The organism is Pedococcus sp. P5_B7 (assembly GCF_054049895.1).
On the sequence record NZ_JBFULM010000009.1, the window covers coordinates 57,672 to 110,795 of the forward strand.

The 53,124-nt window shown below is 69.1% G+C and carries 52 protein-coding genes, 3 tRNA genes and 1 riboswitch; of the genes, 34 read left to right on the forward strand and 21 right to left on the reverse strand.

The window, feature by feature from the left end; translation table 11 throughout:
• The first annotated feature begins 583 nt into the window (after positions 1 to 583).
• Both ACXJKD_RS19120 and ACXJKD_RS19125 read left to right on the forward strand, forming a co-directional pair.
• The gene (locus tag ACXJKD_RS19120; RefSeq protein WP_457256494.1) at positions 584 to 886 is read left to right on the forward strand and encodes a hypothetical protein; all 303 of its coding nucleotides are present in this window, start codon (positions 584 to 586) and stop codon (positions 884 to 886) included.
• Positions 887 to 933: 47 nt separating this feature from the next.
• Complete coding sequence (locus ACXJKD_RS19125) at positions 934 to 1,482, forward strand: HDIG domain-containing metalloprotein (protein ID WP_457256495.1); 549 nt, start codon at positions 934 to 936, stop codon at positions 1,480 to 1,482.
• On the opposite strand, the gene ACXJKD_RS19130 is transcribed toward ACXJKD_RS19125, so the two are convergent.
• On the reverse strand, positions 1,483 to 1,953 hold the full coding sequence (locus ACXJKD_RS19130; protein ID WP_457256497.1) for an NUDIX hydrolase: 471 nt from the start codon (positions 1,951 to 1,953) through the stop codon (positions 1,483 to 1,485). It abuts the gene before it with no gap.
• Positions 1,954 to 1,963: 10 nt separating this feature from the next.
• Positions 1,964 to 2,719 carry an XRE family transcriptional regulator gene (locus ACXJKD_RS19135; protein WP_457256499.1) on the reverse strand — a complete coding sequence of 252 codons (756 nt, stop codon included), beginning with the start codon at positions 2,717 to 2,719 and terminating at the stop codon, positions 1,964 to 1,966.
• Positions 2,720 to 3,049: 330 nt separating this feature from the next.
• Here ACXJKD_RS19135 and ACXJKD_RS19140 point away from each other — a divergent pair, with 330 nt between their 5' ends.
• Positions 3,050 to 3,463: a hypothetical protein gene (locus ACXJKD_RS19140; RefSeq protein WP_457256500.1), complete on the forward strand. Its 414-nt coding sequence runs from the start codon at positions 3,050 to 3,052 to the stop codon at positions 3,461 to 3,463.
• Complete coding sequence (locus ACXJKD_RS19145) at positions 3,463 to 3,831, forward strand: hypothetical protein (RefSeq protein ID WP_457256502.1); 369 nt, start codon at positions 3,463 to 3,465, stop codon at positions 3,829 to 3,831. Before ACXJKD_RS19140 ends, ACXJKD_RS19145 begins: the two co-directional genes overlap by 1 nt.
• Before the next feature lie 45 nt (positions 3,832 to 3,876).
• Here the strand turns inward: ACXJKD_RS19145 and ACXJKD_RS19150 are convergent, their stop codons facing one another.
• Positions 3,877 to 4,374, reverse strand: a complete 498-nt coding sequence (locus ACXJKD_RS19150; protein WP_457256504.1) for a hypothetical protein — start codon at positions 4,372 to 4,374, stop codon at positions 3,877 to 3,879.
• 102 nt (positions 4,375 to 4,476) lie between these two features.
• On the opposite strand from ACXJKD_RS19150, the gene ACXJKD_RS19155 reads away from it, so the two are divergent.
• The 8 genes from ACXJKD_RS19155 to ACXJKD_RS19190 all read left to right on the forward strand — a co-directional run bounded on the left by ACXJKD_RS19155 (position 4,477) and on the right by ACXJKD_RS19190 (position 13,966).
• Positions 4,477 to 5,523 carry a C40 family peptidase gene (locus tag ACXJKD_RS19155; protein ID WP_457256505.1) on the forward strand — a complete coding sequence of 349 codons (1,047 nt, stop codon included), beginning with the start codon at positions 4,477 to 4,479 and terminating at the stop codon, positions 5,521 to 5,523.
• Between the two features lie 87 nt (positions 5,524 to 5,610).
• Entirely contained in the window at positions 5,611 to 5,895 is a 285-nt protein-coding gene (locus ACXJKD_RS19160; RefSeq protein WP_457256506.1) for a DUF6112 family protein, read from the forward strand.
• Positions 5,892 to 6,692, forward strand: coding sequence for a hypothetical protein (locus ACXJKD_RS19165; protein WP_457256508.1), 801 nt, complete (start codon positions 5,892 to 5,894; stop codon positions 6,690 to 6,692). Before ACXJKD_RS19160 ends, ACXJKD_RS19165 begins: the two co-directional genes overlap by 4 nt.
• On the forward strand, positions 6,689 to 7,990 hold the full coding sequence (locus ACXJKD_RS19170; protein WP_457256510.1) for a hypothetical protein: 1,302 nt from the start codon (positions 6,689 to 6,691) through the stop codon (positions 7,988 to 7,990). Before ACXJKD_RS19165 ends, ACXJKD_RS19170 begins: the two co-directional genes overlap by 4 nt.
• Before the next feature lie 9 nt (positions 7,991 to 7,999).
• Positions 8,000 to 9,469, forward strand: coding sequence for an SCO6880 family protein (locus ACXJKD_RS19175; RefSeq protein ID WP_457256511.1), 1,470 nt, complete (start codon positions 8,000 to 8,002; stop codon positions 9,467 to 9,469).
• On the forward strand, positions 9,466 to 10,950 hold the full coding sequence (locus ACXJKD_RS19180) for an ATP-binding protein (protein ID WP_457256512.1): 1,485 nt from the start codon (positions 9,466 to 9,468) through the stop codon (positions 10,948 to 10,950). Before ACXJKD_RS19175 ends, ACXJKD_RS19180 begins: the two co-directional genes overlap by 4 nt.
• Positions 10,951 to 11,209: 259 nt before the next feature.
• On the forward strand, positions 11,210 to 12,631 hold the full coding sequence (locus tag ACXJKD_RS19185; RefSeq protein WP_457256514.1) for a Dyp-type peroxidase: 1,422 nt from the start codon (positions 11,210 to 11,212) through the stop codon (positions 12,629 to 12,631).
• 531 nt (positions 12,632 to 13,162) lie between these two features.
• Positions 13,163 to 13,966: an ATP-binding protein gene (locus ACXJKD_RS19190; RefSeq protein ID WP_457256515.1), complete on the forward strand. Its 804-nt coding sequence runs from the start codon at positions 13,163 to 13,165 to the stop codon at positions 13,964 to 13,966.
• Between the two features lie 96 nt (positions 13,967 to 14,062).
• Here the strand turns inward: ACXJKD_RS19190 and ACXJKD_RS19195 are convergent, their stop codons facing one another.
• Complete coding sequence (locus ACXJKD_RS19195) at positions 14,063 to 14,209, reverse strand: hypothetical protein (RefSeq protein WP_457256516.1); 147 nt, start codon at positions 14,207 to 14,209, stop codon at positions 14,063 to 14,065.
• 465 nt (positions 14,210 to 14,674) lie between these two features.
• Here ACXJKD_RS19195 and ACXJKD_RS19200 point away from each other — a divergent pair, with 465 nt between their 5' ends.
• On the forward strand, positions 14,675 to 15,148 hold the full coding sequence (locus ACXJKD_RS19200) for a response regulator (RefSeq protein ID WP_457256518.1): 474 nt from the start codon (positions 14,675 to 14,677) through the stop codon (positions 15,146 to 15,148).
• 349 nt (positions 15,149 to 15,497) lie between these two features.
• Here ACXJKD_RS19200 and ACXJKD_RS19205 read toward each other — a convergent pair whose 3' ends face one another.
• The 4 genes from ACXJKD_RS19205 to ACXJKD_RS19220 form a co-directional block, all read right to left on the reverse strand.
• Entirely contained in the window at positions 15,498 to 17,447 is a 1,950-nt protein-coding gene (locus tag ACXJKD_RS19205) for an AAA family ATPase (protein ID WP_457256519.1), read from the reverse strand.
• Entirely contained in the window at positions 17,444 to 18,016 is a 573-nt protein-coding gene (locus ACXJKD_RS19210) for a hypothetical protein (protein ID WP_457256520.1), read from the reverse strand. Before ACXJKD_RS19210 ends, ACXJKD_RS19205 begins: the two co-directional genes overlap by 4 nt.
• Positions 18,013 to 19,308, reverse strand: a complete 1,296-nt coding sequence (locus ACXJKD_RS19215) for a hypothetical protein (protein WP_457256522.1) — start codon at positions 19,306 to 19,308, stop codon at positions 18,013 to 18,015. The genes ACXJKD_RS19210 and ACXJKD_RS19215 overlap by 4 nt, the downstream gene beginning before the upstream one ends.
• Before the next feature lie 686 nt (positions 19,309 to 19,994).
• A complete protein-coding gene (locus tag ACXJKD_RS19220; RefSeq protein ID WP_457256523.1) occupies positions 19,995 to 22,109 on the reverse strand; it encodes a hypothetical protein in 2,115 nt (704 codons plus the stop codon).
• A 246-nt stretch (positions 22,110 to 22,355) separates the two neighbouring features.
• Between ACXJKD_RS19220 and ACXJKD_RS19225 the strand changes: the two genes are divergently transcribed.
• From ACXJKD_RS19225 to ACXJKD_RS19270, 10 genes are all read left to right on the forward strand, one after another.
• Positions 22,356 to 22,970 (forward strand): hypothetical protein, encoded by a 615-nt coding sequence (locus ACXJKD_RS19225; protein ID WP_457256524.1) that lies wholly within the window; start codon positions 22,356 to 22,358, stop codon positions 22,968 to 22,970.
• A 235-nt stretch (positions 22,971 to 23,205) separates the two neighbouring features.
• Entirely contained in the window at positions 23,206 to 23,541 is a 336-nt protein-coding gene (locus ACXJKD_RS19230) for a histone-like nucleoid-structuring protein Lsr2 (RefSeq protein ID WP_457256526.1), read from the forward strand.
• A gap of 697 nt (positions 23,542 to 24,238) precedes the next feature.
• Positions 24,239 to 25,738, forward strand: coding sequence for a type IV secretory system conjugative DNA transfer family protein (locus ACXJKD_RS19235; protein WP_457256575.1), 1,500 nt, complete (start codon positions 24,239 to 24,241; stop codon positions 25,736 to 25,738).
• Positions 25,735 to 26,178 (forward strand): hypothetical protein, encoded by a 444-nt coding sequence (locus ACXJKD_RS19240; RefSeq protein ID WP_457256527.1) that lies wholly within the window; start codon positions 25,735 to 25,737, stop codon positions 26,176 to 26,178. The genes ACXJKD_RS19235 and ACXJKD_RS19240 overlap by 4 nt, the downstream gene beginning before the upstream one ends.
• Positions 26,179 to 26,225: 47 nt before the next feature.
• Positions 26,226 to 26,780, forward strand: coding sequence for a hypothetical protein (locus tag ACXJKD_RS19245; RefSeq protein WP_457256529.1), 555 nt, complete (start codon positions 26,226 to 26,228; stop codon positions 26,778 to 26,780).
• A complete protein-coding gene (locus ACXJKD_RS19250) occupies positions 26,777 to 27,991 on the forward strand; it encodes a CHC2 zinc finger domain-containing protein (protein WP_457256530.1) in 1,215 nt (404 codons plus the stop codon). The genes ACXJKD_RS19245 and ACXJKD_RS19250 overlap by 4 nt, the downstream gene beginning before the upstream one ends.
• 11 nt (positions 27,992 to 28,002) lie before the next feature.
• Positions 28,003 to 28,347, forward strand: a complete 345-nt coding sequence (locus ACXJKD_RS19255; RefSeq protein ID WP_457256532.1) for a hypothetical protein — start codon at positions 28,003 to 28,005, stop codon at positions 28,345 to 28,347.
• The gene (locus tag ACXJKD_RS19260; RefSeq protein ID WP_457256534.1) at positions 28,344 to 29,708 is read left to right on the forward strand and encodes a hypothetical protein; all 1,365 of its coding nucleotides are present in this window, start codon (positions 28,344 to 28,346) and stop codon (positions 29,706 to 29,708) included. The genes ACXJKD_RS19255 and ACXJKD_RS19260 overlap by 4 nt, the downstream gene beginning before the upstream one ends.
• A 20-nt stretch (positions 29,709 to 29,728) precedes the next feature.
• On the forward strand, positions 29,729 to 29,908 hold the full coding sequence (locus tag ACXJKD_RS19265; RefSeq protein WP_457256536.1) for a helix-turn-helix domain-containing protein: 180 nt from the start codon (positions 29,729 to 29,731) through the stop codon (positions 29,906 to 29,908).
• Positions 29,909 to 29,961: 53 nt separating this feature from the next.
• Positions 29,962 to 31,032: a site-specific integrase gene (locus tag ACXJKD_RS19270; RefSeq protein WP_457256537.1), complete on the forward strand. Its 1,071-nt coding sequence runs from the start codon at positions 29,962 to 29,964 to the stop codon at positions 31,030 to 31,032.
• Between the two features lie 95 nt (positions 31,033 to 31,127).
• Here ACXJKD_RS19270 and ACXJKD_RS19275 read toward each other — a convergent pair.
• A tRNA-Phe gene (locus ACXJKD_RS19275) sits at positions 31,128 to 31,204 on the reverse strand.
• 158 nt (positions 31,205 to 31,362) lie between these two features.
• On the opposite strand from ACXJKD_RS19275, the gene ACXJKD_RS19280 reads away from it, so the two are divergent.
• The 7 genes from ACXJKD_RS19280 to ACXJKD_RS19310 all read left to right on the forward strand — a co-directional run bounded on the left by ACXJKD_RS19280 (position 31,363) and on the right by ACXJKD_RS19310 (position 38,470).
• A complete protein-coding gene (locus tag ACXJKD_RS19280; protein ID WP_457256539.1) occupies positions 31,363 to 32,289 on the forward strand; it encodes an NADP-dependent oxidoreductase in 927 nt (308 codons plus the stop codon).
• Between the two features lie 128 nt (positions 32,290 to 32,417).
• Positions 32,418 to 32,532: riboswitch (SAM riboswitch) on the forward strand.
• Positions 32,533 to 32,796: 264 nt separating this feature from the next.
• Positions 32,797 to 33,372 (forward strand): NADPH-dependent FMN reductase, encoded by a 576-nt coding sequence (gene ssuE / locus ACXJKD_RS19285; protein ID WP_457256540.1) that lies wholly within the window; start codon positions 32,797 to 32,799, stop codon positions 33,370 to 33,372.
• Entirely contained in the window at positions 33,372 to 34,415 is a 1,044-nt protein-coding gene (locus ACXJKD_RS19290; protein ID WP_457256542.1) for an ABC transporter substrate-binding protein, read from the forward strand. The genes ssuE and ACXJKD_RS19290 overlap by 1 nt, the downstream gene beginning before the upstream one ends.
• Positions 34,412 to 35,257: an ABC transporter ATP-binding protein gene (locus tag ACXJKD_RS19295; RefSeq protein WP_457256543.1), complete on the forward strand. Its 846-nt coding sequence runs from the start codon at positions 34,412 to 34,414 to the stop codon at positions 35,255 to 35,257. The genes ACXJKD_RS19290 and ACXJKD_RS19295 overlap by 4 nt, the downstream gene beginning before the upstream one ends.
• Positions 35,257 to 36,162 carry an ABC transporter permease gene (locus tag ACXJKD_RS19300; RefSeq protein WP_457256545.1) on the forward strand — a complete coding sequence of 302 codons (906 nt, stop codon included), beginning with the start codon at positions 35,257 to 35,259 and terminating at the stop codon, positions 36,160 to 36,162. The genes ACXJKD_RS19295 and ACXJKD_RS19300 overlap by 1 nt, the downstream gene beginning before the upstream one ends.
• 35 nt (positions 36,163 to 36,197) lie before the next feature.
• Positions 36,198 to 37,577: an LLM class flavin-dependent oxidoreductase gene (locus ACXJKD_RS19305; protein ID WP_457256547.1), complete on the forward strand. Its 1,380-nt coding sequence runs from the start codon at positions 36,198 to 36,200 to the stop codon at positions 37,575 to 37,577.
• Positions 37,574 to 38,470: a TauD/TfdA dioxygenase family protein gene (locus tag ACXJKD_RS19310; RefSeq protein WP_457256548.1), complete on the forward strand. Its 897-nt coding sequence runs from the start codon at positions 37,574 to 37,576 to the stop codon at positions 38,468 to 38,470. The genes ACXJKD_RS19305 and ACXJKD_RS19310 overlap by 4 nt, the downstream gene beginning before the upstream one ends.
• A 131-nt stretch (positions 38,471 to 38,601) precedes the next feature.
• Here ACXJKD_RS19310 and ACXJKD_RS19315 read toward each other — a convergent pair.
• From ACXJKD_RS19315 to ACXJKD_RS19350, 8 genes are all read right to left on the reverse strand, one after another.
• Positions 38,602 to 38,675: transfer RNA gene (locus ACXJKD_RS19315), tRNA-Asp, on the reverse strand.
• 20 nt (positions 38,676 to 38,695) lie between these two features.
• A tRNA-Glu gene (locus ACXJKD_RS19320) sits at positions 38,696 to 38,768 on the reverse strand.
• A gap of 165 nt (positions 38,769 to 38,933) precedes the next feature.
• Positions 38,934 to 39,308 carry a GntR family transcriptional regulator gene (locus ACXJKD_RS19325; protein ID WP_457256550.1) on the reverse strand — a complete coding sequence of 125 codons (375 nt, stop codon included), beginning with the start codon at positions 39,306 to 39,308 and terminating at the stop codon, positions 38,934 to 38,936.
• Positions 39,305 to 40,213, reverse strand: a complete 909-nt coding sequence (locus tag ACXJKD_RS19330) for a hypothetical protein (protein ID WP_457256552.1) — start codon at positions 40,211 to 40,213, stop codon at positions 39,305 to 39,307. The genes ACXJKD_RS19325 and ACXJKD_RS19330 overlap by 4 nt, the downstream gene beginning before the upstream one ends.
• Before the next feature lie 99 nt (positions 40,214 to 40,312).
• Complete coding sequence (locus ACXJKD_RS19335; protein ID WP_457256554.1) at positions 40,313 to 41,365, reverse strand: PHP domain-containing protein; 1,053 nt, start codon at positions 41,363 to 41,365, stop codon at positions 40,313 to 40,315.
• Between the two features lie 40 nt (positions 41,366 to 41,405).
• Positions 41,406 to 42,245 (reverse strand): oxidoreductase, encoded by an 840-nt coding sequence (locus ACXJKD_RS19340; RefSeq protein ID WP_457256556.1) that lies wholly within the window; start codon positions 42,243 to 42,245, stop codon positions 41,406 to 41,408.
• Entirely contained in the window at positions 42,242 to 42,475 is a 234-nt protein-coding gene (locus ACXJKD_RS19345; RefSeq protein ID WP_457256557.1) for a hypothetical protein, read from the reverse strand. The genes ACXJKD_RS19340 and ACXJKD_RS19345 overlap by 4 nt, the downstream gene beginning before the upstream one ends.
• A gap of 14 nt (positions 42,476 to 42,489) precedes the next feature.
• The gene (locus tag ACXJKD_RS19350; protein ID WP_457256559.1) at positions 42,490 to 43,452 is read right to left on the reverse strand and encodes a pirin family protein; all 963 of its coding nucleotides are present in this window, start codon (positions 43,450 to 43,452) and stop codon (positions 42,490 to 42,492) included.
• Between the two features lie 78 nt (positions 43,453 to 43,530).
• Here ACXJKD_RS19350 and ACXJKD_RS19355 point away from each other — a divergent pair, with 78 nt between their 5' ends.
• Both ACXJKD_RS19355 and ACXJKD_RS19360 read left to right on the forward strand, forming a co-directional pair.
• Positions 43,531 to 44,394 (forward strand): alpha/beta fold hydrolase, encoded by an 864-nt coding sequence (locus ACXJKD_RS19355; protein WP_457256560.1) that lies wholly within the window; start codon positions 43,531 to 43,533, stop codon positions 44,392 to 44,394.
• A gap of 24 nt (positions 44,395 to 44,418) precedes the next feature.
• Positions 44,419 to 47,109 (forward strand): AMP-binding protein, encoded by a 2,691-nt coding sequence (locus ACXJKD_RS19360; protein ID WP_457256562.1) that lies wholly within the window; start codon positions 44,419 to 44,421, stop codon positions 47,107 to 47,109.
• On the opposite strand, the gene ACXJKD_RS19365 is transcribed toward ACXJKD_RS19360, so the two are convergent.
• The 3 genes from ACXJKD_RS19365 to ACXJKD_RS19375 are packed head-to-tail and all read right to left on the reverse strand — an operon-like array spanning position 47,079 to position 50,716.
• Entirely contained in the window at positions 47,079 to 48,152 is a 1,074-nt protein-coding gene (locus tag ACXJKD_RS19365) for an ABC transporter ATP-binding protein (RefSeq protein ID WP_457256564.1), read from the reverse strand. The genes ACXJKD_RS19360 and ACXJKD_RS19365 overlap by 31 nt on opposite strands.
• The gene (locus tag ACXJKD_RS19370; protein ID WP_457256566.1) at positions 48,149 to 49,642 is read right to left on the reverse strand and encodes an ABC transporter permease; all 1,494 of its coding nucleotides are present in this window, start codon (positions 49,640 to 49,642) and stop codon (positions 48,149 to 48,151) included. The genes ACXJKD_RS19365 and ACXJKD_RS19370 overlap by 4 nt, the downstream gene beginning before the upstream one ends.
• 42 nt (positions 49,643 to 49,684) lie before the next feature.
• Positions 49,685 to 50,716: an iron ABC transporter substrate-binding protein gene (locus ACXJKD_RS19375; protein WP_457256567.1), complete on the reverse strand. Its 1,032-nt coding sequence runs from the start codon at positions 50,714 to 50,716 to the stop codon at positions 49,685 to 49,687.
• 268 nt (positions 50,717 to 50,984) lie between these two features.
• Here ACXJKD_RS19375 and ACXJKD_RS19380 point away from each other — a divergent pair, with 268 nt between their 5' ends.
• A complete protein-coding gene (locus ACXJKD_RS19380) occupies positions 50,985 to 51,650 on the forward strand; it encodes a GNAT family N-acetyltransferase (RefSeq protein ID WP_457256568.1) in 666 nt (221 codons plus the stop codon).
• A gap of 528 nt (positions 51,651 to 52,178) precedes the next feature.
• Here ACXJKD_RS19380 and ACXJKD_RS19385 read toward each other — a convergent pair.
• Positions 52,179 to 52,592 (reverse strand): hypothetical protein, encoded by a 414-nt coding sequence (locus ACXJKD_RS19385; protein ID WP_457256569.1) that lies wholly within the window; start codon positions 52,590 to 52,592, stop codon positions 52,179 to 52,181.
• A gap of 343 nt (positions 52,593 to 52,935) precedes the next feature.
• On the opposite strand from ACXJKD_RS19385, the gene ACXJKD_RS19390 reads away from it, so the two are divergent.
• Positions 52,936 to 53,124: helix-turn-helix domain-containing protein (locus ACXJKD_RS19390; RefSeq protein WP_457255868.1), on the forward strand; the 189-nt coding region annotated here is incomplete at its 3' end.

Here is a 53,124-nt window from a genome sequence, read left to right on the forward strand (position 1 = left end):
GAACCATGTACGCGCCGTGCCGACGACGAGAGCCTCGCCGTAAATGCCGACTCGAGCCAGGAGTGTCCCGGCCAGACGAGACCGTAGGTCGAGTGTCCGCCGAGAAATTGGACTGTCTTCGGCATCGGGGAACTGGCAGTGCAATGCAGCAGGCAGGAAGTGTCTCGCCAAGAAGCAGCGCGAACTTGGCGGGACACTTCCACAAGATCCCGCAACCGCAGCCTGGATGTTGCGCCTCTGCCGGGCGAGTCGGATGAGCGATGGTCCGTCCGGTTCAAACTGCCCTGGGACTCCTGGGACCAGCGGGTAGCTGCGTTCCGCGATGCGCGGCTCAGTGACTGGCACCGCACCTTTGTCACGAACTCGAGGCCTCTTTGGGACTACATCTTCGATCCGTCGTGGTGGGGTGTCGGCGACCCGGTCCAGGGGACCGTCCATTCGATCAGCCGCGCGGACGTGGTCAAGGCGGTACGCGTGACGTAGCGCAGCGGCGGGGGAGGAGGTCTCCAAGGGCAAGCGGACTCGCCACGTCGTGCCCCGACCTCGGCGTAATCAACTCAGTTCGCCAACGAAGGAGCTGAGCATGACAACTATCCCGATTGGCAGCGACGCCCGTCGCCGCTTGCAGGAGGCGCAGCGCGCCGAGTCGGCTGCCGTGGCGGCCACGACCAAGGCGTATGCGGCACTCGCCCGCGCACAGGGCAAGGTCGAGACCGCGCAGGGCGAGGTCGACCGCGCCGTCGCGGCCTTGGTCGACGTCTCAGGTGTCGACCGTGCCGCGCAGCTGTTGGGCCAGCCCGTCGGCGTCGTCAGGCGCGCCCACCAGCGCTGCACGCGGCCGGCCACTGAGCCGCGCGGCATACCCCAGCGGCCATCCGCACCGTGAGCGCCGTCGGGTCGGCGACCCTGGTGCGCCTCTTCTACGCTGGCCCGGTGGAGCCATGGACTCATGAGCGGGCGCGAGCGATTGCCCAGTCGCTCGTGGGGCCGCTGGGGCGCCGCTGGCGGCATACCGTGCAGGTGGCCCGCCGGGCCGAGCAGATGGTCGCCGCCGGCGCCGACCCTGCGGTCGTTCTGGCGGCGTGGTTGCACGACATCGGCTACGCCCCCTCGGTGGCGCGCACCGATCTCCACGCCCTCGACGGCGCCCGCCACCTGAGCGCCTTGGGCGCACCACGTGAGGTTGTGTCCTTGGTCGCCTACCACACCGGTGCCGAGTTCGAGGCGGTCGAGCGCGGCCTTGACACCGAGCTTCACGCGTTCGACCGGCCGCACCAGGCCGCCCTCGACGCCCTCACCTTGGCCGACCTGACGACCGACCCGGCCGGCGGCGTCGTGGCGGTGGACGAGCGGCTAGCCGAGATCCTCCAGCGCTACCCGGCCGACCACCCGGTGCACCGCGCGATCGAGAAGTCCTCGCCCTATCTGCGGGAGTGCGCGCAGCGCGCCGCTACCGGGTACGCCGGGCGTCAGGGGACCTGATCAGCCGATGAACGGCTGGTCGCGGTGCTCGAGGTAGTGCTGGATCCGCAGCCGCATAGAGGGATGCATGGGCAGCTCGAGCAGGTCCCCGGGGGTGACCCACTCGACCGCCTTGCTCTCGGAGCTGGTGCGCACCTCGCCGCCGAGGAGCTGGGCCCTGAAGCACAGCGAGAACTGCTGCCGCACCTCGCCGTCGTCGTAAGCCATGACATGCCGGGGGTTGGTGTAGGTGCCGACCAGGCCGGTCACCTGCACGTCGTAACCGGTCTCCTCCTTGACCTCGCGGATCACGGTGTCGGCGATGGACTCCCCGATGTCGTGCCCGCCCCCGGGAAGGGCCCACAGGTTGTTGTCGGTCTTGTGGATCAACAGGATCCGGCCTTGGTTGTCCTGGACGACAGCGGTCACGGACGGCACCACGCTGTTGGCGGCGGGCGCGTTCGGGTCATCGATGTAGTCGATCCGGGGCATGGCCGTCACGCTACGTGATGTCGGCGGCCCCCACCGCCCGGGCGGTGTCCCAGGTGCGCTCGAACCCGTCCAGGAAGTGGGTGAACATGCGGCCTCCGGGCAGGTGATGCAGCTGCAGCACGGGCGAGCTGCCGGCGGCGGCTCCCAGGACGTGGGTGTTGACGAGCAGGTCGTCGTCGAACCTGAACATCGAGGCGTAGAGCGTCTGCTCGTGCATCCGGGCCGCGATGTTCGGCTCGTCGAGGAAGGGCCGGAAGTACTTCCAGGTCAGGGTGCACCGGTCGGCCAGGGAGGACCCGATGCCTTCCTCCAGACCGCGCAGCCGCACCGCGTCGCAGGCAGGGTCACCCAGACACAGGCGCACCTGGACACCGTCCGCGGCCCGCTGCGCGAGGGTGGCGTCGAAGTCCGGCACGGCGTCGTGCAGGAACGTGGCTGCGAAGGCGAGGATATCGATCTGCCGCTGCGCCTGGGCGAGCAGGCCGGACCAGAGCGCCATCGGGATGGCGCCACGGCTGGGGTGGACGCCCACGAGCTCTTCGCGGCTTGTCTCACCTCGCTGCGCCTCCGAAACCGCTGTGGGCCACAGGAAGCCGTCGTCCTTGCCGACCGCGCTAGCGACCGCCATCCGGTGAACGCGATGGGGCACGCGGTCCTTGGTGATCCACCGTTCCACGGTCTTGGGGTCCACCCCGACGATCTCGCTCAGGCCGCCGACAGACAGGTTCGCGCCGACCAGCGCCGCCCGCAGTCGCTCGTTCGCCATCGCGTTCCTCCCTGCCTCGTGCGGACGTGCTGTCACATGTGCCGCCCCGCCGGACGTCCCGAACCGTCCCGTGGCGCGGTTATCGCGTCCCCGCCCCAGCGGCTGTCCTGAACATGCGCCGCATCAGCGGCGGTCGCTCGGCGAGAGCGGCCAGTGACTAGTGAAGCGGATGAGCACCGTGAACAGCAGACCTGCGCAGGCACCTGTGGATAACCCGCGACCCGTCGCACCCATCCACAGGCACGCTGGTCGTCGTTTGCCGATCACTGTTCGGCGCCCTTGCCTGAAAGGCAGCAGCGCTGGTCCGCATCCGGGACAGGGGAGGCAGTGATGACGTTCAGACAGCAAGGCAGGGCGCAGGCGGTGATGCGAGCGCTCTTGGACTGCCCGCGGCTCGACAGGCCCAGCAGGCAACGCGACCGGCTGTGGCTGGTGGTCCGCGACGAGGTCTGCACCCGTATCAGTGCCGAGGTTGTCCCGCTCGGGTCGACCGCAGCCGTCACCGTCACCGAGGACCACGCCACCGCGGAGCTGATCTGTGCCATGGAGTGGCTCTTCAAGCACGAGACCAAGGCACGCAGGCTGCGCCCCGACGCCCTCTACTCCCACCTGCGCAGCGCCGCCACGCGCCGCGACCGTGGCTCGGCCCGCGCTGCCCAGGCCGACGCCCTGCGCGGCATGACGGGTGTCCGCCCCGGTGATGCGGTGCAGTGGGTCTCCCGCGAAGCGATGGAGGTCTGGTGATGGCTACGGCGCTGGACGAATGGATCCGCGACGAGCTCCGGCTTGGGCAGCACGACCCCCGACTGTCGGTCGTGGTGCCGGCGGCCGACATCCTGCTGTCCCGGGCGGTGGCTGCGGCGCAGCGGGGCGCGACCGACCCGCTGGTCACCGTGACCGCCAAACGCGCCGGAGGGAACTCGCGCGCCTGCACCAAGCGGATGCTGGAGCAGCTCGGGCTTGAACCAAGCTCCCGCCGGGTGGTGCACCGCCTGCTAGCCGGGAGTCCCTCCGGCTGGCCGGGGCTTCTGCGGATCTTCAGCGAACAGCGCCACCTCAGCGATGCGGAGCGGATCTACGCCCGTCGCCAGCTGGGACTGTTGGACGGCTGAGACCGCCACCCTGATGGCTGACGTCTTGCCGTGGCTCAGGTGCGCTCAGGGCGCCACGGTTGAGCGGATCGGATCCAGTGCGGGGTGGGAGACGAGCGCCTCGGGCCCGTACAGCATGGCGACACCGGCGACCGCGAGCACCGCGGCCTGCGGTCCGGAGAAGAGCCGGGGCCGGCCGTCTCCGTAGTCGAGGATCACATGGCCGGCGACCAGGTCCGCCTCGAACCCGACCAGGGTCGACCACCATTGCGAGCGGAGGGTGCCGTCGGGCAGCCGCACCAGCAGCCGGTGGTCGGTGACGACGACGTGGCACCACAGGGCTGGGCTCCACTGCCCGTCGACGCGCCACCGCACCCAACTCCAGGCGGTGCGGTGAGCGTGCTCGCCGGCCTCGAGGACGATGCCGAGCCCCATGACGTCGACGTGCTCGGGTGCCCGCAGGCCGCCCAGCTCGAGGGCGAAGGCGCAAGCGTCGGCCGCCGCGACCTGCCCTGCCGGGCCGTGCGCGGAGGCGGGCTTGCTGGCTCGGAGCCTGGTTCGCATTGCACCTCCCTGGCGGTTGTGGCTTCCTGACACTGTCTCGCACCGTCACGACAGCGCAACCCCACCGGACGGATGGTGCCCCGTCGCGGCCGTACACCGGCCATGACACCTCTGCGCGTTGCTGCCACGTTGGCCGCCGGTGCCGTCGCGGTGGGGGTTGTGGGCCTGACCGCGGTCGCGGGTGCGCCGCCCCAGGCGGCACCGGTGCCGGTGTGCGCCGGCACCGGCCCGGTGGCCGGGCTCAGCGACGTCCAGGCGCAGAACGCCCGCACCGTCGCTGCCGCGGCGTCGACCCGCGCCGGGCACCAGGGCGCGGTGATCGCGGTGATGACCGCCATGACCGAGTCGAGCCTGCTGATCCTGGGCAACCCCCACGACCCCGACGGCACCACGCTGCCCAACCAAGGACTGGGGTACGACCACGACTCTCTGGGCCTGTTCCAGCAGCGTCCCGGGTGGGGGACCGCCACCCAGCGGATGGACCCGGTCGCCTCGACCAACCTGTTCCTCGACGCCCTTTTGGCCCTGCCGGGCTGGCAGCAGACAGATCCGTGGGTCGCGGCCCAGCGGGTGCAGCGCTCCGCCTGGACCGGCACGCCCACCGAGGTCAACGGCTGGTCCGACGTCGTCGGCGGCAACTACCTGGCCCACGCCCAGCGCGCCGCGAGCATTGTCGACGCCATCGTGGCCACCTCGCCGGACTGCGGCGCCAGCCCCGCCGACACGGTTCCGGTAGGCCTGCCGCCCGGCTACACCCTCCCCGCCGATACCTCCCCATCTGCGAGGGTCGCGGTCACGTTCGCACTGGCGCAGCTCGGCAAACCGTACGTGTGGGGAGCGACCGGCCCCGCGGCATACGACTGCTCGGGCCTGACCAGCACGGCCTGGCGAACCGCCGGGGTGACGATCGGGCGCACCACCTACGAGCAGGTGAACGACGGCACCCCCACCACGCTGGACCGCCTCGCCCCCGGGGACCTGATCCTGACCCCCGGCAGCGACGGCACCACTGCCGCCCCGGGTCACGTCGGCATGTACATCGGCGACGGTCGGGTCGTGGAGGCCCCGCAGACCGGGGACGTGGTCAAGGTCGTGAGTCTGTCCTCGTACGTCTCCGGCGGCGTCTCCACGGTCCGGCACGTCGCGTGAACGGGCGCCGACCGATGGTGCCCCGAGCGGCCCGTACACCAGATACGTGCGCGGGAACGGCCCGCCGCAGCTGCGAAAGGCAACGCCATGTCGGCACCCACCATCGACATCCAACCCAACACCACCGGCCTGCCGGGCCTGGCCGCGCTGGAGTCCATCGTCGGCGCCCTGCTCACCTTCGGCCTGGTCGCCGCGGTCGCCGGGGTCGCGATCTCCGCCTCCGCGTGGGCGATCGGCGCGCACTCGTCCAACCCGCACGTGGCGGGCAAGGGCAAGTCCGGCGTCCTGGTGGCCGGCGGTGCGGCCCTGCTGATCGGCGCCGCCAACACGATCGTCACCTTCTTCAACAACGCCGGAGCCTCGATCCGATGAGACACCTCGGTATGCCGCGCAGCCGGCACTCGCGCCGCCGCCTCTACGTGGGTTCCGTGGTGAGCCTGCTGGCCGTCGTGGTCGCGGTCACCGGTCTGCTCACCCGCAACCACAGCACCTCGGACAGCGTTGACCGCGTAGTTCCGGCGCCTGTCCCGAGTGCGCCGCGCCCCACGCCTGACCGCGGGGTTCCGCCGCCTGCCTCGGGGCGGGAGGTCGACGACGCCGTGGCGGCCATCGCCAGAACACCGCGCTACCCGGCCGCCCCGGCCGCCACCCGCATCACCGGCGCCGCCGCCCAGCAGCCGGACCTGTACGCCGCCGAGTTTCTCCGCCGCCTCCTGACCCGGGACTACACCAGGCCACGCGAGGAGCACCTGCGTTGGGTGCAGGCCGAGTCAGCCACCACCACCGAACCGCTCGTCATCGGGCTCGTGCCGGACCATCTGCGTGACCGGTTCGCCGTCTGGTCCGTCACCGACGCGACCGACGGCCCCGCGCCGGTACCGTCCGCGGCCGAATGGGCGCGGCTCGGGGCGTCCCGAACCATCGACACCGTCACGGTCGAGCGGGTGCAGGAACCGACCGCGTGGATCGGCGCCGTCCAAGCCGGGCGCATCACCGACCCCGGCATCACCGCCCGGCAGGTGAGCGCCACCGTGATCCGGCGGACCGGCGCCACGACGCAGACCGTCAGCGTCTCGACCAGCCTCAACCTGGAGGGCCCACCGGTTCGTCCCACCTGGGGCGTCGTCGCGGTGATCACCTACACCGCCATCCCGGTGAGCGCGTCATGAGCTGCACCGGCCCCAACACCCTCAACCCGCTGTGCGTGGTCTCGAACGCCGTCGCGGACCAGGCCAACGCGGCCGCCACGTCGACGTTCACCCACATCGCCGGGTACTTCGGCACCGCCGCCGAGCACGCCACCGTGTGGCTGTGGAAGGAGATCGACCACGCCACCACCCTCGACCTGCGCTCACCCGACCTGCTGCGCGAGCTCGCCATCACCGGCGCGATCGCCGGCGTGATCTGCATGGGCCTGTTCGTCATCCAGGTGATCCGCGGGATGCTCCGCCGCGAAGCCGGCGCCCTCGGCCGCGCCCTGAGCGGACTCGTCGTCGCGACCATCGGCACCACCTTCGCCCTGGCAGCCACCCAAGCCCTGCTGACCGCGGTCGACGCGCTCAGCGCCGGCGTCGTCCAGGCCACCATGGGCACCAACATCTCCGGTCTAGGTGCCAAGCTCACCGCAGTCCGTCTGTCCAGTACCGGGAACCCGGCCACCGTGCTGCTGCTGTCCCTGGTGATCCTGGCCGCGGTGGTGATCGTGTGGGCGGCCATGCTCGCCCGCAAGCTGATGCTGCTCGTCGCCGCCGTGCTCGCGCCGATCGCGTTCGCCGGCGCGGTCGCGGACTTCTCCCGAGCCTGGGTGCGGCGCTGGATCGAGTTCGTCGTCGCGATGGTGGCCTGCAAGCTGCTGCTCGTCATCATTCTGTCCATCGGGGTCGCCGTCCTCGACGGCGCCGGACAAGCCTCCGGGGGCGCCACCCAAGCCACCACCCAGATGGTCGGCGGCGCCCTGGTGTTGTTGCTGGGCGGCCTGGCCCCGTGGATCGCGATCAAGACCTGCACCTTCGCCGGCGAGGCGCTGCACGCCGCGCACGTCAGCGCCATCCACTCCTCCAGCGGCGCCCGCGCCGTGATCAGCGCCCCGCGCAAGGTCGTCGCCCTGACCTCGACCGCCCGCGCCCTCGTCCCCGGGGTCGGGGCCGCAGGCGGTGTCGCCCTCGGCATGGCGGCCGGCGGAGGCGGCGGCCGTGCACCGGCCAAACGCGGCCACGCGTCTGGCGCCCTCGACAACTCACCCCGCCCAGTCGAGGCCCACGGCGACGGATCCGCCCAGAGCCGCCCGGTTGGGGCCGGCGAGCAACCCGGCCGAGTCGCAGCCTCGGCCACGCCCCCGGCCTCAACCGGGCCAGCCGCCGCCCGCCACTCCACGACACCGCCCGCGTCGAGCCCGCCCACGGGTCCGAACCCTCACGCAGGCCCATCGCCTCAGCCACCGCACCAGCCGCCGCCCCCTCGACAGTGAGGCACGAGCATGACCGACACCCTGACCAACACCCGCCCCAGCGACGCGGCTGCGCCCGCCGCGGTCCGCTTCTCCCGGCTGCCCCAGCGCGGCATACTCCTCGGGCTCTCCGCCCCCCGGTTGGTGTGCCTTGGCCTCTCCGTCGCTGTGCTCGTGGTCGCCCTGTTCGCGGCCGGCTCCACCGGTGCCGCGCTCACCGCCCCGCTATGGGCAGGCGCGGCCGCCGCGGCGCTGGTCCGCTGGCGCGGCAAGACCCTCGTCGACCTCGCACCCACAGCGCTGCACTACCTGTGGCGAGCCCGCACCGGGCAGACCCGCTACCGCGCCCGCCCCGAACACCCCCGCCCCGCAGGCACGCTGGCGCTACCCGGCGACGCGGCCGCGCTGCGGTTCCTGCCCGACCCCGACACCGGCACCGCGATGCTGCACGACCCGCACCAGCACACCCTCACAGCGGTCGCGCTCGTGCGACATCCCGCGTTCGTGCTGCTCTCACCGGACGAGCAGGCCCACCGGGTGCACGGCTGGTCCCGCGCCCTGGCTCACCTCGCCGCCACCGGCGGCACCCGCGTCCAGGTCCTGGAGATCTCGCTGCCCGACGCCGGTCACGGGATCACCGGCTGGTGGCAAACCCACCGCGCGGGGGATCCCGACGGCTGGGCGGCGCGGGAGTACGAGCAGCTCATGACGACCGTCGTCCCCGCCGCCGCCACCCACCGCACCCTGGTCGCGCTCTCACTCGACCTGCGAAAGGCCGGCGCCCACATCCGGCAGTCCGGCCGCGGCCTACGCGGAGCCGCGGCATTTCTGAAGCAGGAGATGACCTCCTTGGAGGCCAACCTGCGCGCCGCCGACCTCATCCTCGACACCTGGCTGGGGGAGCCCGACCTCGCCGCAACGCTGCGCACCGCCTACGACCCCCGCTACGGCGCGGGCGACCACACACCCGCACGCCTCGAGGCAGCTGGGCCGGTCGCGGTCGACGAGCACTGGGACCACCTGCGGCACGACACCGCCTACTCCGCCGTGCTATGGGTCAAAGAATGGCCCCAGACCGCGGCACCGTCGTTCTTCCTGCACGCCCTCATCTTCCAGCCGGCCATCCGCAAGACCCTGTCGATTAGCTACGAACCGGTCCCCGTCGAGGAGGCCATGCGCGACATCCGCCGCGCCAAGGTCGAGTACGCCACCGACGCCGCCCAGAAGGCCAAAATGGGTGTGCTCGCCGACCTGTCCGACTCCGTCGAGGCCGCCGACGTCCTCGACCGCGAACGGGCTCTGGTTGCTGGGCACGCCGACATCCGGTTCACCGGGATGCTCACCATCACCGCCCCCACCCGGGACGAGCTCGAGGCGGCGGTCGCCGAGATCACCCGCGCCGCGATCCAGTCCGGCTGCGAAACCCAGCGCCTGCTCGGGCAGCAGGCCCGCGCGTTCACCGCGGCCGCGCTGCCCCTGGCCCGGAAGGTCGCCCGATGACCCGGCCCGCCGCCTTCTACTCCACTGCCGGCGAGCGACGAGGTATGCCCCGGAGCAAGCAAGGCACCCTGCCCCGCGTACGCAAGGGGCCGGAGTCTCGGCCGCCCGAGACGGTGACGGACGCCGACGCCGTGGCCTACCTGCCCGCCCGCGGTGAGCCCGGACCGGAGGCGGGCCGGTCGCTGCGCCCGTTCCGGCTCCCTGCCCACCGCGCGACCTCCGACATGGTCGCGGGCGCATACCCGTTCCTCGCCGAAGCAGGGCTCGGCTCGGAGGGCGTCTACATCGGGCAGGACGCCTGGTCCGGCGGCGGCTTCTGCTTCGACCCCTGGGTGCTGTACGGCAACGGGGTACTCACCAACCCCAACTGCGTCCTGGCGGGCGTCGTCGGCAAGGGCAAGTCGTTCCTGGCCAAGTCGATCGCCACCCGCTCCATCGCCCTCGGCCGCCGCGTGTACGTGCCCTGCGACCCCAAAGGGGAGTGGACTGCGGTCGCCGCCGCGGTCGGCGGAGCGTCCATCCAGCTCGGCGGCGGCACCCGCCACCGGCTCAACCCCCTCGACCCCGGCCCCCGAAACTCGCAGGCCAGCGACGAGGAATGGCGGCACCAAGCCACGCTGCGCAGGCGGGTCCTGCTCGGGTCGCTGGCCGAGTCAGCGCTCGGCCGGCTGCTGCAGGCCGTCGAACACACCGCCCTCGACGTCGCCCTACACTCTGCCCTCCAGGCTGCGGCGGAGCCGACCCTCCCACTGGTGGTTCAGGCCGTGCTGGAACCCTGCGTCTCCGTACCCGGCGCTACGGCCGACGAGCTCGCGCGCGACGGCCGTCACCTCGGGCACGCGCTGCGCCGACTCGTAGCCGGTGACCTGGCGGGCCTGTTCGACGGACCCTCCACCGTCGAACTCGACCCCACCCTGCCCATGGTCACACTCGACCTGTCCCGGGTGCAGGGATCGGACCAGATGATCGCCATGCTCATGACCTGCGCCTCGGCGTGGATGGAAGCAGCCCTCGCCGACCCCCACGGCGGGCAGCGCTGGGTCATCTACGACGAAGCCTGGCGACTCATGCGACAGCCCGCCCTCCTCGCCCGGATGCAGTCGCAGTGGAAGCTCTCCCGCGGGCTCGGCATCGCGAACCTGCTCATCGTGCACCGGCTCTCCGACCTCGACGCCGTCGGCGACCACGGCTCCGCAGCCCGGGCCATCGCACGTGGGTTGCTTGCCGACTGCTCCACCAAGATCGTCTACCAGCAAGAGGTAAGCGAAGCCGCGCACGCCGCTATCCAGCTCGGGCTCACCACCGCCGAACGCGACCAGCTCCCCGATCTCCAACGAGGAGAAGGCCTTTGGCGGGTTGGTAACCACGCCTTCGTCGTGCGCCACACCCCCACCGCCGGAGAGTCCGGGATCTTCAACACCGACGCACGCATGACGCTGAAAGGCAACGGGTTCCCGGCTTCTCGGGCCGAAATCCGTTGAACCCGACCGCACTTCGCTTCGGCCAGCCTACGTGGTCTTAGGGGTTCGTGGAACCCGGATCGCGGGGATCCGGGTCGGGGCGTACCACTGCCGCGGCATCGCGCACGCGGTGGTGACGGTGGGTGACAGTTTGCCTCATGGACACCTAGCCGGTTGTCGCCGGACCGGACGATGTCGCAGGTGGCCCGTACTGTCACTGGCAGCTGGGGACGAGATGCCCCCACGCGCAATGGCCAAACCCATGGAGGAGAAGAGACACATGGCTGGGGAGACCGTAAGCCGAGACGACCTGAAGCGGGCGCGGGGGGTCCTGCCGTATCCGAGCAGGGATCCGGTCCTGCCGAATCCGAATGCGACAGGGCAGTTCGTCTTTATCAGCCTGCGCCCGGAGCTGGACGAGGCCACGGTGCGATCGTTCCTCGCCACGGTGCAGGATGCGACCGAGCAGCTGCGCGCACAAAAGTTCGGCCCGGACCGGGTTGCGACCGTTGCCACCGGGTTCTCCGGCACGTTCTTCACCAAGCCTGACGGGACCACCCGCTTCGCCAACGTGAGCCACGTGCCGGCGGGGCTCAGAACGCCACCGGTTGTGGACGGCTCGCAGGGTGTCCCGGCCGACATGGTGTTCTACGTCGTGTCCACGTCCGAAGGGTGCGCGGCCCGGTTCATCGCCCGCGTCGCCACCGATCCGGCTGTGGCAGCGGTCGCGCTCGAACGGGGGTACCAGCGCCCAAACCACGACGAGCCGTTCGGGTACCGCGACGGGGTCCGCAACATCGAGGAGAAGAGGCAGCGGCCCGACGTCGTGTTCATCGACCAGGACCAGCTACCCGAGGAGCCGTGGTGGGCGCACGATGGCACTTACCTGGCGTACCTGAAGATTCAGCAGGACGTCGCCGCCATGGCTGCGATGCCAGCGGCTGAGCAGGACGCCATAATCGGCCGCACGAAGGAGGGCCGCCGGCTCGACCAGGCTCCGCAAGAAAGGGTCAACGCCCGCACCGAGGGCCCGTTTACCGGGGACCTGCCACCGGTCGACTCCCACGTGCGCAAGAGCGGTCCGCGCGGCGAGTTCCACGACGCGGTACGCATCTTCCGTCGGGGCCTGCCGTACTTCGAACCTGACGCCGCCGGACACCTGGTCCAAGGGCTGCACTTCGCGTCGTTCCAGTCCACCTTGGATGCGTTCGACGTCATCTTCAACCGGTGGATGGTTAACCCCGCATTCCCGCGAGGTGGTCCGAATCAACCTGACCGTCTGCTGCGCCTGGTCAAGGTGAACCGGCACGGGTTCTTCTTCGTCCCGCCGGACACGACCGACCACCCCGCCGGCGACATCATGTTCATGCCCAGCCCCAAGTCGCGCAAGCCGAAGACTGGTCGTGTCGCCGTACGCAAGAAACTGCTCGACGGCAGTACCGCAGGCCCGCACAAGGGTGAGCTCTCCGGGTTCACGTTCGCGCTCTTCGACACCGCAACCAACGCGCAGGTTGGCGGGACCTTCGCGACCGACGGTAAGGGGCACGCTCTGTCCGATGAAGTACCGTTGGGGCAGTTCGTGCTTCGCGAGGTCGCAGGCGCCGAGGGCATCCCGGCCGGTCCCGACAAGGCGATCACGCTGTCCAGTGCCCGTGAAGTGGTCCAGTTCGAAAACACGGTGCCACCGACAACAACGTACTGACAGTGGCCGGCTCCGCGGCAGCTGCGTGGCACCACGACGGGCGCAGGGCACGCTGGAGATGGCCGGCGACGCCGTGGCGCCTCGGTCGTTGGCGAACCCGTGTTGCCGCGTGTGGTTGACGCTCAAAACCGAGCCGCCGCGCCCGGAGGTGGGCCGGCACGTCTGACCGCACATGGTTGTCCGTGCCGGGGCGCGCGCCATCGAGGAAACGTGCACTCGACCTGGGCCCAGTGTTGACACCCCTATCCACCCCGGTCCCGCTGTTTGCACAGCCTGCCCGTGGCCGGTGAGCCACCTCCACAATGTGGACCTACCGTTCCTTTACCTTTCGCTGCCGCAATCATTGCCTTCGCCCGCTCCTCAACGGGGATCGTCGCGTGGCCCGAATCACTGGTCGGTAGGTCGCGTCGAGCAGCATGAAACAGCCATGCGGGCGGATAGGGGCAGGGGTACGTGGTGGCAGTTCACGAGGGCGCTCCCGCGTCCGGCGTTGCATGCGCGAGGCGCCCAGTCTTTGAGGCTCTGAGGATCGTGTCTGGCGACGGCGCAGTGCAGACCGCGGACCTCTTCGCGTCACTGGCCGAACGCGGCGCTGCGCTCGTCGACCGCCAGCATGAAGTGCTGGACGCGCTGCAGCTCCGCGAGGAGGACCCCCAGCGACTCGCTGGCCTGTTCAGCCTGGACCACCTCGCCGCCCAACTGCGCCGCAACAGCAATGCCGCACTCGTCCTGGCCGGACTTCCGACCATCCGCAGCATTCACGAGCCGACGGTGCTGAGCGAGCTCGTCTGCGCTGCGGTTTCGGAAGTCAACGGCTACCAACGAGTCACCGTTGGCGCCTTCCCCACCCGCCGCGTGCAAACACGCGTCGCATCCGACCTCGTGCACCTGCTGGGTGACCTCCTCGAGAACGCGCTGGCCGTGTCCTCGCGGTCCGGCGGGGTGTGGGTTCGCGGCGAACGCCCCACGTCATCAGGGACCACTGCACCAGCCACGCTCAGGGTCGGCGACAGCGGAGCAGCAGTCTCAGACGCCGCTCTGGACAATCTCAACGACATGCTCGCCGGGCGCGCCGATCACATCAGGACCGGCCGCGGCGTCGGTCTCGTCGTGACCCGCGAGATCGCCCGCCGGCACGCGCTGACCGTCCAGTACAGACGGCTGGTGAGCGGGGGGCTGGTCGCGACCGTCGCGATGCCCGACGCGCTGTTCGAACCCACGCGCCCACGAGATCCCTCCACCAGGGCGGACGACCCGATCAGCTCCGTACTTGCGGCCTCACCGGACGGTCGGACGCACACCCGAGTCGCAGCGGCCGGTTCGCGCAGCCGCTGAAGGGCAGGTCACGGTCCAAGGCCGCCCAGCCCCGCAGTCCCGTCGGCAGACAGGGCTTGGGGTCTGGTTCGTCTGGACCCAAGCACTGGGCGCGAATCAGCCCTCGGAGCGACAGAGCTCGGCCTGGCGCGCCCGCGCGCCACCGGACTGAACCGAGATTCCGTCGAAATTGACGACTACGTTGCGCACGTGCAGGACCAGCCAGCGCACCGCCGTACGTCGAAGTTTGCTCGCGTTGATCACGGCGCAGCTCGTCATTCGGCCGCGCGAACCGGTTTACGGCAGCGGGGAGCCCGTCTTGCCATCGCGGCCGGCCCACCGACATCATCGGCGAACCAGCACAGCCCTCTCGTCGCGCCGCATCAATGAGTCCCGGTGCCCTGCGACCACTCGAGCCGCGATGGCCTGCGGGGTCGAGCGTGCTTTCGCGGATCGGGTGCGCGGAGTCGTCGTGTGAGCCACTTCACACGATGGTGAAGGAGGTACCCCACGGTAACCGTGTCGCTGCGCTGTCTAATTCCACATAGTCACAATCTGACGCGCTTTCGAGCCGGGCCTTTAGTAGCAACGGAATGTTGTACAACGACGTCCGGTTGCCGCGGGTGATGTGAAGTCTGTTTAGGGACCATAGGTTGTGAATGCGTTGGGGCCGCATCTCCGCGGGCAGACTGCAAAAGGGCTGAACGGTGCTCTCGTCCTTGATGGCCCATGAGCCGCCCTGACGCCGGGCGAACGGGTGGGGCCGGGACGCAGCGTCCCCCCAGCCAGCCTTGCGCCCTAGTCGCCGACAATGATGCGAACGTTCGGGCCACACTGTCGGCGGCTGTGGGCATGGTCGGTCTTGCATCCGTAATGGTTGAGGACGGACGACGGGCCATCCAAATACTGGCCGACCTCCACCCGAGGGTGGTCCTCCTTGACGTGCAACTGCCCGGTCTCAGTGGGATCGAAGTCTGCTGGTGGATCCGACGCCAGCGCCACCTTGCGGACGTTCCGGTGATCCTGCTCAGTGCACCTACGTCGCAGTTCGAGATCGATGCGGGCTTGTTGGCCGGAGCCAACCACTACGTGAGGAAACCGTTTAGGAGCGCCCACATCACAGCCCTCGTCGCGCACCACCTCGTTGGGCGCCCCCCATTGCCGCCCCCGGCCCGCGTGATCATCACCGACCCAGCGGACTGAGGGACAAGGTCCATGACGGACGCGCCCGACAGGTCCCCGGCGCAAGAGATGTCATCGATCAACGACATCATGCAAGTGCTGATTTTCGTGTGCCTACGTTCGGGGTGTGAGATCAATCCGCAGCCCCCACGCCGACCGGTCGGGGAAGTGGGGCCGATACTTCAGGGTCTTGAACTGATGGTCGCAAAAGGTGCGCGCGTTGACCGCGGCCTACCGCCCCGACCGGGCCAAAGGCCGAGCCGCTGCCTATCGCCCACTAAGGGCGGCTCACTCCGCCCAGGCTGGTGCACGGGCTACATCTGGATTGCGGGATCCGTAAGATCGGCCCGTATACCGCTGCTGGAACGAATCACGGGGTCGACCCACCGTCGCTGGACGGTATGAAGTCCGCTGCCAAAGCCTTGACGTGGGCCGGACCCGGGTGCGGGATTGTTCCTATTGTTGGCTCGTCGTACGAGAATGCGATCTCATCGAAGTCTCGCTTGATCCCAGCTGGCAGCTCGTTGTCCGCAACGATGAACTGAAACCGTCCGGGCGTGGCATCGACCTGGGTAACAAAGCGACGATACATCTGCCCAGCGATGTCCTCGGAGGTGCTCACGGCGATGCGAGGGCTATCGAGCACGAGGAAAGCGGGCAGCCTCGTGTCACGCCAACGACCAGCGACAGTCAGTAGTGTTAGCCAGTAGGCAACCTGAGTGGCTGTGATGATCCCTCCCCCCGCACTGGCTTCCTGAAAGGGTCCGCCGTTGAGGAGCGGAAGGTAGGTGGTGCGGCTTATCGATGCGGTCTCCACGCTTGGGATACCGAAGTCGAACACGGTCTGCTGGAACTCTTGATCCAGGTCGGCAAAGAGCTCATCTTTTCGGCGTTCGAGGGCGCCCTCCTTAGTCTGCAGCTCCTTCTGCAGGCGCCCCCGTCTCTTACCGAGCTCGTCTGCTGCCAACGAAAGGTCCTCTGCCCGGTCCCATTGACGCAGCGTGAGGTCAAGGGATTCCTGCTCCGCGGCGGCACGCTCAGCGCGCGCTGCGGCATCCGCGTACGCCTGGAGCCGAGGCGTCACGCGCGAGCTCGTTCTCTCGTCAATCTCGCGAGACAGAGACGAAACGAGGCTGGCGCGGTTCTCCTCAGCCGTGCGGGACTGCGCCGCTTGCGCGGCAATGATTCGCAACTGGTCCTGGATCTCGTCCCGCTGGGTGCGGAGCTGCTCGCCTTCGTACTGATTCGCTGCCGGTAATCCTTCGATGACGTCGGCTTGGAGACAAACAGGGCATTGTTCGGACGGGACGTCGCGCTGGTCGAGGCGCTGGGTACATCGTGGACAGACCACAAACTCGATATTGGCCAGTCGCAGCCCAGCAGCCTCGGCGCGAGCCAGCCGGTCAATGTCCTGAGCGATACGACGGCCTTCGGCCTCGTATTCCTGTCGTTGGCGGGCGAGTTCTGTGCTGAGCTCACGGGCCTCGGCCAGGGCCCGTTCGGCGTCGGTGAGGAGATCCCGGAGAACCTGAGACTCGCGGTCGATCACGCTACTCACCTGGCCGTGAAGCGAGGCAAGGGTCGCCCGCGACTCGCTCTCCCTATTCTGGGCGTCAGTGAAAGCTGCCTCTGCCTCGAAGCGGCTTGTAAGGCCTGTCGCCGCTAGGAACTCGGCGACGACTCCCGCGTCATGCTCAGCGGCGTCAATCTGGCCCTTGAGGAGGTTGATCTCAGAGCGCATCTGCAACATGTCTGCAGTGGTGATGCCGAACATGAGCTCGAAGACCGACTTGCGTTTGGGGTCGTAATAGCCATCTTGGCTCCCCGCGATGTCGCGGTTCATCTCCGCTTGCGGCACATACATGTACTTGAACACGTCGTTGAACGTGATCTGCGCACCTGCGCTTGTGCTGCGCTTACCTCTCGCGGCAGCCTTTAGGCCCGTCTCCAGGCCGAGGGCCGTCATGAGCAGCTCGTTAAGGGTTCGCTCATCACCCGACGTCTGGCAATCCGGCAGTCGTTCCGCAGTAACCAGATCGACGACACGCACCGTTCGACGCCGGTCGGGATCGAGCGCCCGTGAGAGCTGCAGCCGCGCGTCACCGATGCGCAGCGAGACATGGACATCGACAAGATCGCGACGCGCTACGGGCGCCAGAAGCGCGTCGCCTCCTAGGGCGAACTTTAGGATCTCGAGCAGCGTGGTCTTACCAACGCCGGTATGTCCGGCGAGGACGGTTAGGTCGCGCCCGAAGGCGTACGTGACATCCCCGGCCGTCGTCTCGAGCCGGAGCGTGTCGACGCGGAACCTGACGGTCATGAGATCACCTGTCTGTGCGGACGGTCCATCAGCTCCGCCAGTCGGTCATAGATGCGCTCCTTGACGGCATTCCCACTCATCCCCGTAGATGCTTGCGCGACCGCCAGGCACCGGTCCGCCACCGTTCTCCACAGTGGGTCAACTGCCAGCTCGCCAGCAAGGCGCTTGCCGGCGGTCGTGGCAGTAAGAGCGACACTTCCCCGTCGCCCCTTGACGTAGCGAATAAGGCCGCGAGAAACGAGGGCACCAATCACGGGGTAGTACCGGTCGTCCCAAGGTCCGAACTTGTAGCGAGTCATCGGATCGTCCACTTCGGTCGGCGCTGCTAGCTCGTGCTCATCGATGTGCATCCGCTTGTCGCCGGCGGGCAACTCGTCGAGCACGACGCTGGCTAGAGCCGGATAGCGCACGAGAAAGTCCAGCTTGGCAAGCTTCGTAAGCCCATCCAACCTCCGGTTATGTCCAGGTTCGGCCGCTACCGCGTTGACGAGAAGCAGAACTCTCGCTTGGTGATAGGCCAAGTCGTCGAGGACGGCTCGGCGCGCCACGAGCTCGGACTCAGAAGTCACGATGCGCCACCTTCGCTGTCGGCGACGAGTTGCGCGAGAGCGCCCTTCGCATCAAATCGATCCGAGTACCAGGCGCGGCACAGGTTGGCGAGATCCGACACACCGCCCAGCATCAGTTCCGCACTGAGCCCATGGGCTTCGGGTGTCCCATCCAATTCACGAAATCGTGAGTCGATGGCCCGCCACAGCTTGCTCCCCCAGGCAGCACCCTCGACCCGGACATCGTCGGTCACTTCGTCGAGTACCCGTCTGAGGGTGTCGGTCACCTTTCCCCTCTGGTCCACCACGGAAGGCTGTCCCAGTCGCGCCCGCCAGTACCGCCGATACTGGAGTCGCAGGTCGTCGGCGCGCTCGATTGCGTTGTCCGAGCATCCACCTTTGACCATCTTGACCGCCATCGGGTTGGCCATGATTAGTCTCGGCAAGGGCTGGTAGCCGTCGGTATGGCGGAGGGCGAAGCGCACGGCAAAGTCGACGTCCTGGAGCGTGAGTCGTCGAGCCGCCAGTGGTTCATCATGGACGATGTCGAGCGGCGTAGGCAGATGACCTCCGACCCGCTCGCCCGCTGCACGCATGCGCGGCCCGACAAGCGCGAGAACCGCTCGCCAAACGGCAGCGGCAGCATGGGCCGATCCGAGCCGAGCGGCCACGTGTGCGCCGTAGCGATGCGCGGCAAGGTCGGGGACCTGGTCGCGCCTCGGCTCGCCGACCTGGAGACTCAGGCCGGCGAGAAAGCGCCGCGCGTCTTCTTCCGACTCCTGTTCCGGGACGACACCGTCGACCGTCAGAATGGATGCGACGGTTGAGCGGAACTGTGAGATCACTTCGACGGTCTCTTCGTCAGCGGCATTTTGATCCGAGCGGAGTCGCTCGCATACTCGACCCGTCTTGGCCCCCATGTCGGTCAGACCACTCGTGGTGACAAGCCGGCACGTCGGCGACCTGCTCAGAGCCATCCAGCGCTGGTACAGGTGTAGCGCCCCTCCATCGAGCAGCAGTTGCCGCATGCTGCCGAACGGTGGAATGCTGGCCTCGCGGTGCTTACCGGACACGAGCTCCGCGTCGGAGCCCCGGATGATGGCCCAATCCTCATGGTGTTCGCACACGACGACGAAATCCGCTCCAGCTCGCAACGTGCCGTCGCCTTCGAGAGCGTCGAAGTACAAAGCCAGCACGTCGGCCGTGGCCATCATTGCCTGCCAGTAATAGCGGTCAGCGGTGGCCGCTCCCGCGTCGTCTGGCGGCACGGTCACGAGCAGCAGCGCGGCGGCACTGACCGGGGCCTGCTCCATGACCTGCCTGTTTCTCCCCTGGTGTAGGCGGACTCGCCCCCGCTAGAGCAGTCCCATCTGCCGTAGCCTGTCACTTGCGGTGCCGGGATGTGTGCTTTCGGACGATTTTGGCCGCCCAGCACGATGACAGCCGTGGCGCGCGAGTCGGGTTTCTCCCGATGCAGACCGAACTCCAGCTCGCACGGGCGTGTACGCCGTATTCCACCGCCTTGCGTTTGGACGAGCGAAGAAACAAGGTAGGGCGTATGGGAGCCGCCGACGTCGACGTACATGACCGCATCCATGACGAGATCACGAGTCGGCGGAGCAGCCTAGAGAGTGGTGCGCCAGCCTCACCCCCCGATGGCGAAGCTTGGAGCGACGACGAGGTCAATCGATCCTTGAGCGAGCTAGACGAGGACCTCAAGTTGCTTCTTGCTCATTGGAAGACGGGTGGTCCAATGAGCGCTGGCTACCCTCCGCCGAAGTCCGCCGTATGCGGCAATCCTCAGCCCTGCCCGCACGTGCTTGATCTCGCGAGGAAGTACGGGCTAGTCGCCGATTCATAGAGCAACAAGGGCCGGCGCCGCACGTCTTAACGCCGCGTCTGCTCACCCACTGAAGGCCCCGCTCGTCCTGTTGCAAGCAGCTGCCACGGTCAGCAATGTCTAAAGTCCGGGCAACGGCGCGACCGGAGTGAGCGAAGTTCACAGCGTTGAAACGACATCTCCCTGCAACGTGATCGCCCGCAGCCCGAAGCGGGCGCACTGCCGGCGGCATAGTTCGAGTTGCTGTGGGCTGAAGGCGTCAGGGGCGGCCATGACGTAGGTGTCGACGTCTAGCCGTCGCGCAACCTCGATGTCACGGAGGATCTGGGGCCGTGTGAACTCCGCGACCTTGGTTTTCACTTCTCCCATGACCAGTGAGCCGTCGATTACACCAAACAGATCCGCCTCTGCCTTCGTGTCGTCGTGGAAGACCAAGTTGGTACCCAAGGCAAGGGTCACATGTTGGAAGGACTTGCGCAGGCCGGCCGCTGCCGCGATGTGGGTAGTAACACCCTGATCTGCTGCGCGATCGATCAACGCGGACAATCGATAATGCATGAGTGGCCCTCTTAGGTCTGCTTCGTATGCCTCCGGCTTGTTGCATGCGGGGCAGGTCGGGCGCGAGATGACTGCCCGCAGTTCGACGAAGCTGCGCACCTTGCATCGCTGGCATCGGATTAGCAAGCCCCTTTCAGCCCAATTGATCGCGGCTAACAGTTCAAGGGCTGTTCCTGCGTTCGCGACGCCAGCGGACGTCACCTGTGTGACGGTCTGTGCCCTCCGCTCGACCCGACCTCCAACATTTGCGAGGAACTCTGTTACCGACGGCATGTCGTCCTGCGAAATTACCTTCGCCAGAGTACGCATGATCTCCTTCGATCGCGGCGTCTTGAGCACGCCTACGCAGGCGAGCACGCTTGGAGCGAGAAGCTGTTCGTCGTTTGCTTGATTGTCGATTGCCTCCGCCAATAACCCTGGCGTGGAGGGTGAATTCGCCCTGGTTCTGACAGCGAGAGCTCGCTCCACGACGTCGTCCATGGACGGAAGGCTCAGGTTCAGGTTCCAGGCTAGCGAGGCGAGGGTTCGGATCTCTAGATTGGACTTCTCCCAGGTGGCATTGGGGAGGATGAGTTCTGCGACAAAGGTGCGCCGGGGGTAACGCCGGATCGAGGGGCTCCAGAGTCGCAGCAGTACCGAGCCGCGGCCTGCGTATCCAGCGGGAGACGTGATGGAGACTTGGGTTGCCTCGCCGGTGGTGACGAGCATCTCGCTGCTGCTTTGGCCCGCCGAGTATTCGCGTTCGAATACGAGAAACTCGCGGAGATCCGGTACCTGGCGATAGGTGACTGGGGTCGCGACGGATGCGGGCGTCATTTTGCCGGTCCACTTGGAGCCTTCGAGCGGCTTCATCCCGAGAGCTCCGGCTATTCGATGCGCTCTTTCGGGGGTGCAGCCAGGGTGGCGTGCGAGCGCCACGCTAGGGCGCGTCTCGCCTTGAGTCCCCACTAGCGACTGCACTTGGGCTGCAATGGAAAGCCATGAACCAACATCTACGTCTGGCACAAGGATTACAACCTTGCCCAAGCCGTTTCGAGAGCCGAGGGCACGAAGGTTCCAGAACCACCAGCAATCGCGCAGGTTGTTCGGGCGGGCGATGTACATGAGCACCGGCGTAACCATGAGCCCGCCCGAGGCCGAATGAATGCCGAATTGCCCACAGCCACGTTCCAAAAGGGTGTGCCCCGCGAGTTGGTACCTGAAAGAGAAGTCCTCAGTGATCGAATCCGCCAGCTCGACGCCCTGATGAGCCGCGGCTTGGGAGTCGACCATAGTCAGTCCACCACAGGCCACAAGTTCCCATAGCCGACCGTTAGGTCTTGTTACGCGTGCGGATTCGAGATCAGGGGCAACGATGTCCGGTGAGGACACGGTCCAAGACGACGGTGCACCAAACCTGTCGATATCCCTGAGTTGAATGCAGGGAAGGCCCGTGCGTGCTGCCGCCCGTTGAGCCACGTCGTCCGGGAGGTCGATGTTGACGAGGCATTGCACCGCCGCCAGCTCGATGACTTGCGAGTACCACGGCGCCAACCTTCCAGTTCGCGATATGGGAACGATGGGTTCCGTGACCCCGGCCCAACGGCTCGAGGCCGTCCTGACTGCCTTCTCGAATCCGGAGGCCGACCCGGTGGCCACCAAATAGACGACCCTGGCCGGGACAGGCACGGCATGTAACACGTCACGCCGCAGGTAGCCGCTGATTCGCTCGAGCATGACGACCAGCATGGCAGGGCATTGCTCGTCTTCGTTGGCAACGCTGCTTAAGACGGACGCCAGGAAGCGTGCCCACCCAACACCGGTACCCAAGGGCAACGCGATAACGACGACCTCTCACCTAGGCAGCGCTTGTGTCATCGTCCAACTCTTGAGGAGGACCTCCGCGTTTTGTTCAAGAGCCGGGGCCAGCGACGGTGCGCCGATTGGGGCGGGCGGCATCGCCTCGTGGCTACACTCCGCGCCATGGAGGAGAAAAGTCAGGCGTTCGTCGATGCGGCTACGCAAATAATCCCGGTGCTGGTGCTTGCGCTCCTCGCAGACCCGGTGAATCGACGCACGCGGCCGGGCCATTCCGGGCTGATTCTTAGTGCACTGCTCGCGGGCGTCCTAGGCGAGTTCGTCGCCCTTCTGGGCGTGGCGCTCGGGACTGATGCTGGAGCCAACAAGTTCATTGGCGCATGTATGGCGGTGCTGGCCGTGGCGATCCTCTACCCGCACGCCACAGCCCACTTTGGGAACCTCCGTCGACTGGTCCCACCGAAATTGCGGCTCCTGCTCGGCGGCGTCCCCTACCCGGTTCTGTCACTGACGTTCCTCGTCACCAGCGGCGGGGAACTTGAGCGATGGCTGCTAATCGTGGCCTGGACCTTCTTCGTCATTACCTTCGTTGCAGATGTCCTCCGGATACGACACGACTGGCGTGCATTGAACAACACCGAAGCAGGCACCTCGGCGGACCAAGGTGGGGCTCGTGAGGTAGGCCCAGGCTTCAATGAGCACACCGATGACCCAAGCCTGACGGCCGCGAAGACATCGACATTCGGGACGAGCGGGCCCAAGCAGAGCGGCGAGGAGTAAGCGTCCGTTTGGGCGACGAGACAAGGGCGTGATGGTGCGTCAATCCGCCGCATTACGGCTAGGCCCGGGTCAGGAGAGTCCTCGACGAGATGGCATCGTCGGCAGGGACCGCGCCGACTACTTGGAGTGGACGCGTTGGTGACGTCTCGAAACCAATACGAAGCGCCGGCTGCGGCAGCAGCAAATTGTCGTCGTTGATTAGCAATCTCAGCCGATAGGCGCAATCATTCTCTCCATGGCCAAGCAGACGACGGTAACCATCACCGATGACCTCGACGGTTCGACCAACGCGAAAGAGGTCTCATTCAGCCTTAACGGCAGGAGCTGGGTGATCGATCTCAGCGCGAAGAACCGCGCAGCCCTGGAGAAGGCCCTCAAGCCCTACATCGCTAAGGCCACCGAGCAGGGCCGGGGAAGCCGTCGTGCCAAGGCCGTTCGCTCGTCATCTCGAGCAAAGTCACGTACTGACCTTGCGGCCGTGCGGAAATGGGCGAAGAACAATGGTCATCAAGTGAGCGACCGGGGCCGGATCAGTGCGGATGTTCTGAAGGCATACGACGCGGCTCAGTAGACCGCGAGCCGAGCAGGTTCACGGGCCGGGCAGAGTGCGGCATTCCGCCGTGGCCGGGAGCTGCAGGGCGGGCCTCGCTGCGAACCTGGCGGATTATCCGACGAGCACTCCGGACATCAAGGGGATCGTTTGGTGGCCTGGCCGTACCGCGCGGTTGCGGTCGTTGGTGACTCTGTCGGTGTCAAGCTCGTCGAGTCGATCATGCGTGGGGGTCGGAATTGCACTGCGGGTCGCATTTTGACCCGCCCAGGCGCCGAGATTCTTCTCTGAATTCAGGTTTGGCAACGCGTCGTTGTTATGGGAATCGGGCCGTTTGGGTACTGGTCTACTTGAATCGTCTGATAGCCGCCTCTGATCTGATGCGAAATCGGCGACGCACCGGATCTTCACAAACGTGTTTCCCTCTCTGCACGCCCGACGGCGCACAGGTTACGCCTGCAAGCTTGCGCTGATCCCGACCAGCAGAAGGCGCGATCGGCCGCAACCGTGCGCATGGTCGCGCCTTGATGGGTGCCCCACCGCACGAGAGTCATGCCCCTGGGTGGGTGGCAGGGTCTCGATCGTGCCCCGTCGCCGGCGTTTCCTCTCCAGACCCATCAACGCTGGAGGCGACGTGGACGGATTCGGATTGGCGGCATCGGAGGTCGGTGGGCGGCCGATGGTGGCGCTGTTGTGCGGGCTGGTGGGCTTCTCGTTGATGTTGGGCGCCGGGCGCGTCCGCCCACGAAGAGGGGGCCGGGCGCGTGGTGATGTCGAGCGGGATTGCGCCGGCCGGCGCGAGGTGGTGAGGGTCGCGGGTCGCCGTCAGCTGATCCGGCGCGGTCGGGCCCTGCGGCCGGCCGTCCAGCGCCCGGCGCCTGGCGATGTGGGGTACCGGATCGGAGTGGCGAAGGGGGTGGAGTGTTTCGCCTCGATTGAGGACTCGGTGGTGGTGTTGGGTCCGCCGCGGTCTGGCAAGGGTCTGCATTTGGCGATCCCGTTGATCTTGGACGCGCCGGGTGCGGTGGTGACCACGAGCACCCGCCCCGACAACCTGTCTGTGACGCTGCGCCGCCGGGCGGCGACTGGTCCGGTGGCCGTGTTCGACCCCCAAGGTTTGGCCCGCGGCATACCGACCGCGACCCGGTGGTCACCGATCCGGGGCTGTCAGGACCCGCATGTGGCGATGATCCGCGCCAAGGCGCTCACGGCCGGCGCCGCGGACGGCACCACGGACGCGAACTTTTGGCAGGCCTCGGCGGAGCAGGCGGTTCGCTGCCTGCTGCACGCAGCCGCCTTGGGGGATCGGTCCACGCGCGAGGTGTACCGGTGGTCCCTGTCCGCGTTGAAGGCCCACGACGCGGTCCGTATCCTGACCAACCACCCCGAGGCGGCGGACGCGTGGAGCGAGGCCTTGGAGGCGATCCTGGCGGCCGACCCGAGGCAGCGGGACTCGATCTGGGCGATGGTCGCCATCGCGTTCTCCGCCCTCGGTGACCCGACGGTGCTGGAGGCCCTGTCGCCTGGGCGGGGGGAGCAGTTCGACCCCGAGGTGTTCCTGCGCGGCAAGGGCACCGTGTACCTGCTGGGCACCTCCACCGGAGCCTCGGCGACGGCGGGGATCGTGGCCGCGTTCGTCGAGGACCTTGTGGAGGCGGCCCGCCGCCGGGCCGCCGCCTCGCCGGGTGCTCGTCTGGATCCGCCGTTGTCGCTGGTGCTGGACGAGGCCGCGAACTATCCGCTGCCGTCGCTGCCGGCGCTGATGTCCGAGGGCGGCGGCACCGGCATCTCGACCATCGTGGTGCTGCAGTCGCTGGCGCAGGCGCGGCACGTGTGGGGTGAGCACGCCGCGTCGGCTATCTGGGACGCTGCGGTCGTCAAGGTCATCCTCGGCGGCGGCTCCAACGCCCGCGACCTGGACGACCTATCCAGGCTGATCGGGCAACGCGAACGCGCCACCACCTCGACCAGCCGCGGCGGCGACGGCCGCCGCACCACCTCCACATCCACCACGACGGTCCCGATCCTGGAGCCGGCGCAGCTGCGGACCCTGGCGTTCGGCACCGCGATCCTGCTCATGCGGGCCGCGCCAGCCATCGCCCTGACCCTGCACCCGTGGACCCGCCGCCGCGACGCCCGCCTGCTCGAGGCGGACCGGGACGCCACCGAGGCCCAGGCCCGCTCCATGCCGCGGCATCCAGTGTCGTTGTCGTCGTGACCGGGACGCCCACGGAGGGGTATGCCGGCCTGCCGGCTGGCCCGTCGCGGAACCCCTTCGTCGGCGGTCCGGTGCACGTGCCCACCCTCACCCCAGCCGCCCGCGACAGGCTGCTGGATGACCTGGCGCCGTGGGTGGACACGCTCGCTCGCCGCTTCGCCCTGGACGTGCGCACGCTGCCGCCGTGCTGGGACCGCCACAGCGGCATGGTCGAGGTCCTCGCGGCACTGCGGGACTACGAGCGCGGCGCCTATGTCGGAACGGCACCCCCCACAGCCGCTATCGACTGGCTCCGCGCCCTGCGTGACGCCCTCGCGTTCCTGCGCGACCTGGCCGCGCTGACACAGTGCACTGCCCGCGAGCACCGACCCGATCCCGAGCGACCCATTCTTGAGCCTCCGGCGTCTCAGGCTGCCGGTGGTGCCCCCAGCGGGCCGTAACCCTTCCATAGGCGCGGCACCGGCTCGCGCGGGAAGGCACGCGGCACATGGAACCCGACACGCTGCTGGGACAGGACGAGCAACACCCGTACGAGGCGCTGCTGCTCCAACTGGCCGCCATGGCCCAGGAGCAGGTCCGCGACACCGCGGATCACGAGTACCAGCTGGGGATCCGCGACACCTGCCTCACCGTGGTCGCCCTCACCCTCACCAAGGGGACCCGCCGAGACCCGGACCAGGTGCGGCACCTATTGACCGACGCGCTCACCAGCGACGGGTGTGACGCGCCCCAGCTGCTCCAGCTCGCGCTGCAGGCCGCCGGCCACGCCGGCACAGGGCGGCTGGGGTTGGACTGGGTGGGTCCGCGCACCTTCCAGGCACGGCACGGCCGTGTCGGCACCGATGAGGACCTGGCCAGCTCGCTCGGCCCGAACCGGTCGATCCCCATCTCGTGGCGCCGCGACCCTGGCCGCCACGTGGGGCTGCTCTACGCCTACGACCAGCTGTGGGACGAGTACGCCGTTATCGCCGCCTGCGTCGACCGCGACCTGGCGCGTGAAGCCTGCCAGCGCGCGGTCCCGAGCAGGGGAGCCGAGCTGTGACCGGCCACGCAACGTCGACGGCCCGGGTCGACGTCGACCAGCTCCGGGCCCGGCACCGGATCGAGGACGTCGTCGCGACCTCCGGTGTCGAACTGCACCCGGCCGGGCGATCGCTGATGGGCTGCTGCCCGTTCCACGACGACCCCACCGCGTCCCTGTCCGTGGGCGGCGTCCCGGACCGGTTCCACTGCTTCGGCTGCGGCGCCTCCGGCGACGTCATCGAGTACGTCGCCCGGCTGCGCGGCTTGAGTTTCCGTGAGGCGGTCGAGCACCTGGACCACGCACCCACCGCACCGACCATCCCTCCGGCCGCGCAGAACCCGGCGACCCGTCACCGTTCCGTGGACGTGCCCGTTGAGCGGGCGTATGCCGTGAATCTCCTTGCGTGGCAACACTGGACCCGCCCGGTGAACCACGAGTTCGCCCTGGCCTACCTGCGTCATTACCGCGGCATCGACCTGCACCCGGCCGAGACCGTGCTGGGCGGCCGGCTGGTCGGGCACACCGGGACCGCGTGGGCCAGCCTGACCAACCACCTGGCCCGACGGGGCGTCACCACCGACGAGCTGGTGGCGCTCGACCTCGCTCACGCCACCCGCCGCGGCACCCTCATCGACACCATGCGGGGACGGCTCGTCGTACCGGTGCGCGACGAGGCAGGGCACATCACCGGGTTCCTGGGCCGCGACACCACCGGCGACCCGCGCGCACCTAAGTACCGCAACCCCACGCGGACCGCGGTCTTCGACAAGGCCACGATGCTCTACAGCCCGCAACCACTGACCCCGACGAACGCAACCGTCCTAGTCGTCGAAGGCCCCTTGGACGCTCTCGCCGTCACCGCCGCCGCGGCCGCGACCCGGATCCCCGTGATGGCTTGCACCGCCGCCGGAGTAGCGGTCACCCCCACCCAGGCCGACCGAGTCGCCGCCCTCTCACAAGGACGGCCGGTGCTGGTCGCCCTCGACGGGGACACCGCCGGCCGCGAAGGCGCCGCCCGCTGGGTCCAGCTCCTGCACGGCCGCCTCAGCCACCCGGTCCGCCTGGTCGACCTCCCCGACGGGCGCGACCCCGCGGACTGGATCGCCGACCACGGCCCCAACGCGCTCGGTGACCTGCTCGCCCGCGCCCGCCACCCGGCCTATCAGCCCGAACGCCACCACCGCCCCGACCCAGCGCAGCAGCACGAGCCGCTGCGCCCCCAACTCTGAAGGAGACCCACATGCACACCACCACGACCCGCGCCCAAGACCTCATCGACCTCGCCCACCGGCACCTCGCCGCGGCCGCCGCCGCCGCCCGAGCCCGAGCCGGCGACCCCGTCGCGGGCCACACGTTCGCCGCCCAGGTCGAGCTCGCCGCCGCGACCCTACCCCCGCCCAGCCGACCCACCGACCCCATCCCGCCGCGGGCGGCCCGGCTGGTCCACCACCTGCTCGCCGCGATCACCGCCCTGGACACCATCGACCCCTTCGACGGACCAGCGGACCTTCCGCTGTGCGCCTGGCACGTCCACGAACTCGCCCGCATCGCCCGCACCCAGTCGCAACAGACGGGGACGCCATGAGCACCACGACCGCCGCGGACCTCCTCGCCCGCGCCGAGCTGCTCAGCCGCGCCCTGCGCCGGGACCAGAGGCCGGTGACCTTGCAGCACTGGGCGGCGTTCGACGTGACGCTGCACCGGCTCCTGACCGAGATGCTCGGGGAGCACGGGATCTGTGTCCCGAAGGAACACACCGCACTGCGAGCCCTGATCGACCAGTACCCGCAACCGCTCACCGGTCCGGTGCGGATGCCCCACTCCGAACCGCAGCCAACCATCCGTGACCACTTCGAACGCCAGGCAGCGGCTTCCACACGCCGGCAGCATCTGCAGTCGATCCCCACCCCGGCCACAGACGGGCACGAGCTGCCCGCCCTCGACGTCGAGACCCTCCCGCAGATCACCGATCCGCACCCCATGGCCCGGCTGACGTGCACCTTCGGCGCACTCGCAGACCTGCTCCACGGCCACCCCGGGCTCGACCGAACCCATGACGACATCGACGGGCTCACCGACACCACCCGACGAGTCCTGGCCATCGCCGCCCTCGCCGCCCACCACACGATGGCTTCCGTCCCTCTCGCCAACACCGAACGCCCGATGACGGTGGGCCTGCACGCCGAAGGCTTCCTCGACTCACTCACCACCGGCCGCTCCGCCGTCGCCCGGTGGCTTCACGAGGTCGCCGCAACCCATGCCCAAGCCGCACCCGACAGCCCCGGCGGGAGTCTCGACCGGGTGGTGGCGCAGTGGGCGCGCACGTCCGAGACCGAGCTGCACGCCGCAGTCCCCAGCCTCGACAGCTTGCGAACCCTCACCCGCCAGGGAACCCACCTGCTCGCCACGATCGAAGAACTCGCCTTTGCCGGGAATATGCGGTCATGGGCCGGTCAGGACCCAACCGGGCTCCGGGAGGCCGTGACGGCACTGATCGACGTCGACCAGGCATGGCCGGCCGGCGCGTCGACCCTCACCCGTCCAGCCCACGCGTTCGTCGACGCCAGCCGCGCCCTGCATGAGGCCCTCGAACCCCTCCGGCTCGGCGCAGCGCGGCTGGACGGCGCCGACCGTGACGCCGCCATGACCGACCTGCTGCGCGCTACCAGCCACCTGAGCCGTCAGCTCATCAGCGTTCGCACACTCCCCGAACGGCTCGCCTGCTCCGGGCTGCTGTTCGCCCCAACCCGCTCGCTCACCCCGGCGCCGGACCGCCTCAGCGAACGCAAGCACGGCCGGCACATCCCCGCCACGCTGAACGACATCAGCGACCTCATGCACGCCTGGCATGAAGCCGGGGACCGTTTCCTCCAGGCGAACGTGGCCCTCATGCATCCCTCGCAGGTTCCTCAAATGTCCTCGTCGGACCTGGGACCCAGCCTCTAGAAGCGGAAGGGAGGATGACGATGGAGAAACTGCTGCTGAGCCCCGAGGAGGCTGCCGAAGTCCTTGGGGTGACCCGATCCACGATCTATGACCTGATCCGGATGCGAATCCTGACATCGGTCAAGATCGGCCGCCGCCGCCTCGTACCGGTGCAGGCATGCCAGGAGATGGTCGACCGCCTTGTCGAGGAGTCGGCATGACCCGGCGGGCCAACGGGGAGGGGTCCGTGTACCGCCGAAAGGATGGCCGCTGGGTGGGCGCGACCTACGCCCACACGAACACGGGAGGACGCAAGCGCGTCTTCGTCTACGGCAACACCCGTGCCCAGGCGAAGGAGAAGCTCGTGGCCCTCGAGCGGGACCTCGACAGAGGCGTGCGCGTCTCCGTTGAGAACTGGACCGTCCAGAGTTATCTGGAGCACTGGCTCGCAACCGTCGTGAAGCCCAACCTCGCCCCGAAGACATACCAGGGCTACGAGCTTGCGGTGCGACTACATATCGCCCCGCGCATCGGCAAGAAGAAGCTGCGGGCCCTTACGGTGAGAGACGTCCGGTTCATGTGCCAGGACCTGGCCGGGACCGGTCTACGCCGCCGTAGTGTGCAGCGCGTTCATGCCGTGCTCCGCGCCGGCCTGCAATACGCAATGCGAGAGGAGTTGATCCCGCGTAACGTCGCCAAGCTCGTCCAAGTCCCAGCGCCGGTCGAACACGTGGGCCGCTCACTATCGCCCGATGAAGCAAAGAAGCTCCTAGAGGCCGCGAAATCGGATCGGCTGCATGCACTCTTCGTTGCCGCGGTCTATCTGGGCTTGCGCCGCGGGGAACTGCTGGGCCTGCAATGGGAGCACGTCGACCTAGAGGCCGAGACACTCCAGATCATGCAGACCCTCCAGCGCGTCGACGGGCGGATCCAGGTCTTGCCGCCCAAGACGCGCTACTCGCGCCGCACCGTCCCCCTGCCGTCCCAAGTCGTCGACGCCCTTCGCGCACACAAGGTGGCTCAGGGCAAGGAGCGGTTGGCGACTGGCGCGGCGTGGCAAGACACCGGCATTGTGTTTGCCTCCAGGGTCGGCACACCCATGGAACCCGACAACCTGCGCCGGAACTGGTACCGCGTCCGCCAAGTCGTCGACGAGCCCTTGCCTCGATTCCACGACCTGCGGCACACCTGTGTGACCTTGCTCCTGACCGAGGGGGTACCCCCGCACATCGTTCAGCAGATCGTCGGGCACAGCGCCATCGACGTGACGATGACGATCTACGCACATACCTCGCTGGAGGAGAAGCGGAAGGCGCTCAGGCTGCTCGGGGAGCGGTTGTCGTGACGCGCGTCCGGGCGCGTTGCTGTCAACTACTGCTGTCAACGTGCTCAAGAGACCAGAAACCGCGGGCCCAGCAACGCTGTGACCTGCGGTTTTGTTGGTGGCCAGGGGCGGGGTCGAACCGCCGACCTTCCGATTTTCAGTCGGACGCTCGTACCAACTGAGCTACCTGGCCGTATCGCACGTCCGTGGCGGCGGACATGCGATCGCGGCGGCCTCGTGCCGAAGCCCGGGTGACCGTCGCGACTGCAGGATCATAGCCGATCGAGAGGGCTAACTCACACCGGAGTGCACCAGCGGAATAGCCGCGTGTGCAACGAAGTTGCGCTGGGCATGAAGGCAATCACCTACGCCGAGTACGGCGACCCCGACACCCTCCAGCTCACCGATGTGGCCGACCCCAAGGTCGGTCCGGGTGAGGTGCTGATCCGCGTCCGCAGCGCGAGTGTGAACCCCGTTGACTGGAAGGTGGCCAAGGGCTACCTCGACGGACTGATGGTGGTGGGCTTCCCCGCGATCCCGGGCTGGGACGTCGCCGGAGTGGTCGAGGCCGTCGGTCTCGACACCCCCGAGTGGTCGGTCGGCGACGAGGTGATCGCCTACGCCCGCAAGGACTGGGTGCAGGGCGGCACGTTCGCCGAGCTCGTCACCGCACCCGTGCGCACCGTCGCTCGCAAGCCGAAATCGCTGGACTGGCACCAGGCCGCCGGCCTCCCGCTCGCCGGCCTCACGGCATACCAGCTGCTGGCGCGGTTGGGGCTCAAGGAAGGCGAGACCGTACTGGTCCACGCCGCCGCCGGCGGGGTCGGGCTCTTCGCCGTGCAGATCGCCCGTGCGCTCGGCGCGCGCGTGATCGGCACCGCCTCCGAGGGCAACCACGAGTTCCTGCGCGGGCTGGGTGTCGAGCCGGTGTCGTATGCCGAGGGGCTGGCCGAGCGCGTGCGCGAGCTCGCGCCCGACGGCGTCGACGTCGTGGCCGACTTCGTCGGTGGCGTGCTGGAGACCACTCGCGCTGTCCTCAAGGACGGTGGCCGACACGGGTCCATCGCCGACGGGACGGTGGCCGAGGCCGGTGGCATCTCTGCCTGGGTGCGTCCCAACGCGGAGGACCTGACCGCTCTGGGCGACCTCGCCGACGACGGCAAGCTGACCGTGCCCGTGGCGGAGGTGTTCCAGCTGGCCGACGCGACCAAGGCGTTCGAGCTGAGCCAGACCGGTCACGTGCGCGGCAAGATCGCCATCGAGATCAGCACCGACTGAGCCAGCGAGGCTTGAAAAGGGCGTCCACGCACGGGATTTCGTGCGTGGGCGCCCTTCTCCGTCCCAGCATGCGAGAGCCATATCCTACTGATTTGATAGGTAATACCTGAACGGCTACCTTCATCCCAGGTCACGAGTTCCAGCGCACAGCCCCGGCTTGCTGGACGGCAACCCTCCCACTCGCGGCGGGGTGCTCCGGGTGAGGACCTGGCGACAGTCGCACGACTGTCGCAAGCGCAAGGCTCTCGGGCCTCCACGAGGACGGAAACCCATGAAGGACAACGGATCCAGGCACCGAGCCGATCGCTCGTGCCACCGTGTCCTGCGCAGGCACGTCGACCTGCTCAGGGTCTCCAGCGCGCTCTGTCACCCCTGACGCGTCCCCTCGACTCCCTTAGCCCGTCGTCGCAACCAGACGACGGTCGCTGACGAATCCTGTTCTCCCACAACCGCTCTGCGCGTCCAGACGCAGGGACGGTGCTGCCCCCTGCCCGAAAGGACCTTCCCATGGCTGTCATAGCCACCATCTCCAGCAGTCCCAACCGAACGTCCAAGACCGATGCCGTGCTCGCTGACATCGCCCGCCAGCTGCAGCGAGCCGGCCACGTCGTGGTCCCAGTCGTCCTGCGTGACCTGCCTGCCGAGCCGCTCCTTCGCGGCAACGCCCACGACCCTGACATCGCCCGGGCAGTCGCGGCCCTCGAGGCCGCCGACGCAGTCGTGGTCTCGACCCCGGTGTACAAGGCGGCCTACGGTGGTCTGCTCAAGACCTTCCTCGACCTCCTCCCGCAGTTCGCCCTGCGCGGCAAGGTCGTCCTGCCCGTGGCGACCGGCGGCACCCCGGCTCATGTGCTCGTCGTCGACTACGCCCTGCGCCCGGTGCTGGCCAGCCTCGCTCCGAGCAGCATCACCCCCGGCTGGTTTGTCCTCGCGGACCACATCACCTTGGTGGAGGGCGGAGAGGTGCTCATCGACGAGGTGGCCCACCGTCCTCTTCGCGAGGTGACCGCCGTCTTCCTCGACACGGTCGCGGGCCGTTCGCTCGTGTCCGCGGGTGCCGAGCCGCGTGAGGCGGTGGCCTGATGCGCGCCACGACTCGTCCATCACGGCGTCGTCCCCTCGTGGCGGCGGTATCCACGCTGCTCCCCCTCGGCCTCGTCGGCGGTTGCGCCCTCCCCTCGAGCGAGGCCAGCACGGACGGCAAGGGGCCGGTGACGATCCGCTACCAGGGCTCGGCCAACCTGGTCGGGCTGCCCGAGCTCGCGGCCGACCTTGGGTACTTCCCGACGGTGAAGCTCAGGTGGGTCGGCAACACGACCAGCGGTCCCCAGGACATCCAGTCGGCGGCCACCGGCCAGACCGACGTGGGCGGCGCCTTCTCCGGTGCGGTGGTCAAGCTGATCAAGGCCGGTGCGCCGGTCAAGGCAGTCGTCAACTACTACGGCGAGGACGCCAAGTCCTTCAACGGCTTCTACGTCAAGGAGGACAGCCCGATCCGGACCCCGCGGGACCTGATCGGCAAGAAGATCGCGGTCAACACCCTCGGCGCGCACGCCGAGGCCGTGATCGACACCTACCTCAAGAAGAACGGGCTGACGCCACGGGAGATCGACCGCGTCCAGCTCGTGCCGCTGCCGCCGAACGACACCGAGCTGGCCGTCCGTCGCGGGCAGGTCGACGTGGGCACGCTCTCCGGGGTGCTCCAGGACCACGCCATCGCCACGGGTGGGCTGCGCTCGCTCTTCAGCGACTACGCCCTCTTCGGCGCCTTCAACGGCGGGCAGTACGTGCTGCGTGACGACTTCATCGCGAAGAACCCCGCCGCTGCCAAGGAGTTCGTCACTGGGGTCGCGAAGGCCATCGAGTGGGAGCGCACCACCCCTCGCGCGGAGGTCATCGCCCGGTTCACGAGCATCATCGAGAAGCGCGGCCGCAACGAGAAGACCGACAACCTCAAGTACTGGAAGAGCGTCGGGATCCCCAGCAAGGGCGGCGTGATCACCGACGAGGACTTCACCCGATGGGAGCCGTGGCTGGTCGACAGCGGGATCGTCACGAAGGGCGAGCTCCAGCCGAGCAAGCTCTACACCAACGAGTTCAACCAGCTCGCCCAGGACGCATCATGAGCGCCCACATCGAGCTCAAGGGGGTGACCAAGGAGTTTGCGCTGCGGCCCACCCGCGAGCAGCCGCGGGCGCGCACCCTGGTGGCGCTCGAGGACGTGTCGCTGGACGTGCCGCGCGGTGAGTTCCTGACCCTGGTCGGCCCCAGCGGGTCGGGCAAGACCACCCTGCTGGACCTCCTCGGAGGGCTCAGTCGACCGACACGTGGGAGCGTCCTCGTCGAGGGACGCGAGGTGACCGGCCCGGGGCTCGACCGCGGGATCGTCTTCCAGCAGTACGCCCTCTTCCCCTGGCGCACCACCCTGACCAACGTCACCTTCGCTCTCGAGCAGCAGGGGCTCGGCCGACGTGAGCGCATCGAGCGTGCGAGGGAGAACCTCGAGCTGGTCGGCCTGGAGGGCTTCGAGGACCGCTATCCCCACGAGCTGTCGGGAGGGATGAAGCAGCGGGTGGCGATCGCCCGCAGCCTCGCCTACCAGCCCGGCATCCTGCTCATGGACGAGCCGTTCGCAGCCCTGGACGCGCAGACCCGCGAGCAGCTGCAGGACGAGCTCGTGCGGATCTGGCGGGCCACCGGCACCACGGTCGTCTTCATCACGCACGGCATCGAGGAGGCGGTCTACCTCGGCCAGCGCGTCGCGGTGCTGAGCTCGCGTCCCGGCCGGCTCAAGGCGCTCGTCAACATCGACCTCGGCGACCGGGAGTCCACGACGGACCTACGCTCCGACCCCCGCTTCGTCCACTACCGGCACGAGGTCTGGACGCTCCTGCACGACGAGGTTCGGAGGGCCCAGGACGCCGGGCACCTCAAGATCCAGCCCGATGGCACAGAGAAGGCAGCCTGATGGGCACTGCGACCCTCGACAGCGCAGCCTCCCTTGCGGGCGCGACAAACCAGGACCACCAGCCCGGCGCCGGACCGGAGGTGGGCATCACGGGGAGGATCAGCACCCGGCATACCTGGTCGGGTGGTGCGGCGGGACGCCTCGGAGGGGTCGTACGTCGCTCGGCCGCGGTGGTGCTGTTCCTCCTGCTCTGGGAGTTCGGCACCCAGTACCTCCTCGACCCGGCGCGACGGGTGTTCCTCCCGCCGCTGCATGAGGTGCTCCTTGCGTGGTGGGGACTGGTCGAGAGCGGTCAGCTCCAGCAGCACGTGGCTGCGAGCCTGACCCGGTCGGTGACCGGGTTCAGCTTCGCCGTGGTCGCCGGCATCGGCCTGGGACTCGTGGTGGCCTGGTACGACGGCTTACGCGAGTTCCTCACTCCACTGCTAGAGGCCTTTCGCAACACGGCTGCCCTCGCGCTCCTCCCGGTCTTCGTCCTGCTGCTCGGCATCGGAGAGACGAGCAAGATCTCCATCGTCGCCTACGCGAGCTTCTTTCCCGTGCTGCTCAACACGATCGCTGGGGTGCGCACGGTCGACCCACTCCTCATCAGGGCCGCTCGATCACTGGGCCTCGGCAACCTGAAGCTGTTCCAGAAGGTCGTCCTGCCCTCGGCGGTGCCCACCATCTTCACGGGCGTCCGGATGGCCGGCACGGCATCAATCCTCGTCCTCATCGCGGCCGAGATGGTGGGCGCCAAGGCGGGCCTTGGCTATCTCATCGTCAACGCCCAGAGCAGCTTCCAGATCCCCGACATGTATGCCGGGATCCTCACGGTCTCCTTGTTCGGACTGCTGGTCAACACGGTGCTCGTCCGGCTTGAGGGGCACTTCTCACGCTGGCGCGTCGCCGCCTCGGCCCGCTGACCAACGCACAGAACCCTTGGAAGGAAACACGATCCATGTCCTCAAACCCCACGACTCCGGCTCCTGCCCCCAGAGAGCTCCATCTCAACGCGTTCATCATGTCCACCGGACACCACGAGGCGGCCTGGCGTCACCCCGACGTCGAGCCGGCCAGGGCGCTGACCCTCCAGCACTACGTCGACATCGCACGGACCGCCGAGCGCGGACGCCTCGACTCGGTGTTCTTCGCCGACAGCGTCGCCCTGCACGGCAAGGTGCGGCACAACACGCACAGCGCCTTCGAGCCGTTGACGCTGCTCGCGGCGCTCGCCGCGTCGACCAGCCACGTGGGCCTGATCGCGACGGCCTCGACGACCTACAACCACCCCTACACGTTGGCGCGGGCCTTCGCGTCGCTCGACCACCTCAGCGGTGGCCGGGCGGGGTGGAACATCGTCACCAGCGCCGGTCAGGACGAGGCGCGCAACTTCGGCCTGACCGACCGTCCCGACCACGAGGCGAGGTATGCCCGGGCCACCGAGTTCGTGCAGCTGGCCCAGGCCCTCTGGGACTCCTTCGACGACGAGGCAGTGGTCGCGGACAAGGCTGCCGGGATCTACGCCGACACCGACCTGATCACCCCGGTCGACCACCGGGGCGAGCACTACGAGGTGCGGGGCCCGCTCAACATCCGCAGGCCGGTCCAGGGCTACCCGCTGCTGGTCCAGGCGGGGTCGAGCGAGTCCGGCAAGGAGTACGCAGCCCGCTTCGCCGAGGCCGTCTTCACTGCGCAGCAGACCCTTGAGGAGGCGCAGGGCTTCTACGCCGACCTCAAGGGGCGGCTCACCGCGCACGGTCGGCGCCCCGAGGAGCTGCTGATCCTCCCGGGGATCAGCCCGGTCATCGGCCGCACGGAAGCGGAGGCCCAGGCCAAGGAGGCCGAGCTCAACGCCCTGATCAACCCGGCATACGGACTGGCGCAGCTGTCGAGCATGCTCGACCACGAGCTGACGGAGGCGGACCTCGACGGGCCGCTGCCCCCGGTCGAGGCGGGCACGGAAGGCAACCAGAGCCGCAAACAGCTCGTCCTCGACCTCTCCGCCCGGGAGGGCCTCACGGTGCGGCAGCTCATCGAGCGCCTCGCCGGTGGGCGCGGCCACCGCGTGTTCGCGGGCACCGCGACCCAGGTCGCGGACCAGATCCAGGAGTGGTTCGAGCAAGGGGCGGCGGACGGTTTCAACGTCATGCCGCCGACCCTGCCGGGCGGGCTCGACGACTTCGTCGACCTCGTGGTGCCCGAGCTGCAGCGACGCGGGCTGTTCCGCACCGAGTACACGGGCGAGACCCTGCGCGACCACTACGGACTGGCCCGCCCAGCCAACCCCAACACCCAGAACCACCCCTCGCTCCACGACACGAAGGAGAACGCCGCATGACCGCCATCGCCACCGACCGGGACGTCCGCAAGCTCACCGGGCGCATCGGCGCCGAGATCATCGGGGTCGACCCCGCTGCCGAGCTGGATGCCGAGACGGTCGAGTTCCTCAACCAGGCGCTGCTCGAGCACAAGGCGCTCGTCTTCCGGCGCGCACCGCTCACCGACGAGGAGCAGGAGCGGTTCGCCGCACGCTTCGGTGCGCTCACCACAGCCCACCCCACGGTCGCGTCCGCTCCCGGCGCCCCCCGCGTGCTGCCGGTCGACAGCGAGAAGGGCGTCGCCAACCACTGGCACACCGACGTCACCTTCGTGCAGGCACCACCGAAAGCCACGACCCTCTCGAGCAAGGTCGTGCCGCCGCACGGCGGCGAGACGCTCATCGCCAACACCGGTGCCGCCTACCGCGACCTGCCGGAGCCGCTGCGGCTGCTCGCGGACTCGCTCTGGGCGATCCACACCAACGACTACGACTACGCGCAGCCCGAGGAAGCGCTCGACGACCAGACCAGGGAGAACCGCGCCGAGTTCACGTCCATCGCCTTCCGCACCGCTCACCCGGTCGTGCGCGTCCACCCGGAGTCGGGGGAGAAGGGTCTCTACCTGGGCGGATTCGCCCAGCGGTTGGTCGGGTTGTCCGTGTCCGAGAGCCGTGACCTGATCCGGATGCTCCAGTCCTACGTGAGCCGACCTGAGAACGTCGTCAGAGTTGCTTGGGAACCCGACCAGCTGGTCATCTTCGACAACCGGATCACCCAGCACTACGCGATCGACAACTACGACCGCCTGCCGCGCCAGCTCCACCGCGTGACCGTGGCCGGTGACGTGCCGGTCGGGCTGACCGGTGAGCGCAGCCGCGTGATCGAGGGCGATGCGTCGCACTACACCGCCTGACGTCGGGTGCCTCAGGCGGCGCCATGGGCCGGCCTCAGGCGCGCGACTCCGCTGGAGAACAGCCGAAAGGCGCGAGTCCGCTGGAGAACAGCCGAAAGGCCCGCACTCTCGTGCGGGCCTTTCGTGTGGGGCGACCCCGACCGGGCTCGAACCGGCGACCTCCGCCGTGACAGGGCGGCGCGCTAACCAACTGCGCTACGGGGCCTAGATGGTGCTGGTAATGCGTATCCCCAACGGGATTCGAACCCGTGCTACCGCCGTGAAAGGGCGGGGTCCTAGGCCGCTAGACGATGGGGACCAGTTCAACGGCCCCCCGCCGTTTAGCGCCAGGCGCGGATCCGTCGAGGACTCGCGAAAGCATAAGGGCAGACTGCCCCGATAACCAAAACGGGTCCGTGGGCGCCGGGGCCCGTCCGGCTGGCCCCGGCTCGCCTCAGGGGTCGAGGGTGTGCCGCGTGGCTCGTCAGGCGCGCGCCTCACGGAGCGCGGCGCGGACCAGGTCGACGGCGGCGGACTCGCTGAGCCCGGCCCGCGCGGCCCGGATGGCGTATTCGGCGGCGCTGCGGTTGAGGGCGACGTCGAGCGGCTGCGAGCCCGCTGCGACCACCGTCCCGGCCCGTCGGCGGGTGGTCACCAGACCCTCCGCCTCGAGCTCCTTGTAGGCGCGGGCCACGGTGTTGACCGCCAGCCCGAGGTCGGCAGCCAGCGCTCGCACGGTGGGCAACCGGTCGCCCTCGGCCAGGCTGCCCCGGCCGATCAGGCCGGCGAGCTGGGCCCGCACCTGCTCGTACGGCGGCTCCGCCGCGCCCAGGTCGATGGTGACCAGCAGGTCGCTCACGCGCTCACCTCGGCGTCGTCGTGGGCGGGTGCGGCGTCCTCGCGAGGCAGGCGCGGACTGCCGGACAGGAGGGCTGCGAGGGTGAGCAGCAGGAGCACGACGCCGACCGTGATGGCCGCGAACCCGAGGTTCTGCACCCAGTCGAACGGCGGCTGGGGGGTCTGCGCGTCGTTCATGCGCAGGTTCTGGGTCACCGTGTTGATCGTCGCCCCGATGGTCAGCCAGAGCGCCGCTGCGGTGCTGAGCGAACCCACGGCGGCCGGACGCAGCACCCGCACCATCGAGGCGCCGCGGACGGCCGTGTCGAGCGCCTCGTGACCCGGGCCGAGGGCCGGCCGGGCGTCGACCCTGGCCCAGGCGAACCAGGTGGCCAGCGCGAGGAGGAGGGAGGCGCCTCCCACGGCCAGGGCGTAAGGGGCGCCGGGATAGGGGAAGCCGAAGGCCGAGACCCCGGGGGCGGTCCGTTCGAAGGAGCGGCCGTCGGGCGCGGCAGTCACCGCACCCACGACGAGCGCCGTCGCCGTCGCGGCCAGCCCCACGGCGACGAGCCGGGTGAGCCGCGCCGGGCGTGGCGTCCGTCGGCTGAGGCTCGCCGTGCGCACTGCTCCAGCGGGTCGGGGCCAGGTCAGCTCCGCGACCGCCGCGGTGAGGACGGCGACCGTGCACGCGACGGCGGGGAGGGCCGCCGGTACGGCGCCGTCCGCCAGCCCGTCGGCCAGCCAGAGCCACGCCGCTGCGGCAGCCAGTCCGGCCAGGCCGGTGGCGGCCGAGGCCACCAGCGAACGCGTCTGGGCCGCGCGCGCCGCACCACGGGACCGCAGTGTGTCGACCACCCGGAACACGCCAGCGATCACCAGACCCAGCAGGAGGGGGAGGACCATGAACCCCACGATCAGACCAGCCATCACGTTCCCCTGTCGTCGCTCCGTTTGTCTCAATGACTTAACTCATTAAGACATTGGCGACGGGATCCGTCAAGCCTGCTGTTCAGCAAGCTCAGCCGGTCAACCGGTCGCAGCAGTCCACTCCAGCAGTCGCTCGACGTCCCAGGTGGTGACGATCCGGTCGGGGTCGATCCCGAGCGCCTCGGCGCGCTCGCAGCCGTAGGCCTTCATCTCCAGCTGACCCGGCGCGTGGGCATCGGAGTCGATCGCGAAGAGGCAGCCGATCTCCATCGCGAGTCGGATGAGGTCGTCCGGGGGGTCGCGCCGTTCCGGCCGGCTGTTGATCTCCACGGCGGTGCCGTGCTCGGCGCAGGCCTCGAAGACCGCCTGCGCGTCGAAGTCTGACTGCGGTCGCGTGCCACGGGACCCCTCGACGAGCCGGCCGGTGCAGTGGCCGAGGACGTTGACGCGCGGGGTGGACACCGCCGCCACCATCCTCTTCGTCATCGGTGCCCGGTTCATCTTGAGCTTGGAGTGGACGCTGGCGGTGACCAGGTCGAGCTTGCCCAGCATGGTGTCGGTCTGGTCGAGGGCTCCGTCGTCGAGGATGTCGACCTCGATCCCCTTCAGCAGCCGGAACTGGCCGTCGAGCGAGGCGTTGATGGCCTCGACGATGGCGAGCTGCTTGGTGAGCCGCTCGGCGGTGAGCCCGTTGGCCACCCGCAGCTGGGGCGAGTGGTCGGTGAGCACCAGCCACTCGTGGCCCAGCTCGACCGCAGTCAGCACCATCTCGTCGATGGGGCTCCCGCCGTCCGACCAGTTGGAGTGCGAGTGGCAGTCGCCCTTGATGCGGGCGAGCAGCTCGCCGCCGCCCTTGGCGAGGGGCTTCGCCTTGTCCTGCAACGACTCCAGGTATGCCGGGAGCTCGCCGTCCAGCGCCTCGCTCACCACCGCGGCGGTGGACTCGCCGATGCCGGCCAGGTCCTGGAGCGTCCCCGCCTCGTGCCGGCTCCGGAGCTCGTCCTCGGGTGTATCGCGGACCGTGAACACGGCCTTGCGGAACGCCTCCACGCGGTAGCTGCCGGCCCGCTCGCGTTCGAGGAGGAAGGCGATGCGCCGCAGCGCCTCGTCGGGCTCGACGGGGGCGGTGAGGGGTTCGACGGCGGCGACCACGCGGTCGAGTGTAGGGCGGTGGGCCGACCGTCCCCGGGGCTCAGGTGTCGAACTGCGCGCGCATCATGAGGTCCCAGAGTCGGGACCCGCCGAGGGTACGGATGGCGATCAGGGCCCGGGCCGTGGGCGTCACGATGTACCTCGGCTTGGGGTGGCGGGACTCGATGGCGCGACGGATGACCTTGGCGACGGCCTCCGGGTGAGCGGAGACCAGCGAGCTGCCGTATCCACCGGCAGTGTTGCTGGCGCTGGAAGCCAGCAACGCGGCATACGGTGAATCCCCTTGTGTGCCAGCGGCATCGGAGGAAAGTGCCGTGCCCGCGAACTCCGTGCGGATGAGGCCTGGCTCGATGAGGCTGACACCGATGCCGAACCTGCGGACCTCGGTGCGCAGGGCGTCGCTCAGCGCCTCCACGGCGTACTTGGTCGAGTGGTAGTAGCCGCCCACGGGGAAGGTGAACCGACCGCCCATGGAACCGACGTTGACGATCCGGCCCTCGCCCGCCTCGCGCATGGCGGGAAGCACGAGCTGGGTCAGGCGGGCGAGACCGAAGACATTGGTCTCGAACATGGTCCGGACCTTCTCGAGGTCGGTCTCCTCGATGGTGCCGTACTCGCCGTAGCCGGCGTTGTTGACCAGCGCGCCGATCCGGCCGTGGTCGGCCTCGATCGTCTTGACGGCCACCGACATCGACTCCTCGGAGGTGACGTCGAGGGCGAGCACCTGGGCGCCGTGGGACGCGAGGTCGCGGAGGGTCTCGGGGCGCCGGGCGGTGGCGTAGACGATGTGCCCGGCCTCGAGCAGGACCTGCGCGGTGGCGCGGCCGATCCCCGACGAGCAGCCGGTGACGAGGACGGGGCCGGTGGGGGCCGGGCTCACGACTGGTCGCGGGGACCGTTGGACCGGTCGTTGCGCCGGTCGTACAGCCGCTCCACGCCTGCGTAGGCGAGCCAGCCGACGGCCAGGGCGATGACGAACGCGATCCACGAGCTGAGGTCGGGCAGGACCGCCTCGACCACCTCGCGCACGATGACGATCGCGCAGACGGCGACGATGATCGGGGCGAAGGCGGCGATGCCGGTGGGCCGGTTGCCCGGGGTGGGACTCATCTGGCCAGTCTGCCTCATCCCCGAGGGCGGATCCGCACGGCTGGGATCGGGGGCGCCGGCAGGTGCTGGACGTCACCGGCATACCCCTCCACCTCGCCGAACCGCGCGGAGTGGGCCATCCACTCGTCGCGCGCAGCGACGATGTCCTCGTGGCTGCGGCCCACGAAGTTCCACCACATGACGATCGCCTCGCCGAACGGCGGACCGCCGAGGAGCAGGGCGCGGGCCGGTGCGTCGGACGTGTTGGTGAGCAGGAGCGCGGGGGTGTCGGTGGGGAGGTAGGCCATCGCGCTGCGCGGCGTGGCCGTGCCGTTGACGGTGAGCCCTTCACTGTCGGCCAGCACTCCGTGCTCGTATGCCGCGTCGAGGCCGAGCTCGACGGTCGCGCCCGCGTCGACGGTCACCTCCGCACCGAGCAGGGGGGTGAACGTGGCGACCGGGGAGGTCTGGCCGGCCAGGCTGCCGAGGAAGACGCTGAGGGTGGCACCGTCGACCCGGGTGGGGGTCGGCTCGTGGTGCTGGAAGTCCTTGGGGGCGTTGCGATGCGCCTCCGGGAGGGCGACCCAGAGCTGGGCGCCGTGCAGGACCGTGGTGCCCGGCGTCGACACCTCGGAGTGGGCGATGCCGAGACCGCCGGTCATGAGGTTCACGGCGCCGGGGCGCACCAGGGCGTGTGAGCCCAGGCTGTCGCGGTGCTCTATCTCGCCGGTGAAGAGCCAGCTCACGGTCTGGAGCCCGCAGTGCGGGTGGGGTGGGACGTCCATGCCACCCGAGGCGCCCACGTCGTCGGGGCCGTAGTGGTCGGCGAAGCACCAGGCGCCGATGAGGGAGCGCTGACGCTGGGGGATGGTGCGCCGCACGGTCATCGCGCGGGGGCCGCCGAGGGGCACCTCGCGGGGCTCGAGGATCTCCACGCCGCCGGTGGGTGGCGTCGTGGGGCAGACGGTCTCTTGTGGCTGCGTCTCGACGTTGCTCACGAAACCAGTGTCGCACCGCGGGTGTGGTTGTCTGGGGGAGCATCGAGCACAACCCCACAACCCGCGGAGCACACCCCCATGAGCAGTGACGACGCGGCCCACGGCGTCAGCGAGCTGACGCTGTGGGAGCAGGTCGGTGGCACGCGGCTCCGGATCCGCCGCTTCACGCCTCGTCCGGTGGGCCGTGCGGCCGATGCCCTGAACGACCCGAACGACCCGAGTCAGTCGGGGCTGGCGGTGCTGGTCCCGGGTCTCGGGCTGCCGCGCTACCTGCTGCCCCTGGCTCGGCACCTGGCAGCGGAAGGGCTCGAGACCGTGCTGCTCGACGCCCTGGCCTGGCGCGGCCGCGGTGCGGGTAGCGGTCGCGCGGAGCGAGCGGTCCCGACCATCGCCGGCCTGTCGGAGCTCACCGCGGCCTGGCTCCGCCGTCAGGAGGCGGGCCCGGTCGTCGTCGTGGGCCACTCGACCGGCGCCCAAGTGGCTCTCGAGGCAGTCCTGAGGGTCCAGCGGACTCGACCCGGCCTGGCCCTGGTGATGGGCGGGCCGACCTTCACGCCCGATCAGCGAAGGCTGCGCTGGCTCGTCCCCGCCGCGCTCACGTCCTACCTGAAGGACCCACCCAGGGAGCTCGTGGTGCTCAAGGACGTCGCCCGGGTGCGCACCGACCTCGCCCGTATCGTGCAGTCCGCCCGTCGGCACCCGACCGACAAGAGGGTGGGCCTGCTGACGGTGCCGCTCACCGTGACGGCAGGGCTGGCGGACTCGTTCGCCCCACGCGACTGGCTGGACCTGCTGGCCAGTCGAGCCGGCGCCTCGAGCCACCGGGCGGTGCTGCCGGGCTCGCACAACAACCCGTTCACGTATCCAGAGCTGTTCGGCGCCCTGGTCGTCGAGGCGCTGGCTCGGGCTCGACGACCAGGGCGCGAGGACTTGGTTAGGTAAGCCAACCCTAATATAGTCGCCCGCGTGTCACTCGCGTTCGCTCCGCACAGCCAACCCACAGGTCCCGCCTTGGATCCCGCGTTGGATCGCGCCTGCGTCGGGTTCGTCGAGCGGCTCGAGGAGTGGGGTGACCGGGCTGCGGTGTACGCGCCGTCGGGCGACCTCACCTATCTCGAGCTGGCGGCTGCGGTGCGGGAGGCGGCTCGGCAGTACTCCGCCACCCGTCAGCTGGTGCTCATGGCGGCCGAGAACACCGCCGACTGGCTCGTCACCTACCTGGCCGCCCTGAGCCGTGGACACGTGGTGCTCCTCGTCCCCGGCGACCGGCCCGAGCACGTGGCCGGGCTGGTCGAGAGGTACCGGCCGGGGACCCTGGTGCAGCGGGCCGGCTCGACCTGGACGGTGCGAGCCCAGGACGGGGCGCCCGAGCACGACCTGCACCCCGACCTGGCCCTGCTGCTCACGACCTCCGGGTCGACGGGCTCGCCCAAGCTGGTGCGGTTGTCGCACGACAACCTCGACAGCAACGCGACCTCGATCGTCCAGGCCCTGGCGCTCACCGAGCGCGACCGCGCGATGGCCACCCTGCCGGTCCACTACAGCTACGGGCTGTCCGTGGTGCACAGCCACCTCGCCTGCGGAGCCAGCCTCGTCCTGAGCGACTTCTCGGTGGTCGACCCCTGCTACTGGGAGCTCTTCCGGAGATCAGGCGCCACAGGCTTGTCGGGTGTCCCGCACACCTACGAGCTGCTCGAGCGGGTGGGGCTGGCCGAGATGGACCTGCCCGGGCTGCGCACCATCACGCAGGCGGGCGGTGCCCTCCCCCTCGCGACCGCGTCCCGGTTCCGGGCGCTCGCGGCGGAGCGCGGCTGGCGGTTCTCCACGATGTACGGGCAGACCGAGGCCACTGCGCGGATGGCGGTGCTGCCCCCGGCGCTCGCGTCGATGCGTCCCGACGCGGTCGGGGTCGCCGTGCCCGGCGGCGCGTTCCGGGTCGACCCCTTCGACGAGATGGCGGGCGACCCCCCGGCTGCTGTGGGCGTGGGTGAGCTGGTCTACACCGGCCCCAACGTGATGCTCGGCTACGCGACCTCGCCGGCCGACCTGGCCCGCGGTCGCGAGGTGCACGAGCTGCGCACCGGAGACCTGGGGACGGTCGACGCGGGGGGCGTGGTGCGGGTCGTCGGACGCCGCAGCCGCTTCGCGAAGGTGCTCGGGCTGCGGGTGGACCTGGACCACCTCGAGCGCGACCTCGGCGACGACGGCACTCCGGTGCGCTGCGTCGACCTCGACGGTCGGCTTGGCCTGGTGACACCACGTCCCGACCACGCGGAGACGCTGCTGACCGTCACGGGCCAGCGCCACGGCCTCCCCCGGACCGCGGTGGTGGTCCTCGACGGGTGCGAGCTCCCGATCCTGTCCACGGGCAAGCCCGACTACCTCGCGATGCGAAGCCAGCTCGACGCCATCGCCGACGACGTCGACACCGGCGGAGCCGATCGGTGCGCCCTCGTCGTCAACCTCTACCGACACCTCCTGGGCCGGCCGGATGCGAGCGCCCGGACCAGCTTCGTCGACCTCGGCGGTGACTCACTGTCCTACGTGGAGGTGTCGGTCCGTCTGGAGGAGGTGCTCGGAGCGCTTCCCGCGCAGTGGCAGCGGCTCACCCCGGCCGAGCTGGTGGACACCAGCGCGAGGCAGCCGACGACCGACCGGCGACCCCGGTGGCGACGGGTGGAGACCAACGTCGTCATCCGGGCTCTCGCGGTCATCCTCATCCTCGCCAACCACACGAAGCTCGCCGAGCTGCCCGGAGGGGCACACACGCTGCTCGTCATCGCGGGCTACAACCTCGCCCGCTTCCAGCTCACCGGCCGGCCGCGCCGCGAGCGGGCGGCCAGGATCCTGCAGGGCGCTGCGCGCATCTGGGCCCCGAGCGCCGTCTGGATCTCGCTCGTCGCGCTCACCGTGGGCACCTATGACTGGCGCAACGTCCTCATGCTCAACCAGGTGTTGGGCGACTGGGCCCGATGGGGCCCGCACTGGCACTTCTGGTTCATCGAGGCCCTGGTGGCGCTGCTCCTCGGGAGTGCCCTGCTCGTCCTCGTGCCGGGCTTCGACCGGCTGGAGCGCCGACACCCGTTCGCGGTGCCGATGGCCTTGGTGGGGCTCGGCCTGTTGACGAGGTATGCCGTCGTGATCCCTGACGCGGGCCCCTACCGGGGTGCGAATGCACTGGTGCTCCTCTGGCTGTTCGCCACCGGCTGGGCGGCCAGCCGGGCCAGGACCACGTGGCAGCGCCTTCTCGTCTCGGCAGTCCCCGTGCTGACGCTGCCCGGGTTCTGGCCGGCCATGTCGGGCCGCGCGGCGACGATCATCGCTGGCGTGCTGCTGCTCATCTGGGTGCCGACCCTGCCGGTGCCGGCCCGGGCCGTGGGTGCGGTGTCGGCCGTGGCGTCGGCATCGCTCTTCGTCTACCTGACGCACTTCGTCGTCTACCCGCACGTGATGCACGTGAGCTCGGGCCTGGCCGTCCTGGCCTCGCTCGCTGTGGGGCTTGCCTACTGGAAGGCCTGGGGCTGGGCCAGCACCGCGACGTGCCGGGTGGCCCGTGGGGCTGGCGCGCGCCTGCGCGGTGCCGCCCGGTGGCGTCGGCAGGCGCGACCCGAGGGCGCGGCCGAGCGTCAGCCCGGGCTCGGCACCGTCCCGGCCTGACCGTCGACGAAGGCGCGCACGGGACCGACCACGTCCACCGACACGGGCGTGCCGACAGCCCAGGCCTCCGACCCGTTGACGCGGGCCGTGACGCGCAGGCCCGGGTGGCCGTCCCGGTCGACGAGGTCGAGCGTGACCAGCGCGTCGTGGCCGAAGTAGGTCGTCGACACGACCTCGGCCTGACGACCTCCGGGCCCCTTGACCAGTCGGAGCTGCTCGGGGCGGACGAGCACGTCGACTGACCCATCGGGCGCCCGACCGTCGAGCACGAGCTCCCCGAGCGCGCAGTCGACCCGGTTGCCCCGGACGACCCCGCTGACGAACTGTGCCTCCCCGAGGAACTCCGCCGAACGGCGGTCAGCCGGCGCGGCATACACCTGCACGGGGGTCCCGACCTGGGAGAGGCGACCTTCGTGCATGATCGCCACCTGGTCTGCGAAGGACAGCGCCTCGGCCTGGTCGTGCGTGACCAGGACGACGGTGACGCCTTCGTGGTGCAGGGCCTCGGCCACCGCTTCGCGGGTGGCGGCGCGCAGGCCGGTGTCGAGGGAGGAGAAGGGCTCGTCGAGGACGACGAGCCGCGGGCGCGGGGCGAGGGCGCGGGCGATGGCCACTCGCTGCTGCTGGCCGCCCGAGAGCTGGTCGGGACGCCGGCCCATGAGCCCGGCGTCGAGCCCCAGGAGGCCGAGCAGCTCGGCGATCCGCTCGGTGTCCTTGCGTTCGGCCCGGGGGAGCCCGAAGGCCACGTTGGCCGCGATCGAGAGGTGCGGGAAGAGGTTGCCCTCCTGCGCCACGTAGCCGATCCTCCTGCGCTCGGGCGGCGTCCACGCGCCGTCGCCGGCCACGGTCTCGTCGTCGAGGACGACCGACCCGGCGGTGGGCGGCTGGAACCCGGTGACCACGCGCAACAGGGTGGTCTTGCCGCAGCCGGACGGCCCGAGGATCGCCGTCGTCGACCCCGAGGGGACGACCAGGTCGATGCCGTGCAGCACCTCGGTGGGTCCGTAGGTGGCACGCACGCCGCGCACGAGAAGCGTGGTCACAGGTCGGGCTCCTCATCGGAACGGTGGAGCAGCAGGTAGGTCACGGGCGTCGACACGAGGATCAGTGCGGCGGCATAGGGCGCAGCACCTGCGTAGTCGATGCTCTCACTGGCGCTCCAGAACGCCGTCGCGAGGGTGCGCACTCCGGTCGGCGCGAGGATCAGCGTCGCGGTCAGCTCGGTCGAGACCGCGATGAACACCATCGCGAAGCCGGCCAGCGCGCCCGGGAGCGTGAGGGGGAGCAGGACCCTGGCGAAGGTGCGGACCGGTCCGGCGCCCAGCGCGCGCGCCGCCTGGGTGAGCTCTTCCGGAGCGTGCGCCATCGACGCGCGGATGCTCACCATCGCGCGCGGGATGAAGAGGATCGCGTATGCCGCGATGAGGACGATGCTGGTCTGGTAGACCGGCCGCGCGTACCGGATCGTCAAGGTGACCAGTGCCAGGGCGACCACGACCCCGGGGAGCGACGACGCGACATACGTGGCTCGCTCGGTGAGGATGCTCAGCCAGGACCTCCGCCGGCTGATCAGCCAGGCGACCGGGAAGGCTGCCACCACGGTGAGCAAGCCCGCCACGAGCGCCAGGCCGACCGTGCTCCCGACCGTCACGAGCCAGGTCCGCCCGTCGAAGGTGGGGTCTCCGGCGGCGAGCCACCTCGCGAGGCTCACGATCGGGACGCCCAGTGCCGCCGCCGTGAGGACGCCCATGAGGGCTAGCGCCGGGGCTCGCCACCGACCCAGAGCTGCACGCACCGGGCGGCGGGCCGCGCCACGGCCGACTCGGGCCTGACGGCTCGTGCCGCGCAGGAGCTGGTCGGCCGTGAGCAGCCCCAGGCACAGTCCGATGAGGACGAGCGCGAGCAGGCTCCCGGCGCTGTCGCTGAACGCGACCTGGAACTGCTCGAGGATGGCGGTGGTGAAGGTCGGGAAGCGCAGCATCGCCAGCACCCCGAACTCGGCGAGCAGGTGCAGCGACACCAGGAGCATCCCGCCGAGGGTGGCGTGGCGCAGCTGGGGCAGGACGGCTCGCGCGAAGGCACGCCATGACCCGAGCCCGAGCGATCGCGCGGTCTCCTCCACGGTCGGGTCGAGGCTGCGCAGGGCTGCCGACACCGGGAGGAAGACGAAGGGGAAGTAGGACAGCGTCGTCACCAGCACGGCGCCGCGCAGGCCCTCGAGGTCCGGCCGGACGGTGACCCAGGCGTAGCTGTTGACGAACGCCGGGACGGCGAGGGGGCACACCATGAGCACCCGCCAGACCCGCGCGCCCGGCAGTGCGGTCCGCTCGACGAGCCAGGCCGTCGTGACGCCGAGGAGGGTCGTGGCCGTCACCGTCAGGACGACCAGGGCCGTCGTGTTGCGCAGGAGCTCCGCCACGCGGGGACGCCACAGCAGGGTGCGGGCGGCGTCCCAGCCCACGTCGACGCTCGCGGCCACGACCACCCCTAGCGGCAGCAGGCACAGCACTGCGACCGCGAGGCTCGTGACCACGACCGGGACTGGGGAGCGCGTCCCCGCGGCGGACCGGGCCACCTAGAGGATGCCCGCCTTCGTCATGAGCTCGATGACCTTGGGCCCGTTGAGCTTTGACGGGTCGAGGTCGGGAGCCTGGAGGGACGGCAGCGGCTCGAGGGCCGGGTCGGACGCGACACCGTTGCCGACGGCATACTCCTTCGCGTCGCTGGTGGCGAGCATCTTCTGGCCCTCGGGGCCGGTCACGAAGGCCAGGAACCTCTGGGCGTTGGCGGCGTGCTTGCTGGCCTTGAGGACCGCGCCACCGGACAGGCTGACGAACGCGCCCGGGTCCTGGTTGCGGAAGTAGAGGAGCTTGGTGTTCTTGCTGCCGGCCTTGGTGAGGGCCTGGTCGCGGTACCAGTAGTAGTGGTACATGATCCCGACGGGGACCTGCCCGGCGTTCACGGCCTTCATCACGGCGATGTTGTTCTGGTAGATCTTGCCGCCGTCCTTGAGGCCCTTGAGCCACGCGGCCGCCTTGGCCTCTCCCTCGGTCGCGACGATCGCGGAGACGATGGCCTGGAAGTCGGCGCCCCCTGCCGCGGCGCCCCACTTGCCACTCCACCTCGGGTCCTGCAGGTCCATGATCGACTTCGGCAGCTCGGCCTCGGTGATCTTGCTGGGGTTGTAGACGAGCACCGTGGAACGCGCAGCGATCCCGACCCACTGCTTGCTGCTCGGGGCATAGGCCGCACCGACCTGACCCACGGTGGCGGGGTCGACCGTCGCGAGCAGTCCGGCGTCCTGCACGGTCGTCATCGCCGGGGAGTTCTCGGTGAGGAAGACGTCGGCGGGCGACTTGGCGCCCTCCTGGACGATCTGGTTGCCCATCGACGAGTCGTTGCCGTAGCGGATCTGGACGTCGATCCCGGTGTCGTCCTTGAACTTCTTCGCCCACGCCTGGGTGAGGTTCTCGTGCTGGGCGCTGTAGATGGTGAGCTTGTCGGGGTCGAGGTTCTTGCCTGCTTCGAGGGTGCCGTTGCCGCAGGCCGTGAGGCCCACCATGCTCACCACGCCCAGTGCAGCGAGGATGGAACGTCGAAGGGCCACGTCAGTTCTCCTGGGGTCGTCCGGCGACGCGTCCTGCGTCGACAAGGGAAGCCTTACCTAACTAGAGGTTACAGCCTCTCGGCTGACCGCCGAGACCCCCGTCTTCTCCCCGTTTCTCGCGCTTCTGGCCAACCGTGCGGCCCGGGCCTCGTTTCCTGCCCTCCGCTGCCGCACCAGTGGCCAGGAGTGCAGGGGGTATGCCGCGGAGCTCGCGTTGGCGTCGCAAAGGGGAGGCGGTCGGGCTCGGTGACTCGGCAGGATGACGGTCATGTTCGCCGACCTGTGGCCCACCTTCGGCCTGACCCTGTGCACCGCGCGACTGGTGCTCAAGCTCCCCTCTGACTCCGAGTTGGAGGCCTTGGCCCGCGTGGCAGCCGACGGCGTCCACGGCAAGGACGAACGGCCGTTCCTGACGCCGTGGACGGAAGGTAGCCCCGAGGAGCGAGCGCGCTCGGTGCTCCGGTCCCACTGGTCGTCGCTGGCCACGTGGTCGCTCGACGCCTGGCGACTTGGCCTGGGTGTCTTCCTCCCCACCGGGGAAGCGCTCGGGGTCGCCAGTCTGCGCGCCGCTGACTTCAGGGTGAACCGGGAGGTCACGACGTCGAGCTGGCTCGGTGTTCCGTGGCAGGGCCAGGGCTATGGCACCGAGGCTCGCACCGCCCTGCTGACGCTGGCTTTCGACCACCTGGGTGCCACGGACGCCACGACCGAGGTGTTCCAGGACAACCACAAGTCACAGGGTGTGTCCCGCAAGCTCGGATACCTCGCTGACGGCATCTCCCGCGATCGACGCGGTGAGGAGGTGGTGGTCTCGGATCGCCTGCGCCTGACCGCAGAGCCCTGGCACGCGAACAGCCGCAAGGGCGAGGTCCTGGTCTCCGGCGTGGACGAGGCGCTTCCGATGTTCCTCGGAGACCCAGCCAGTCTGGCCTGACCCGCTTGGGCGGTGCTCTGGCCAACTGAATTCGGCGTTCGAGAACTACGATGCGCGTCAGGTCCGCCAGCCGACGGAGACCAGGAAAGTTCTTCAACGCGATGTCCAACGCTGGCGGAAAGACCCGAGCAGTTCGGCACGCGGTCCCTGTCGCAGCTTGCGCAATGGCCAGGACCGCGGCCCGGGTGTCGTGCCACCCCTGGTCCCGGGCCGCGGCGTCTGTGCTGACCCACGGCCCGAGAGAGGCCACGAGGGGGGCTGGCAGCCTCAACCCCGGGCCGTGGTGTCCGCTCTGATACCCGCCGGCTGCTGGGCCAAACACTCGGCGACCCGGGGGGTTGCCACTGGCCCAAGCGCGAGCTGCACGCCGTCGTGGCGGGCCAGCTGCCAAGGCACCGGCGGCGCAGGGGGTTTCCGGCGCAGGGGGTTGGCCGGGAGGGCAGGACACCTAGCGCCGCGGCGGGATCTCTCCCCGCCGACCCATCCTGGTCGGGCTAGGGGTAGGCGCCAGAGGGCGCCAAGCATGGGTCAGCTTGCCTCGGCCTCGTCGCCGACTGCCAGGGCGGTCTGCATGAGCGCGAGGTGGGTGATCCGGCGTTGGTGCGGGTCTGCGTTGTTGCGACCGCGCACCAGCCGCCGACGCAGCTCGTTGATCAGTTCCTGGTTCGTCACGAAGCGAAGGACGAACGTGGGCTCGCCCTCTTGGTTCTTCGGAAGCCCGCATGCCACGGCCGCGGCGACGACCAGTTCTCGATAGGGCACTCCGAGCCCCTTCGAAAGGGATGCAAGCGTCCTCTCGTCTGGCATGCAGGGCAGCTGATCCGGGCCGATCAGGGTCGCGACGACCTCTGCGCTCATGCCGCTCTCAAGCGTGAAGTGGGCTACCGACCAACCCTTTTCGCGCAGCCGTTCCTCGATGACGGTGCCGAGCTCATTTGCCATGTCGCCCCCTGCGTGGATTCGTGCCGAATGATCCTTGTTTCGATCAAAGCATGTTGACTTGACCTGAGTTCGGTAAACGTAAGAACAAGTTGTTAAAGGTTTGGTAAAGCCGTTTGCCTCCCGTTGAGTCTCCTCAACCGGATTGGCGTGCCGACGTCGAACACGCCGGAGAGACCCTGGATCAGCCGGAACAGGGGTCAGCCATCAACCGGAACACCGCGAAGCATCAACCGAAGCCCAAACGTCAAGCATCAGGCGAAGTCGTACACAGACGTGTGTGGGCCTGAAGTCCCTCGGTTGATGGGTGACAGTTCTACTCCGGTTGATCGGTGACACTCTCGAGATGCGGGAGATGAGTGTGGCTGAGCAGCGGTATCAGGCGGTGTTGGCGGTGATCGGTGAGGGCGCGACCGTCACCGAAGTGGCGGCCCGGTTCGGGGTTGCACGCAAGACCCTTCATGAGTGGCTGTCGCGGTACGAGGGTGGCGGGCTGGAGAACCTGGGTGACCGGTCTCATCGGCCACGGTCGTGT

Excerpts from the sequence above, each read along its gene's own strand:
- ACXJKD_RS19200 (WP_457256518.1), top strand. The coding sequence starts at position 14,675 with ATGAGCCGCCCTGACGCCGGGCGAACGGGTGGGGCCGGGACGCAGCGT.
- ACXJKD_RS19355 (WP_457256560.1), top strand. The coding sequence starts at position 43,531 with ATGAGCAGTGACGACGCGGCCCACGGCGTCAGCGAGCTGACGCTGTGG.
- ACXJKD_RS19345 (WP_457256557.1), bottom strand. The coding sequence starts at position 42,475 with ATGAGTCCCACCCCGGGCAACCGGCCCACCGGCATCGCCGCCTTCGCC.
- ACXJKD_RS19145 (WP_457256502.1), top strand. The coding sequence starts at position 3,463 with ATGGCTACGGCGCTGGACGAATGGATCCGCGACGAGCTCCGGCTTGGG.
- ACXJKD_RS19380 (WP_457256568.1), top strand. The coding sequence starts at position 50,985 with ATGTTCGCCGACCTGTGGCCCACCTTCGGCCTGACCCTGTGCACCGCG.
- ACXJKD_RS19150 (WP_457256504.1), bottom strand. The coding sequence starts at position 4,374 with ATGCGAACCAGGCTCCGAGCCAGCAAGCCCGCCTCCGCGCACGGCCCG.
- ACXJKD_RS19175 (WP_457256511.1), top strand. The coding sequence starts at position 8,000 with ATGACCGACACCCTGACCAACACCCGCCCCAGCGACGCGGCTGCGCCC.
- ACXJKD_RS19185 (WP_457256514.1), top strand. The coding sequence starts at position 11,210 with ATGGCTGGGGAGACCGTAAGCCGAGACGACCTGAAGCGGGCGCGGGGG.
- ACXJKD_RS19220 (WP_457256523.1), bottom strand. The coding sequence starts at position 22,109 with ATGCTCGAGCGAATCAGCGGCTACCTGCGGCGTGACGTGTTACATGCC.
- ACXJKD_RS19235 (WP_457256575.1), top strand. The coding sequence starts at position 24,239 with ATGTTGGGCGCCGGGCGCGTCCGCCCACGAAGAGGGGGCCGGGCGCGT.
- ACXJKD_RS19300 (WP_457256545.1), top strand. The coding sequence starts at position 35,257 with ATGGGCACTGCGACCCTCGACAGCGCAGCCTCCCTTGCGGGCGCGACA.
- ACXJKD_RS19330 (WP_457256552.1), bottom strand. The coding sequence starts at position 40,213 with ATGGCTGGTCTGATCGTGGGGTTCATGGTCCTCCCCCTCCTGCTGGGT.
- ssuE (WP_457256540.1), top strand. The coding sequence starts at position 32,797 with ATGGCTGTCATAGCCACCATCTCCAGCAGTCCCAACCGAACGTCCAAG.
- ACXJKD_RS19170 (WP_457256510.1), top strand. The coding sequence starts at position 6,689 with ATGAGCTGCACCGGCCCCAACACCCTCAACCCGCTGTGCGTGGTCTCG.
- ACXJKD_RS19295 (WP_457256543.1), top strand. The coding sequence starts at position 34,412 with ATGAGCGCCCACATCGAGCTCAAGGGGGTGACCAAGGAGTTTGCGCTG.
- ACXJKD_RS19180 (WP_457256512.1), top strand. The coding sequence starts at position 9,466 with ATGACCCGGCCCGCCGCCTTCTACTCCACTGCCGGCGAGCGACGAGGT.
- ACXJKD_RS19245 (WP_457256529.1), top strand. The coding sequence starts at position 26,226 with ATGGAACCCGACACGCTGCTGGGACAGGACGAGCAACACCCGTACGAG.
- ACXJKD_RS19140 (WP_457256500.1), top strand. The coding sequence starts at position 3,050 with ATGACGTTCAGACAGCAAGGCAGGGCGCAGGCGGTGATGCGAGCGCTC.
- ACXJKD_RS19230 (WP_457256526.1), top strand. The coding sequence starts at position 23,206 with ATGGCCAAGCAGACGACGGTAACCATCACCGATGACCTCGACGGTTCG.
- ACXJKD_RS19305 (WP_457256547.1), top strand. The coding sequence starts at position 36,198 with ATGTCCTCAAACCCCACGACTCCGGCTCCTGCCCCCAGAGAGCTCCAT.
- ACXJKD_RS19215 (WP_457256522.1), bottom strand. The coding sequence starts at position 19,308 with ATGGAGCAGGCCCCGGTCAGTGCCGCCGCGCTGCTGCTCGTGACCGTG.
- ACXJKD_RS19205 (WP_457256519.1), bottom strand. The coding sequence starts at position 17,447 with ATGACCGTCAGGTTCCGCGTCGACACGCTCCGGCTCGAGACGACGGCC.
- ACXJKD_RS19165 (WP_457256508.1), top strand. The coding sequence starts at position 5,892 with ATGAGACACCTCGGTATGCCGCGCAGCCGGCACTCGCGCCGCCGCCTC.
- ACXJKD_RS19260 (WP_457256534.1), top strand. The coding sequence starts at position 28,344 with ATGAGCACCACGACCGCCGCGGACCTCCTCGCCCGCGCCGAGCTGCTC.
- ACXJKD_RS19290 (WP_457256542.1), top strand. The coding sequence starts at position 33,372 with ATGCGCGCCACGACTCGTCCATCACGGCGTCGTCCCCTCGTGGCGGCG.
- ACXJKD_RS19385 (WP_457256569.1), bottom strand. The coding sequence starts at position 52,592 with ATGGCAAATGAGCTCGGCACCGTCATCGAGGAACGGCTGCGCGAAAAG.
- ACXJKD_RS19160 (WP_457256506.1), top strand. The coding sequence starts at position 5,611 with ATGTCGGCACCCACCATCGACATCCAACCCAACACCACCGGCCTGCCG.
- ACXJKD_RS19135 (WP_457256499.1), bottom strand. The coding sequence starts at position 2,719 with ATGGCGAACGAGCGACTGCGGGCGGCGCTGGTCGGCGCGAACCTGTCT.
- ACXJKD_RS19225 (WP_457256524.1), top strand. The coding sequence starts at position 22,356 with ATGGAGGAGAAAAGTCAGGCGTTCGTCGATGCGGCTACGCAAATAATC.
- ACXJKD_RS19255 (WP_457256532.1), top strand. The coding sequence starts at position 28,003 with ATGCACACCACCACGACCCGCGCCCAAGACCTCATCGACCTCGCCCAC.
- ACXJKD_RS19280 (WP_457256539.1), top strand. The coding sequence starts at position 31,363 with ATGAAGGCAATCACCTACGCCGAGTACGGCGACCCCGACACCCTCCAG.
- ACXJKD_RS19155 (WP_457256505.1), top strand. The coding sequence starts at position 4,477 with ATGACACCTCTGCGCGTTGCTGCCACGTTGGCCGCCGGTGCCGTCGCG.
- ACXJKD_RS19310 (WP_457256548.1), top strand. The coding sequence starts at position 37,574 with ATGACCGCCATCGCCACCGACCGGGACGTCCGCAAGCTCACCGGGCGC.
- ACXJKD_RS19265 (WP_457256536.1), top strand. The coding sequence starts at position 29,729 with ATGGAGAAACTGCTGCTGAGCCCCGAGGAGGCTGCCGAAGTCCTTGGG.
- ACXJKD_RS19130 (WP_457256497.1), bottom strand. The coding sequence starts at position 1,953 with ATGCCCCGGATCGACTACATCGATGACCCGAACGCGCCCGCCGCCAAC.
- ACXJKD_RS19120 (WP_457256494.1), top strand. The coding sequence starts at position 584 with ATGACAACTATCCCGATTGGCAGCGACGCCCGTCGCCGCTTGCAGGAG.